46 protein-coding genes are annotated in these 47,791 nt (G+C 65.0%); 21 read left to right on the top strand and 25 right to left on the bottom strand.

Annotation, left to right across the window (positions count from 1 at the left end; genetic code table 11):
- Window positions 1-468: 468 nt before the first annotated feature.
- Complete coding sequence (locus EXZ48_RS30555; RefSeq protein WP_130520741.1) at window positions 469-3,012, bottom strand: methyl-accepting chemotaxis protein; 2,544 nt, start codon at window positions 3,010-3,012, stop codon at window positions 469-471.
- A gap of 388 nt (window positions 3,013-3,400) precedes the next feature.
- Between EXZ48_RS30555 and EXZ48_RS30550 the strand changes: the two genes are divergently transcribed.
- The 4 genes from EXZ48_RS30550 to EXZ48_RS30535 all read left to right on the top strand — a co-directional run bounded on the left by EXZ48_RS30550 (window position 3,401) and on the right by EXZ48_RS30535 (window position 6,557).
- Window positions 3,401-4,309, top strand: coding sequence for a DMT family transporter (locus EXZ48_RS30550; protein ID WP_130520739.1), 909 nt, complete (start codon window positions 3,401-3,403; stop codon window positions 4,307-4,309).
- A 120-nt stretch (window positions 4,310-4,429) separates the two neighbouring features.
- A complete protein-coding gene (gene mobA / locus EXZ48_RS30545) occupies window positions 4,430-5,065 on the top strand; it encodes a molybdenum cofactor guanylyltransferase MobA (protein ID WP_023516027.1) in 636 nt (211 codons plus the stop codon).
- A complete protein-coding gene (gene mobB / locus EXZ48_RS30540; protein ID WP_050743231.1) occupies window positions 5,062-5,586 on the top strand; it encodes a molybdopterin-guanine dinucleotide biosynthesis protein B in 525 nt (174 codons plus the stop codon). Before mobA ends, mobB begins: the two co-directional genes overlap by 4 nt.
- Window positions 5,587-5,804: 218 nt before the next feature.
- Window positions 5,805-6,557 carry an aminoacyl--tRNA ligase-related protein gene (locus tag EXZ48_RS30535; RefSeq protein WP_130520737.1) on the top strand — a complete coding sequence of 251 codons (753 nt, stop codon included), beginning with the start codon at window positions 5,805-5,807 and terminating at the stop codon, window positions 6,555-6,557.
- Between the two features lie 55 nt (window positions 6,558-6,612).
- On the opposite strand, the gene EXZ48_RS35320 is transcribed toward EXZ48_RS30535, so the two are convergent.
- Window positions 6,613-8,760 carry an OmpA family protein gene (locus tag EXZ48_RS35320; RefSeq protein WP_130520735.1) on the bottom strand — a complete coding sequence of 716 codons (2,148 nt, stop codon included), beginning with the start codon at window positions 8,758-8,760 and terminating at the stop codon, window positions 6,613-6,615.
- A 184-nt stretch (window positions 8,761-8,944) separates the two neighbouring features.
- Window positions 8,945-11,140: an OmpA family protein gene (locus EXZ48_RS30525; protein WP_130520733.1), complete on the bottom strand. Its 2,196-nt coding sequence runs from the start codon at window positions 11,138-11,140 to the stop codon at window positions 8,945-8,947.
- 339 nt (window positions 11,141-11,479) lie between these two features.
- Here EXZ48_RS30525 and EXZ48_RS30520 point away from each other — a divergent pair, with 339 nt between their 5' ends.
- From EXZ48_RS30520 to EXZ48_RS30505, 4 genes are all read left to right on the top strand, one after another.
- Window positions 11,480-12,262 carry an ABC transporter substrate-binding protein gene (locus EXZ48_RS30520; protein WP_130520731.1) on the top strand — a complete coding sequence of 261 codons (783 nt, stop codon included), beginning with the start codon at window positions 11,480-11,482 and terminating at the stop codon, window positions 12,260-12,262.
- Between the two features lie 169 nt (window positions 12,263-12,431).
- Window positions 12,432-13,235: an ABC transporter permease gene (locus tag EXZ48_RS30515; protein WP_023516004.1), complete on the top strand. Its 804-nt coding sequence runs from the start codon at window positions 12,432-12,434 to the stop codon at window positions 13,233-13,235.
- The gene (locus EXZ48_RS30510; protein WP_130520730.1) at window positions 13,232-14,062 is read left to right on the top strand and encodes an ABC transporter permease; all 831 of its coding nucleotides are present in this window, start codon (window positions 13,232-13,234) and stop codon (window positions 14,060-14,062) included. Before EXZ48_RS30515 ends, EXZ48_RS30510 begins: the two co-directional genes overlap by 4 nt.
- A 144-nt stretch (window positions 14,063-14,206) precedes the next feature.
- Window positions 14,207-14,473, top strand: a complete 267-nt coding sequence (locus EXZ48_RS30505; RefSeq protein WP_024270141.1) for an usg protein — start codon at window positions 14,207-14,209, stop codon at window positions 14,471-14,473.
- A 13-nt stretch (window positions 14,474-14,486) separates the two neighbouring features.
- Here the strand turns inward: EXZ48_RS30505 and EXZ48_RS30500 are convergent, their stop codons facing one another.
- A complete protein-coding gene (locus tag EXZ48_RS30500) occupies window positions 14,487-15,215 on the bottom strand; it encodes a DUF2270 domain-containing protein (RefSeq protein WP_023516750.1) in 729 nt (242 codons plus the stop codon).
- A gap of 131 nt (window positions 15,216-15,346) precedes the next feature.
- On the opposite strand from EXZ48_RS30500, the gene EXZ48_RS30495 reads away from it, so the two are divergent.
- From EXZ48_RS30495 to EXZ48_RS30485, 3 genes are read left to right on the top strand one after another with little or no spacing between them, the layout of a single operon-like run.
- Complete coding sequence (locus EXZ48_RS30495; protein ID WP_130520728.1) at window positions 15,347-16,162, top strand: class I SAM-dependent methyltransferase; 816 nt, start codon at window positions 15,347-15,349, stop codon at window positions 16,160-16,162.
- Window positions 16,163-16,212: 50 nt separating this feature from the next.
- Window positions 16,213-17,103, top strand: a complete 891-nt coding sequence (locus EXZ48_RS30490; protein ID WP_256370933.1) for an NAD(P)-dependent oxidoreductase — start codon at window positions 16,213-16,215, stop codon at window positions 17,101-17,103.
- A gap of 1 nt (window position 17,104) precedes the next feature.
- Window positions 17,105-17,479, top strand: a complete 375-nt coding sequence (locus tag EXZ48_RS30485) for a hypothetical protein (RefSeq protein WP_130520724.1) — start codon at window positions 17,105-17,107, stop codon at window positions 17,477-17,479.
- Window positions 17,480-17,507: 28 nt separating this feature from the next.
- On the opposite strand, the gene EXZ48_RS30480 is transcribed toward EXZ48_RS30485, so the two are convergent.
- From EXZ48_RS30480 to EXZ48_RS30465, 4 genes are all read right to left on the bottom strand, one after another.
- Window positions 17,508-17,996 (bottom strand): Lrp/AsnC family transcriptional regulator, encoded by a 489-nt coding sequence (locus tag EXZ48_RS30480; protein ID WP_024270142.1) that lies wholly within the window; start codon window positions 17,994-17,996, stop codon window positions 17,508-17,510.
- A gap of 66 nt (window positions 17,997-18,062) precedes the next feature.
- Window positions 18,063-18,701, bottom strand: coding sequence for a uracil-DNA glycosylase family protein (locus EXZ48_RS30475; RefSeq protein WP_023512829.1), 639 nt, complete (start codon window positions 18,699-18,701; stop codon window positions 18,063-18,065).
- Between the two features lie 94 nt (window positions 18,702-18,795).
- Window positions 18,796-19,110, bottom strand: coding sequence for an EthD family reductase (locus EXZ48_RS30470; RefSeq protein ID WP_023512828.1), 315 nt, complete (start codon window positions 19,108-19,110; stop codon window positions 18,796-18,798).
- A 298-nt stretch (window positions 19,111-19,408) separates the two neighbouring features.
- Window positions 19,409-19,972, bottom strand: a complete 564-nt coding sequence (locus EXZ48_RS30465) for a thermonuclease family protein (RefSeq protein ID WP_023512827.1) — start codon at window positions 19,970-19,972, stop codon at window positions 19,409-19,411.
- A 269-nt stretch (window positions 19,973-20,241) separates the two neighbouring features.
- Here EXZ48_RS30465 and EXZ48_RS30460 point away from each other — a divergent pair, with 269 nt between their 5' ends.
- Complete coding sequence (locus EXZ48_RS30460) at window positions 20,242-21,777, top strand: HAMP domain-containing sensor histidine kinase (protein ID WP_023512826.1); 1,536 nt, start codon at window positions 20,242-20,244, stop codon at window positions 21,775-21,777.
- A gap of 41 nt (window positions 21,778-21,818) precedes the next feature.
- Here EXZ48_RS30460 and EXZ48_RS30455 read toward each other — a convergent pair whose 3' ends face one another.
- Window positions 21,819-22,196, bottom strand: a complete 378-nt coding sequence (locus EXZ48_RS30455) for a diacylglycerol kinase (protein ID WP_023512825.1) — start codon at window positions 22,194-22,196, stop codon at window positions 21,819-21,821.
- 101 nt (window positions 22,197-22,297) lie between these two features.
- Entirely contained in the window at window positions 22,298-23,314 is a 1,017-nt protein-coding gene (gene cobT / locus EXZ48_RS30450; RefSeq protein ID WP_130520722.1) for a nicotinate-nucleotide--dimethylbenzimidazole phosphoribosyltransferase, read from the bottom strand.
- A 304-nt stretch (window positions 23,315-23,618) separates the two neighbouring features.
- On the opposite strand from cobT, the gene EXZ48_RS30445 reads away from it, so the two are divergent.
- From EXZ48_RS30445 to EXZ48_RS30430, 4 genes are all read left to right on the top strand, one after another.
- Window positions 23,619-24,401, top strand: coding sequence for an adenosylcobinamide-GDP ribazoletransferase (locus tag EXZ48_RS30445; protein WP_130520720.1), 783 nt, complete (start codon window positions 23,619-23,621; stop codon window positions 24,399-24,401).
- Window positions 24,402-24,438: 37 nt separating this feature from the next.
- A complete protein-coding gene (locus EXZ48_RS30440; RefSeq protein WP_023513218.1) occupies window positions 24,439-24,660 on the top strand; it encodes a DUF1289 domain-containing protein in 222 nt (73 codons plus the stop codon).
- Window positions 24,657-25,355 (top strand): TIGR02281 family clan AA aspartic protease, encoded by a 699-nt coding sequence (locus tag EXZ48_RS30435; RefSeq protein ID WP_023513217.1) that lies wholly within the window; start codon window positions 24,657-24,659, stop codon window positions 25,353-25,355. Before EXZ48_RS30440 ends, EXZ48_RS30435 begins: the two co-directional genes overlap by 4 nt.
- A 99-nt stretch (window positions 25,356-25,454) precedes the next feature.
- Entirely contained in the window at window positions 25,455-25,934 is a 480-nt protein-coding gene (locus EXZ48_RS30430) for an SRPBCC domain-containing protein (RefSeq protein ID WP_130520718.1), read from the top strand.
- Between the two features lie 21 nt (window positions 25,935-25,955).
- On the opposite strand, the gene EXZ48_RS30425 is transcribed toward EXZ48_RS30430, so the two are convergent.
- From EXZ48_RS30425 to EXZ48_RS30405, 5 genes are all read right to left on the bottom strand, one after another.
- Window positions 25,956-26,717, bottom strand: coding sequence for an ABC transporter permease (locus tag EXZ48_RS30425; RefSeq protein ID WP_023513215.1), 762 nt, complete (start codon window positions 26,715-26,717; stop codon window positions 25,956-25,958).
- Window positions 26,714-27,640 (bottom strand): ABC transporter ATP-binding protein, encoded by a 927-nt coding sequence (locus EXZ48_RS30420; protein ID WP_050743243.1) that lies wholly within the window; start codon window positions 27,638-27,640, stop codon window positions 26,714-26,716. The genes EXZ48_RS30425 and EXZ48_RS30420 overlap by 4 nt, the downstream gene beginning before the upstream one ends.
- A gap of 92 nt (window positions 27,641-27,732) precedes the next feature.
- Complete coding sequence (locus tag EXZ48_RS30415; protein ID WP_050743244.1) at window positions 27,733-28,554, bottom strand: sulfite exporter TauE/SafE family protein; 822 nt, start codon at window positions 28,552-28,554, stop codon at window positions 27,733-27,735.
- A 367-nt stretch (window positions 28,555-28,921) separates the two neighbouring features.
- Window positions 28,922-30,130: an extensin family protein gene (locus tag EXZ48_RS30410; protein WP_245462405.1), complete on the bottom strand. Its 1,209-nt coding sequence runs from the start codon at window positions 30,128-30,130 to the stop codon at window positions 28,922-28,924.
- A gap of 378 nt (window positions 30,131-30,508) precedes the next feature.
- A complete protein-coding gene (locus EXZ48_RS30405; protein WP_130520716.1) occupies window positions 30,509-32,329 on the bottom strand; it encodes a methyl-accepting chemotaxis protein in 1,821 nt (606 codons plus the stop codon).
- Window positions 32,330-32,538: 209 nt separating this feature from the next.
- Here EXZ48_RS30405 and EXZ48_RS30400 point away from each other — a divergent pair, with 209 nt between their 5' ends.
- Window positions 32,539-32,925, top strand: coding sequence for an acyl-CoA thioesterase (locus EXZ48_RS30400; protein WP_023513210.1), 387 nt, complete (start codon window positions 32,539-32,541; stop codon window positions 32,923-32,925).
- A 61-nt stretch (window positions 32,926-32,986) separates the two neighbouring features.
- Here EXZ48_RS30400 and EXZ48_RS30395 read toward each other — a convergent pair whose 3' ends face one another.
- From EXZ48_RS30395 to EXZ48_RS30380, 4 genes are all read right to left on the bottom strand, one after another.
- Window positions 32,987-34,159, bottom strand: coding sequence for a DUF1501 domain-containing protein (locus EXZ48_RS30395; protein ID WP_130520714.1), 1,173 nt, complete (start codon window positions 34,157-34,159; stop codon window positions 32,987-32,989).
- An 8-nt stretch (window positions 34,160-34,167) separates the two neighbouring features.
- The gene (locus tag EXZ48_RS30390; RefSeq protein WP_130520712.1) at window positions 34,168-35,640 is read right to left on the bottom strand and encodes a DUF1800 family protein; all 1,473 of its coding nucleotides are present in this window, start codon (window positions 35,638-35,640) and stop codon (window positions 34,168-34,170) included.
- Between the two features lie 61 nt (window positions 35,641-35,701).
- Entirely contained in the window at window positions 35,702-36,055 is a 354-nt protein-coding gene (locus tag EXZ48_RS30385; protein WP_023513410.1) for a DMT family protein, read from the bottom strand.
- 128 nt (window positions 36,056-36,183) lie between these two features.
- Window positions 36,184-36,771: an NAD(P)H-dependent oxidoreductase gene (locus tag EXZ48_RS30380; protein ID WP_130520710.1), complete on the bottom strand. Its 588-nt coding sequence runs from the start codon at window positions 36,769-36,771 to the stop codon at window positions 36,184-36,186.
- 88 nt (window positions 36,772-36,859) lie between these two features.
- Here EXZ48_RS30380 and EXZ48_RS30375 point away from each other — a divergent pair, with 88 nt between their 5' ends.
- Window positions 36,860-37,786: a LysR family transcriptional regulator gene (locus tag EXZ48_RS30375; protein ID WP_130520708.1), complete on the top strand. Its 927-nt coding sequence runs from the start codon at window positions 36,860-36,862 to the stop codon at window positions 37,784-37,786.
- On the opposite strand, the gene EXZ48_RS30370 is transcribed toward EXZ48_RS30375, so the two are convergent.
- Together EXZ48_RS30370 and EXZ48_RS30365 are read right to left on the bottom strand one after the other, a co-directional pair.
- Window positions 37,773-38,549, bottom strand: a complete 777-nt coding sequence (locus EXZ48_RS30370) for a LytTR family DNA-binding domain-containing protein (protein ID WP_023513407.1) — start codon at window positions 38,547-38,549, stop codon at window positions 37,773-37,775. The genes EXZ48_RS30375 and EXZ48_RS30370 overlap by 14 nt on opposite strands.
- Window positions 38,550-38,553: 4 nt before the next feature.
- Window positions 38,554-39,645 carry a sensor histidine kinase gene (locus EXZ48_RS30365; RefSeq protein ID WP_023513406.1) on the bottom strand — a complete coding sequence of 364 codons (1,092 nt, stop codon included), beginning with the start codon at window positions 39,643-39,645 and terminating at the stop codon, window positions 38,554-38,556.
- 204 nt (window positions 39,646-39,849) lie between these two features.
- On the opposite strand from EXZ48_RS30365, the gene EXZ48_RS30360 reads away from it, so the two are divergent.
- Entirely contained in the window at window positions 39,850-40,482 is a 633-nt protein-coding gene (locus EXZ48_RS30360) for a M10 family metallopeptidase C-terminal domain-containing protein (protein WP_023513405.1), read from the top strand.
- Window positions 40,483-40,549: 67 nt separating this feature from the next.
- Here EXZ48_RS30360 and EXZ48_RS30355 read toward each other — a convergent pair whose 3' ends face one another.
- Window positions 40,550-41,500: a S9 family peptidase gene (locus EXZ48_RS30355; RefSeq protein WP_037405545.1), complete on the bottom strand. Its 951-nt coding sequence runs from the start codon at window positions 41,498-41,500 to the stop codon at window positions 40,550-40,552.
- Window positions 41,501-41,713: 213 nt separating this feature from the next.
- Between EXZ48_RS30355 and EXZ48_RS30350 the strand changes: the two genes are divergently transcribed.
- On the top strand, window positions 41,714-42,619 hold the full coding sequence (locus EXZ48_RS30350; RefSeq protein WP_245462404.1) for a LysR family transcriptional regulator: 906 nt from the start codon (window positions 41,714-41,716) through the stop codon (window positions 42,617-42,619).
- Window positions 42,620-42,649: 30 nt separating this feature from the next.
- Here EXZ48_RS30350 and EXZ48_RS30345 read toward each other — a convergent pair whose 3' ends face one another.
- Window positions 42,650-43,594, bottom strand: a complete 945-nt coding sequence (locus EXZ48_RS30345; RefSeq protein WP_130520704.1) for a DUF3137 domain-containing protein — start codon at window positions 43,592-43,594, stop codon at window positions 42,650-42,652.
- Between the two features lie 112 nt (window positions 43,595-43,706).
- Between EXZ48_RS30345 and uvrB the strand changes: the two genes are divergently transcribed.
- Complete coding sequence (uvrB, locus tag EXZ48_RS30340; RefSeq protein ID WP_130520702.1) at window positions 43,707-46,778, top strand: excinuclease ABC subunit UvrB; 3,072 nt, start codon at window positions 43,707-43,709, stop codon at window positions 46,776-46,778.
- Window positions 46,779-46,788: 10 nt separating this feature from the next.
- On the opposite strand, the gene EXZ48_RS30335 is transcribed toward uvrB, so the two are convergent.
- Both EXZ48_RS30335 and EXZ48_RS30330 read right to left on the bottom strand, forming a co-directional pair.
- Entirely contained in the window at window positions 46,789-47,379 is a 591-nt protein-coding gene (locus EXZ48_RS30335; RefSeq protein WP_130520700.1) for a hypothetical protein, read from the bottom strand.
- Window positions 47,342-47,635 carry an STAS-like domain-containing protein gene (locus EXZ48_RS30330; protein ID WP_165909475.1) on the bottom strand — a complete coding sequence of 98 codons (294 nt, stop codon included), beginning with the start codon at window positions 47,633-47,635 and terminating at the stop codon, window positions 47,342-47,344. Before EXZ48_RS30330 ends, EXZ48_RS30335 begins: the two co-directional genes overlap by 38 nt.
- Window positions 47,636-47,791 lie beyond the last annotated feature (156 nt).

Genomic DNA, 47,791 nt, shown 5'->3' with positions numbered 1-47,791 from the left:
GTGCCTGTGCGGCACACAAGGGGGCCGGTCTGGCGGATGCGTCGGCATCGTCCGCCGGGATGAGACCGTCCGGAAGGCAAAACCTTCCGTCCGTGATTGCCATGGCGAGCGATGGCGGATGACAAAACGGAAACGGCCTCCTTCCGGAAACCGGCGAACACCATCCATCATCCCGGCTTTTGCAGAGAGACCGGAGTTGCGGGCAAAAACCGCTGAACGGGGCGCTGAAAGGCGCCATACACATACTTTCAGATGCGGCACCTTCCAGCGCCCCGTCCGATGCTCCTTGAAAAAACCACGGGCGGAAAACCGCCGCGTGGATGTCGGTGCAAAACAACGCCCGCGCCGCCGGATCCAGCAAACACGCCACGGCCTCTACGGGTGGGCAAGATCTCTCTTCCCACAACAAAACGGCCGGGCTCCTGCCCAGCCGCTCCATGCTCGTGAGACGCGTCTTTCAAACAGTCTTCAAGCCGCGTGGTGCTGCCCGAAATAGCCGCCCTGCCGCGTATCGAGGTCGCGCGTCTTGAAGTGGTCGATCTTCTGGTTGAGCACCTGGACGCGGTGGCGCAGGCCGTGGATCTCGGCCGTGTTCTCCTCCACCATCGCCGCGTTCTGCTGCGTGATGAGCTCGACCTGGTGCACGGCCTGGTTCACCTCGTTGATGCCGTCGTACTGGGCGGCCGCGGCCGACTCGATCTTGCCGACCAGCGCGTGGATCGAGGAGATATGCTCGTTGATGACCGTCAGCGCCTCGCCGGTCTCGGTGACGAGCGCGACGCCGTTGCGCACCTGTGCCGAACTGTCGGAGATCAGGCCCTTGATTTCACGGGCGGCACCGGCGCAACGCTGGGCAAGCTCGCGAACCTCCTGCGCGACGACGGCAAAGCCGCGACCCGCCTCGCCCGCCCGCGCCGCTTCGACGCCGGCATTGAGCGCCAGGAGGTTCGTCTGGAAGGCGATTTCGTCGATGACGCCGATGATCGTGCTGATCTTCTCCGACGACCGGTTGATCTCGCCCATGGCGTCCACGGCCTTGGCCACGACCTCACCGGAGCGCCGGGCATAGCTGTGCGTCTCGTCGACGGACACCGCAGTCTTCTGGGCGCTTTCGGCCGTCGAACGCACGATGTCGGTGAGCTGGCGCAGCGCCCGCGAGCTTTCCTCCAGCGCCGCCGCCTGCTGTTCGGTACGGCGGGCGAGATCGTCGGCGGAGGTGGCAAGGTTGCCCGTGCCGCCATTGATCTCCATCGTCGTCGCCCGCACGTCCGACAGGGTCACGCGCAGCGCCTCGACGGCGTTGTTGTAGGTGCGCGCCATCGCGACATATTCGGCGGCGAGCGCTTCCGTCATGCTTTCTTCGAGATTGCCGGCGGCCAGCTGGCCAAGCACGTCGGAAAGCGCGGTGAGCGCTTCGGTCTGCTCCGCCTCGATGCGGGCCTGTTCGCTGGCCCGGCGGGCCTGCTCCTCGGCCGTCGTCTGGCGCTGGGCCTCGGCCTCCTGCTCCAGCCGGACGTTTTCCCGCGCCGCATCGCGGAAGACGGCGACCGAGCGCACCATGTCGCCGATCTCGTCACCGCGGTTGCGGCCGTCGATGCTGATGTCGAGGTCGCCGCTCGCCAGCCGCGACATGGCTTCCGTCACCCGCTTCAGCGGGCCGCGCAGCGTTTCCACCAGCATCAGGCCGCCGATGATGGCGAGCAGCGTGCCGGCGACCATGGCGATGATCGAGACATTGGCCGAACGCTGGCTGTCCGTCTTGCCCGCCTCCTGGGCGCTGGAGACGAACTGTTCCAGTGTCTGGCTGGCATCGGCGACGGAGGCGTAGGCGGCGACGCGCGCGGCCTGCCATGTCTCGCCGACCGAGATGAGATCCTGGGTGCCCTGCTCGATCCTTGCAAGCGACGGGGCGAGCTTCTGCGCGAGATCGCGCAGGGCGGCGTTCTTCGTGCCAAGCTTGGCAAGTTCGGCGGCGCTGCCGGCAACGGCCTTCACATCCGCCAGCACGGCATCGCGGCTCGGCTGATCGAGCTTGCGGTGCAACTCGCTGATGTGCAGGCGCGTCTCGTCGATACCCTTGAACGTATCGCCCATCAGCGTGATCAGCGTCTTCAGGAGCACGATCTCCGCATCCATGCCGACGAAACGCTTCGCCGCCGTGTCGGAGTTCTTGCCGGCCTCCTTGAGGAAGTCGGCATCGAACTTGGCAAGCTTGGTCAGGACGGGCACGAACTTCGTCTTCTTGGCCTCCACGTCGTCGCTGCCGGCAAGGATGTCCTTGACCTTGGCGACCTCCGCCTCGAAGGGCTTGATCTGCTCCAGCGCCTTCGGCGAGGCGATCGCCTTGGATTCGGCGAGCTGCTTGAGGAGCTGCGGCAGGTAGGTCTCGGCCGCCTTGACCTTGTCCTCCGCCTTCATCGCCAGCGCGACGGGCTTGCGGAACTTGCCGATGCGCTCGGCAAGCCCCTGATAGGCCGCGGCGTCGAACAGCAGCGCCTTGGCAAAGGCTTCCTTCTCGCCCGATTCGTTGCGGATGACGCCGATCTGCTTTTCGGCGAAGGCACCGTCCTTGGCCATCGCCGCCAGCGCCTCTTCCAGACCCGCCGTCACGGCATTGCGCTCCTGGTCGATCGACCAGAGCGTTTCGCTCTGCCCGCGCATGGTGTCGGCCAGTGCCACGACGGACGCGATCTTCGTCTTCTCGGCCGCATCGGGCAGAAGGGCGTCGAGATCGTTGATGCCGGCCTCCTGTTCGTCGATGCGTTCACCGAGCGCCGTGCGCGTCGCCTCGCCCGGCTTGTCGACGAAGTCCTGCAATCCGGTGCGCAGGTTCTGGAAATGCGACAGGCTGTTGATCGTCTCGCGCGTCACCGTCATGTGACCGTTCAGCGTGCTCGCGGTGAAATAACCGACAAGGCCTATGCCGGCGATCAGCGCGACGAGAGGAATGACGAACAGCAGCACCTTGGTGACGATGCGGCGCTGCTGGAGCAGGCGGTCGATGAAGGACATGGGTTCCCCGACGTTTTTTTATGACGACCAAGATCCCGTCGGGTGTTCCTCAAAGCCGAAACGGCCGCTCAGGCTCGTTGTCGGAGCGCGGCCGGTATCCGATATCGGGGCATCGGCCGGCCTTGCATCAGGCGGCGCGCCCCCACCCGTCGCATCATGCGATCGCTCATTGGGATGACGCAACGATAGGTGGGGAAGCTTAATGAAATCCTTCGGTAAAGCGGCAGGAATTCAAGCCTTTGCGCCGGAATCATCATACTTTTCTGCCCGGATTTCGCGCAATTGCCGCTCGATGCGGCAACCACCCCGTTTGTTCCAACCGCCAGGGTGATGGAATGCGGTGGGCATTGTGCCTAAGAAGGAGAAAGACACGCCTGGAATCATCCGCATGACCGCCTCCGCCAACGCCAAGGGTGCCCTGTTCATGGCCATCGCCATGGTCGGCTTCACCTGCAACGACGCACTCGTCAAGTCCGTCACCGGCGGCATGAACACCGGCCAGATCCTTTTCGTGCGCGGCCTGATGACGACACTACTCGTCGTCGCCATCGCCCGCTGGATGGGCGCGCTCGGTTCCTGGAAGGTCGTGCTGCAGCCGGCTGTCGCCCTGCGCATCGCCGCCGAAATCCTCGCCTCGCTCGCCTATGTCTCGGCGCTCGGCGCCATGCCGCTTGCCAATACGGCCTCGATCCTCCAGGCCCTGCCGCTCGCCGTCACGCTCGGCGCAGCGCTGTTCCTCGGCGAAGCGGTCGGCTGGCGGCGGTGGCTGGCCATCGTCGCAGGCTTTGTCGGCGTGCTTATCGTCATCCGCCCCGGCCCGGAGGGTTTTTCGCTCGCGGCCGTCTATGTCATCGCCTCGGTTGTCGGCGCGGCGGCACGCGACCTCTGTACCCGGCGGATCGACCCGTCCGTGCCGACGCTCTTCATCAGCGTCATCACGGCGGTGTCGATCACCGTCACCGGCGCCGTGATGATCGTGCCGCTGGGCGGCTGGCAGCCGGTTTCCGGCGAGGCTTTCACCCGTCTTGCCGCAGCCAGCGTGCTGCTGCTCGTCGGCTACCAGACCATCGTCATCGCCATGCGTACCGGCGAGATCTCCTTCATCGCGCCCTTCCGCTATACGAGCCTCATCTGGGCGATCGCCATCGGCTTCCTGTTCTTCGGCGAAGTGCCGGATTTCTGGATGACCGTCGGCGTCCTCATCATCGTCGCCTCCGGCCTCTACACCTTCTATCGGGAGAACCGCCGACGGGACGCGGAGGCCGTGGCACAGGAATCGAAACCGGAATCCCCCTGACAGGCTTGCGCGCCGTCACTCCATCTGGTCGTTTGTGCCGCGGGTGCGCACGGTAAGGTGATTATGCCCGGCGGCAAAATGCTCTAGACGAAGACGGAAAGACCTTCCGATGGAAGCGAGATGACAGCAACGCATGCGATAGTGGGAGTGATCCTTGCCGGCGGCCTTTCCTCCCGCATGGGCCAGGACAAGGCGCGCATCCGCCTCGGCGGCACGGCTCTCATCGACCGTGCGGCGCGGCGCCTCCGGCCGCAGGTCTCGGCCATCGCCGTCAATGCCAATGGCCCGGTGCTCTTCGAACGCGGCGAGGAGCTGCCGGTCTTCGCCGACCTCGATGCCGCCCGCGCCGGACCGCTCGGCGGCGTGCTCGCCGCACTCGACTATGCGCGGCGTCATCATCCCGAGGCGAGCCATGTCGCCACCGTACCGACGGACAGCCCCTTCTTCCCGACCGATCTCGTCGCGCGCCTGTCGCGCGTCATCGACACGCCGGAGCGCATGGCGGTCGCCCGCTCCGTCAGCGGTCTCCACCCCGTCTTCGCCCTCTGGCCGGTGACGCTTGCCGAGGATCTCGGCGAATGGCTGGCCGGCGGCGGGGCGCTGCGCGTGCGCAGCTACCTCGAGCGCCACCAGGCCCGCGAAATCACCTTTCCGCTGCTCGAGACCTCGCGCGGCGAGTTCGATCCCTTCTTCAACATCAATACGCCCGACGATCTCGACGAGGCGGAAAACTGGCTCTGGGTGCTGGAACGATGACACGACCGAAGATCTTCGGGATTGCCGGATGGAAGAACTCCGGCAAGACCGGCCTTGCCGTGCGCCTGGTGAGCGAGCTCGTCGCCCGCGGCTACCGCGTCTCCACCATCAAGCACGCCCACCACGACTTCGACATCGACAAGGTCGGCGCCGACAGCTACCGCCACCGCCAGGCCGGCGCGCACGAGGTCACCATCGTTTCCGGCACGCGCTATGCCATCATGCACGAGCTGCGCGGCGCTCCTGAGCCGAGCTTCGAGGAAATCCTCGCGCGCCTTGCGCCCTGCGACCTCGTGCTGATCGAGGGGTACAAGCGCGAGCCGATCCCCAAGATCGAGGCCCGGCGGCTGGAGGCCGCCAACCGCATGCCGCTCGCCCCCGAAGACCCTCACATTGCCGCCATCGCCGCCGATCATCCCGTCACAGACACGGCCCTGCCCGTATTCGACCTCGACGACACCGCGACCATCGCCGATTTCGTGGTCACTGTGACCGGGTTGCCCGTTCCGCCCGCCGTTTGACAATTTTTGCCGCTGCCCTTAGATGCGTTGCCATGAGCACCGCACGCGCGCCCCTTGCCGAACGTCTCCGCAGCTGCCCGCAGGTCGCCGTTCTGCGCGCCAACGGCCGAGGTCTCCGCGTCCAGTCGTAATGACCGGATCGCTGCACGCGTCCGGCGACAGGCTGGACGTAAAGCCCCCCAACAGCTTCCTTCAACGATGCCAGGGAGACAGGCACCGTGCTCAATCTTTTTAACGTGAATGCGCTCGTCCACTGGGAAGAGCGCGACATCGAGCTGCGCGACCAGATGGTCCGCTTCTTCTCCGGCGAGGTGCGCAGCTTCCTGCGGTCCGTCAATCCCGCCTGGGACATGCGCCGCGTAGAGGCCCCCGTGCTGACGCCGCGGGCGCTGATATCCGACGCCTATTCCAATGCCGATATCTGGGTGCAGGAACGGCTGGCGTCCGGCGAGACCGAGCTGGTTCTGCGGCCGGAGACCACGCCGTCGACCTATGCCTACATGCAGCACCTCCTGGCGACCCATACCGGCACACGCCTGCCGCTCTGCGTCTGGCAGGCCGGCCGGTCGTACCGGCGCGAGCAGGATCAGGCGACGAAGCACATGCGGCTGAAGGAGTTCTGGCAGCTCGAATTCCAGTGTGCCTACTCGGCCGATACCGGCAACGACTATCATGCCGCAGCGCTCGAGCCGGTCCGCCGCATGATTGCCGCGCTCATCCATCTGCCGACGCGGATCGTGCCCTCGGACCGGCTGCCCGCCTATTCCGAGACCACCATGGATGTCGAGGTCGACAACGGCGACAAGTGGATGGAGGTCTGCTCGATCTCGCGGCGCACCGATTTCCCGATGCGTTATCGCACCCAGACGAGGAAGGGTGAAGTACACGAACACGAGGTCCGCGTGCTGGAAATCGCCATCGGCCTCGACCGCTGCGTCTACAACTGGTCGCTCGCCGCCGAACATGTCTGAAATGAAAAAGGCCGCGGAGGGATCCGCGGCCTTTCTCTGTTCGAGGCGTGGTCGATCACTCGGCCATCGCCACCGGCTTCACCAGCGGTGTGACGCGGCGGATGGTGACCCGGCGGTTGAGCTGTTCGGCGGCGTCCGTGTCGATCTTCAGGAAGCGCTCGCCATAGCCCTGCGTGGCAAGGTTTTCCGGCGGGATGTCGTAGACGTCTGTCAGGATGTTGGCGACGGCCTCGGCGCGCTCGTCCGAGAGCACCAGGTTCGATTCGTCCGAACCGACGGCATCCGTATGGCCCTCGATCAGGAAGGTCTCGCCGGGATCCTTATCGAGTATCTCGTTCATCGCCTCGGCCACCTTGCGCAGCGTGGACGCCTGGTTCATCGAGATGTCCGCTGACCCCGTCGCGAAGGTGATCGTATCGAGGTCGATGCGGCGCACCTTGTCACGGATACGAGCCGAGTACTTCACCTCGTCCAGCGTGTAGACACGCTCGACCGGCTCGACCGGCGGCCGCTCCAGGAAGTCGCGATAGTCGGCGCGGTCTTCGGCGGACGTGTCGATGATGTATTCATCGACCGGGATCGTCAGGCGCATCGGCGGCAGCCGCTCGCCGGGATCGACGAAGGTCGGCCGGCTGTCGCGGTCGATTTCCGGCGCATAGAACATCACATATTCCCGGCCGTCGCCGTCGATACGCGAACGCTGGATGATTTCGCCGTAGCGGTTACGGATGGTGACGACACGGTCGCCGTTCGGCCGCTCGATGACCTCGCGCACGCGGCCGTTCGGCAGGTCCTCGTAATAGGTTTCCGTGGCGCGGCGCGACAGGCGGCGGCCATCGTCGGACCGAACGATGATCCTGTCACCGAAATTGATCACGAAGCGGTCGTCGACCTCGCGCTCGACGCGCCAGCCGTCGCGATCCTCGTAGCGCGGCCGGCGGTCACGGCGCTCGCCGCGTTCACGGTCGCCCGATTCGTAGCGGATACGATCGCGGCCTTCCCATCCGACCTGCGCATCGCGGTCGGATTCGGGAACGCGCACGCGCACGTCGCGACGCTTCTCCTCGCGTTCGCGGCGCAATTCCTCGCGCGAACGGTCACGGCGGTTGTCCCAGTCCTTGTCGCTGTCGAGAACGGCAGCGCCGTCGATGAACGGCAGCTCGATCGTCTCGGTGGTGCGCGACGGGTCGCGGGCGATGCGCTCACGGTCCTTGTCGCGCTCGCGGCGCGGACGCCCCGCGGTCTCGTCCGGACGCTTGCGCTCCCGCTCGGCCTCGCGCTTGCGCTCCTCGCGGGTCTTTTCGCGCCCTTCCTGCTGCTGGTCCGTATCCGCCTCGCGCCGGCGGCGCTCTTCGCGCGCCTTCTGGCGATCCTGCTGCTGCTGGTCCTCGCTCTCGGCTTCACGCTGCTTCTTGCGGCGCTCCTCGCGGTTCTGCTGCTGCTCTTCCTGCTGGCGTTCGGCATCGCGCTGACGCTGGCGGCGTTCCTCGCGCGCCTTCTGGCGGTCCTGCTGCTGGTCCTCGCCCTCGGCCTCGCGCTGCTTCTTGCGGCGCTCCTCGCGGTTCTGCTGCTGTTCTTCCTGCTGGCGTTCGGCATCGCGCTGACGCTGACGGCGCTCTTCGCGCGCCTTCTGGCGATCCTGCTGCTGCTGGCCTTCGCCCTCGGCCTCACGCTGCTTCTTGCGGCGCTCCTCGCGGTTCGGCTGCTGCTCTTCCTGCTGCCGTTCGGCATCGCGCTGGCGCTGGCGGCGCTCTTCGCGCGCCTTCTGACGGTCCTGCTGCTGCTGACCTTCGCCCTCGGTCTCACGCTGCTTCTTGCGGCGTTCCTCGCGGTTCGGCTGCTGCTCTTCCTGCTGGCGTTCCGCGTCGCGCTGGCGCTGGCGGCGCTCCTCGCGGGAATTCTGCCCGCCCTCTTCCTGGCGGCGCTCCTCTTTGCGGCGCTCGCGGCGTTCCTCACCCTGACCGTCGGCATCGCGGTTGTTCCGCTCGCGGTTGCGCGGGCGCTCTTCACCGCCTCCCTGCTCCTCGCGATTGCGCTTCTTGCGGATGAGTTCCTCTTCCTCGGACTGCACCACCGTCACATCGGATTTTTCGACGAGCGGCAGCACCGGCCGCATCATGGCGGCCTCGACCGGCTGCCAGATAAACGACAGCGAAGCGATGGGCAGAGCCACCGTTGCCAGAAGTCTTGTTCTCTTAAGCATTGGCGTTTCCTCGTTTGCCAGCGTTCGGACGCTATTGCATCAGGGTTTGGGGCGAATTTGTGTTTCCGCGCAAGCCGCCCGCCGTCGATATCAGACGCTAATTCATGGCAGATGAATTCGCGCTGAATGCACGAGGACCGCCGGCGGCTGCCGGCGGTCCTTGCCTAAACGCATGAAGATACGATCAGTTCGCCCGCGCCATGGGGCGCACCAGCGTGGTGACGCGGCGGATGGTGACGCGGCGGTTCTGCTGTTCGGCGACCTGTGTCTTCACCTTCAGGAAGCGCTCGCCATAGCCCTGCGTCTGCAGGTTTTCCGGCGGAATGCCATAGACATCCGTCAGGAGGCTGGCGACCGATTCGGCCCGTTCGTCCGAAAGGACGAGGTTGGACTTGTCGGACCCCACGGCATCCGTATGGCCCTCGATCAGGAAGGTCTCGCCCGGATCCTTGTCCAGAACCTTCTGCATGGCCTCGGCGACGGACCGCAATGTGCGGGCCTGCGACATCGGCACGTCGGCGCTGCCGGTGGCGAAGGTGATCGTGTCGAGGTCGATACGGCGTACCTTGTCGCGCAGGCGGGCGGAATGTTTCACCTCGTCGATCGTGTAGACCCGCTCGACGCGCTCGACCGGCGGCTCGGCGAGGAAGTCGTAATAATCCCGGTCCGGGTTGCTCGACGTGTCGATGATGTAGTCGCTGACGGGAATGCGCAGGCGCATCGGCGGCAGCTCGTAACCGACGTCGACGAGGCCCGGCCGCGGCGAATCGTCCTCAAGCTCCGGCGCATAGACGAGAATGTATTCCCGCCCGTCCCGGCCGACGCGCGACCGCTGGATGATATCGCCGTAACGGTTGTAGATCGTCACGATCTCGACGCCGCCCGGACGCACGATCGTTTCGCGAACGCGGCCCCGGGCGAGGTTGTCGTAATAGACCTCCTCCGAATCACGCCGCAGGCGCGGGCGATCGTCACCGCGCACGATCAGCTGGTCGCCGACCTCCAGCACCGTGCGATTCTCGACGCGCTCGACGATCTTCACCTCGGTGACGCTGTTGTCGATCGTCGTGTTGTTGACGGTGTTGTTGTTGATGATCGTGTTGTTGATCACGGTGTTGTTGATGATGTTGGTCGTCTCCGGCACGGCGAAGTCGGGCGCCTCCTTCACGCGCTTGCCTTCTTCCTTGATCGCCGCCTCGATCCTGCCGGGCACGGCCTCGCGCACCTCTTCGGAGATCGTCGCCTGGGCAGCGTCGTCGGTTTCGGGGACCGGCACGTCCTCTTCCTGCGCGCGCAGTTCCTCGCGCTTCTTGCGACGCTGCTCGCGGCTCTCCTGGCCACCGGCATTGTCGGCGTCCTTGTCGCTGTCGAGCACAGCAGCCCCGTTTTCGACGGGCAGAACGACGGTCTCGTCGGTCTTGGCCGGATCCTCGGCGATTTCCTGTTTTTCCGCCTCGGTCATCGTGTCGACAACCTCGGGCACCGGCTCGGTTACCGGCGTCTCGCCGGTCTCGGCCGTGGCGGGCTGATCCGTGCCGGTATCCGCCGGGCTTTCCTCTCCGGCAACCGCCGGCTGCTCACCCTCGCCCACTGCCGGCTGCTCGCTTTCGCCGGCCGTCGTCTCCGACGTGCCGCCATCCTGCTGCTGCACGGGCTGTTCAGCCTGCTCCTCAGTGGCCGGCTTCTGTTCATCCAAAGCCTTCTGCTCTTCGGCGGCCTTCTGTTCGTCCGCCTGCCGCTGCGCCTCCGCCTCGGCGGCCGCCCGTTGCGCTTCGTCTTCAGCCGCCTTCTGATCGGCTGCGGCCTTCTCCGCGTCTTCGGCGGCCTTCTGTTCCTCGGCCTGGCGCTGCTCTTCTTCCGCAGCAGCGCGCTGCGCTTCGTCTTCAGCCGCCTTCTGCTCCGCCGCGGCCCTCTCGGCCTCTTCCGCGGCCTTCTGCTCTTCGGCCTGGCGCTGCTCCTCTTCCGCAGCAGCGCGCTGCGCTTCGTCTTCAGCCGCCTTCTGCTCCGCCGCGGCCCTCTCGGCCTCTTCGGCGGCCTTCTGTTCCTCGGCCTGGCGCTGCTCGGCTTCCGCGGCGGCACGCTGGGCTTCTTCCTCGGCCGCCTGCTGCTCGGCCGCGGCCCTCTCGGCCTCTTCAGCGGCCTTCTGTTCCTCGGCCTGGCGCTGCTGCTCGTCCTCGGCAGCGCGCTGTGCCTCGTCGTCCTGCTGCTGTTGCTGTTGCTGGAGCAGCAGTTCTTCTTCGCTCGGCTGGCTTTCGCCGGTGCTTTCCTGGGCAACCTCGAACGGCTTCATCAGGGCATCGGCCAGCGTCGGCGTCGCAATCAGCGCGGTCGACAGGACCGGCAGCGCCACGGTTGCAAAAAGTCTGGAGCGGAAAGTCATCGTTTTGTCCTCACGGTGTCCCGTCTTATTCTCAAGAGAGGGACGCCCGGCCCTTCCGGCCGTTTACGTCCCCGTCACAATCCTCCAAAGGTCTGGCATTCGCCGCCTTAACCCCGCCTGAACGGCGTCCGTTGCGACGCGAGATAGGCCGCGTGCGCAGCCCTGCCAGGGGGGCGCCATGAAATTGTCGGGGAAACCGGGCGGAAAGACGGCGCGAATCCAGTTGATTTTTTGGCGAAAACCGGTCGATTATCGGCGCCAAGCGGGCAGCCCTGCCCGCTTCAATTCGAGGCCCGGACAACAAGAAAAACCCGAGAGCCTTCAACAGAGAGGATCAATATGCGTATTTCCAAACGTTTCACGCTCGCAGCGTCCGCTGCATTCATCGCCCTCTTCGCGACCTCCGCGATGGCAGAAGGCGAGAAGATCGTGATCGGCACGGAAGGCGCCTACCCGCCCTTCAACAATCTCGAATCCGACGGCACGCTGACCGGCTTCGACGTCGATATCGCCAAGGCAATGTGTGAGGAAATGAAGGCCGAGTGCACCTTCGTCACGCAGGACTGGGACGGCATCATTCCGGCGCTCATCGCGAAGAAGTTCGACGCGATCATCGCCTCCATGTCGATCACCGCCGAGCGCAAGGAGCAGGTCGACTTCTCCAAGAAGTACTACAACACGCCGCCGGCGATCGTCGTCCCGAAGGATAGCGAGATCAAGGAAGCCACCCCGGAAGCGCTGGCCGGCAAGTCGCTCGGCGCCCAGGGCTCGACAACGCATTCCAACTATGCCGAAGCGCATATGAAGGATGCCGAGGTCAAGATGTACCCGACGGCCGACGAGTACAAGCTCGACATCGCCAATGGCCGCATCGACGCCGTCATCGACGACGTGGTGGTACTCTCCGAATGGCTGAAGACCGACGACGGCGCCTGCTGCAAGCTGCTCGGCACGCTGCCGGTCGACCCGGTCATCAACGGCGAAGGCGCCGGTGTTGCCGTGCGCAAGGGCGATACCGCGCTCGCCGACAAGTTCACGGCAGCGGTCGCGGCGATCCGCGCCAACGGCAAGTACCAGGAAATCAACGCCAAGTACTTCCCGTTCGACGTCTACGGCGATTGATCCGCAACACCTCTGTGTCATGCGGGTTTTTTCTGACCCCATCACCAGAATGCACGGGCGGGAGGGCTTGCTCTCCCGCTCCTTTTGTTTGAGAACTTGCACATAAGAAAAGACGGGTGCATCACGCGCCCGGACAACAAGCGCAAGGCGCATCGGGGGTTCTTCTGGCATGAGCGGGTTCTTCACCGCCATCGTCGAGGCGGTATCCGCATTTCTCGGGATCATCGATCCCCTCTGCGGGCCGATCGGCATCTTCACTCTTTTTGCCGGCGACACGCTGCTTGCCTGCGGCAATGCCGGATGGGGCGACGAGATCGCCTTCGGCTTCCTGGTGACGGCAAGCCTTGCTGTCGCCACCCTGCCCGTCGGCCTCGTCATGGGCTTCTTCATCGCGCTGGCAAAGCAGTCGGAAGAAAAGTCTCTGCGGATGTCGGCCAACATCTACACGACGCTCTTCCGCGGCCTGCCGGAGCTCCTGACGCTCTTCATCGTCTATTACGGCCTGCAGATCCTCGTGCAGAATCTGATGACCGCCGTCGGCTATGAGGGCGCGGTCGAGATCAACGCCTTCTTCGCCGGCATGATCGCACTCGGCGTCGTGTTCTCGGCCTATTGCTCGGAAGTGCTGCTGTCGGCCTTCAAGGCCATTCCGCGCGGCCAGTACGAGGCGGGCTACGCCCTCGGCCTGCACCATGGCCGCACCATGCGCCTCATCGTGCTGCCGCAGCTCATCCGCGTCGCCCTGCCCGGCCTCGGCAATCTCTGGATGGCGCTCCTGAAGGACACCGCGCTCGTCTCGGTCATCGGCCTGCCGGATATCCTGCGCCAGACGGGCGTCGCTGCCCGCGTGACGAAGGAAGCCTTCCAGTTCTACTCCATCGCCTGCCTGCTCTTCCTCGTCCTCGCCTTCCTCTCCTCGCTGGTCTTTTCGGCGATCGAAGGCTGGGCAAAACGTTCGGAGGTCGCCCGATGAGCGTCGTCACCACCCTCATCCCGCCGCAGGCCCCGCCGGAAGCCCCGCCGAAGCCATTCACCGCGGGCCGTTTCTTCGGCAACATCTTCATGGGCGTCTGGCTGGCGCTCACCGTCGGCGTCTTCCTGATGATCGTCAACGGCTGGGATCCCGACAAGTTCACGAAATACGGACCGAGCTACCTTTCGGGCCTTGGCGTCACGCTGCTGCTCGTCATCCTCTCCGTCGTGCTTGGCGGCCTCATTTCTCTGCCGCTCGCCTTCGCGCGCATGTCGAAGAACCCGGTCCTCTCGTGGATCGCCTACGGCTACGTCTATTTCTTCCGTGGCACGCCGCTGCTGACGCAGCTCTTCCTCGTCTATTACGGCCTCGGCAGCTTCTCCGCCGAATTGAAGGCCTGGGGCCTCTGGTGGTTCTTCCGCGACGCCTGGAATTGCGCGCTCCTGACCTTCACACTCAACACCGCCGCCTACCAGGCCGAAATCCTGCGCGGCGCCATCGAAAGCGTGCCGCGCGGCCAGCATGAGGGCGCCTCCGCGCTCGGCCTGCCGAAGCAGGTCGCCTTCTTCAAGGTCATCCTGCCGCAGGCGCTCATCGTCGCACTGCGCCCCTATGGCAACGAGATCATCCTGATGATCAAGGGGTCTGCCATCGTCGCCATCGTCACGGTCTTCGACCTGATGGGCGAGACCCGCCGTACCTTCTCGCGCACCTTCGATTACCAGGCCTATCTCTGGGCGGCGCTGCTCTATCTCCTGATGGTGGAGCTGCTGCGCAACCTCTGGGCCTGGCTGGAAACGCGTCTGACGCGCCACGTGAAGCGGTGACGCCTTTTGGCAGCGCTCACGGACGAGTGCTGCCAAATACCTGATTGCAAAGAAAAAATCCCGATACAGGCCAAACTTAAAGAGTTCATTAACCTCGCGGGCGCTCAATCATAAGGACCATCATTCACACGCAATGAGGTCCCTATGACGAACGACATGGCAATGCAGCTCAAGGGCTACGGCATGACCACGGCCCAGATCCTCTACCGCATGCCGGATCACCCCCAGCTTCTGCAGACCTATATCTGGCAGCACTACGATCTCGCCCCGGACTTCCCGGAGATGAAGGGCTTCCTGAAATTCTGGCAGGAAAAGCTGGACGGCCCCCTCCATTCCGTCCGCTACGTTCATCGCCGGCTGATCTCGGCGACGGAATGGCGGGCGCTGAAGGGCGAATTCGTCATCAACTGAGGCCCGGCCGTGATCAGACGTGCACGGATCCGTGCGCCAGCTCCGTGTCGGACATGTCCACCTTGAGCGAGAAATACAGGATCACGGCATAGAGCAGCAGCACGAAGGCGATCACCACGCTGCCGGGTACCGGCCCGAGCGCCGCATTGGCGACCACATGCTCGAAGGCAAGCGTCATGTCCTTGCCCGCCGTCGCCGGCCGCTGCATCATCGATGACGAGATCTTGAGCGCCCAGGCGAGCAGGAGGATCAGGTAGAGCCAGCAATAGTTGCGCCGCAGCCGCCGGCAGGCCGCATCGCGGTAGCTGATCAGGAACTCCGGCTTGCGCAGGCTCTTGGCGATGGGCGCCGCCCAGTCGAGATCGAGCGCGGCGCGCGGATTGAGGATTTCGGCAAAGTAGAACCGCTCGAGCTGGCGCACCCGTGCGCGGTAGACGTCGAAGAACCGGTAACGCCGCGCCTCGATCATCAACAGCAGCGAGACGAGCAGCATCGCAAAGAGCAGAACGCCGTGATGCGAGGTGGGCGTCGACAGCGAAACGGACAACAGTGCCGCCACCACCGTGATCGCCCAGTTCGAGGTGCGGTCGATGCGGTCGCGCCAGCCGGCCATGCGCCCGAGTTCGCCACGATAGTAGTGCACCATCGTGTTGATCGTCTCCATCGGCGTTGCCGGCAGCGCCGGGCTGCCGGTCCGCCTGGTCTCGGCAGCGGGCGAAAAGGGGGGCGTATCGGCGGGCATGTCATTCCTCCCAATGGTCTTTTTGGTTTTGGGAGGAGGATCATGCGCCTCTTTCAGCGATTGATAAATGCCTATTTGCAGGTGAATGGCGCCATTGCCAAAGCCTGGCCCGGGCCGTAAGAGACGCCTCCATGACCAAGATCGACGAAGATGCGCTCGCGGAAGCCTACAACCGCGCCCTTTCGCTGGAAAAATCCGGCGATTTCGATGCTGCCGCCAAGGCCTATGCCGAAGTGCTGGCGCTCGACCCGGAAGACCATGGCGGCGCCGCGGTGCGCCTTGCCTCGATGGGCCGCGGCGACACGCCGGAAAAGGCGCCCGACGCCTATGTCACCACGCTCTTCGACCAGCATGCCGAGGTCTTCGACAACGTGCTCGTCGACCAGCTCGGCTATTGCGTGCCGCTCACCGTGCGCCAGCGTTTCCAGGCCCTTGGCATGGGCCCGTTCAAGCGCGTGCTCGACCTCGGCTGCGGCACGGGTCTGACCGGCGGCGCGCTGCGCGACATGGCGGAAGACATCACCGGCATCGACCTGTCGGAAAACATGGTCGAGATCGCCCACGACAAGGATCTTTACGAGACGCTCTATGTCGCCGAGGCCGTCGACTTCCTCGACGACAATGACGACGAGCCCTTCGACCTCATCACCGCGACGGACGTGCTGCCCTATCTCGGCGCGCTCGAACCGCTGTTCTTCGGTGTGGCCGAAAACCTCGTGCCCGGCGGCCATTTCATCTTCTCCTCCGAAACGCTGCCCGAGGAGACCTTTGCCGGCCGCCCCTTCATGGTCGGTCCGCACCAGCGTTTCGCCCACGCCGCCGCCTATGTGCGCCAGCGCCTCGAAGAGACGGGCTTCGACATCGTCGAGATCACCGACATCACGGTACGCCTTGAAGAAGGCGAGCCGATCCCCGGCCATCTCGTGCTGGCGAAATACCGCGGCTGACGAGAAACACTTTCGCAAAAACCGATGATCCGCTACACCTCCTGCCAACGATTGCAGGAGGTTACAGCATGGCAAAGGTTGCATTCATCGGTCTCGGCGTCATGGGCTATCCCATGGCTGGGCACCTCAAGGTCAAGGGCGGCCATGAGGTCGCGGTCTACAACCGCACCTTCGCCAAGGCGGAAAAATGGGCGGCCGAATTCGGCGGCAAGGCGTTTCGCACGCCGGCGGAAGCGGCTGCCGATGCCGACTTCGTCTTCACCTGCGTCGGCAATGACGACGACCTGCGTTCCGTCACCATCGCCGAAGGCGGGGTTTTCGACGGCATGAAGCCCGGCGCCATCCTCATCGACAACACCACCGCCTCCGCGGAAGTCGCGCGCGAACTCGACGCCGCCGCGCGCCAAAAGGGTTTTGCCTTCGTCGACGCCCCCGTCTCCGGCGGCCAGGCCGGCGCGGAAAACGGCGTCCTGACCGTCATGTGCGGCGGCGAGAAGGATATCTTCGACAAGGCACGACCGATCATCGACGCCTATGCGCGCATGGTCGGCCTGATGGGCCCGGCCGGCGCCGGCCAGCTTGCCAAGATGGTCAACCAGATCTGCGTTGCCGGCGTCGTGCAGGGGCTCGCCGAGGGCATCCATTTCGGCAAGAAGGCCGGACTCGACATGGAGGCGGTCATCGACGTGATATCCAAGGGCGCGGCCGGCTCCTGGCAGATGGACAACCGCCACAAGACGATGATAGCCGGTAAATACGACCTCGGCTTCGCCATCGACTGGATGCGCAAGGACCTCGGCATCGTGTTGTCGGAAGCCCGCCTCAACGGCGCGAAACTGCCCGTCACCGCGCTGATCGACCAGTTCTACGGCGACGTGCAGGACATGGGTGGCAACCGCTGGGACACGTCCTCGCTGCTCGCGCGCCTCGAGAGGAACTAAGGTGGCGCTCCGCCGCGCCCTCTTCGCCCTGACCGCCGGAGCCGTGCTTGCCGCTCCGGCACAGGCGGACGATGCCGGCCGGCTGGCGCTCGCCACCGCCCTCAACGGCAAGATCGCCCGATGCTGGTCGGTGCCGGCGGACCTGCCGGACCATGTGCAGACGGTCCGCGTGACGTTCTCATTGACGGAGGCAGGCGAACTCATCGGCTCGCCGGCAATCGACGGCCCGGTCGGCGGCGATGCGGCGACAAAGGGGTTTGCCGCCAGCGCGGTGCGGGCGGTCGTGCGCTGCGCACCCTTTGCGGGGCTGGCGGAGCTTGCGCCCTACGATGCCTGGAAAACGGTCGTCGTAACCTTCAGGCGGCCGGATCTGTGAAAACCCGGCCGCAGCAGCGCAAGGCCGCCTATTCCTCGCCGCTCTTCTGATTGTCCACCATCATGTAGTCGAGCGGCAGCTCGGTCGTGTACTTGATCTGCTCCATCGCGAAGGCCGAGGAGACGTCGCGGATCTCGATGCGCGCGATCATGCGCTTGTAGAAGGCGTCGTAGGCGGCAATGTCGGGCACGACGACGCGCAGCAGGTAGTCGACCTCGCCGCTCATGCGGTAGAATTCCACCACTTCGGGGAATTCGACGATCACCTCGGAAAAGCGCTTCAGCCATTCCGTCGAATGGGCGTTGGTGCGGATCGACACGAAGACCGTGACCTTGGTGTTGATCTTGACCGGATCGAGCAGCGCGACGCGCTTGCGGATCACGCCGTCCTCTTCCATCTTCTGGATGCGCCGCCAGCAGGGCGTGGTCGAGAGCCCCACCTTCTTGGCGAGATCAGCCACGGCGAGCGTGGAATCTTCCTGCAAGAGGCGCAGGATTTTGCGGTCCAGACGGTCCATTGATTTCCCCTACGAAATTTAATTCCCTCATATACCGCGATGGCGACAAATTGAAAGAATTGCATTTCACTCCGTAAGGGTTTTCACCCGCTTTCGCAACTCGGGTAGAATTTCCGCCTCAAACCATGGGTTGCGCTTCAGCCAGCCGGTGTTGCGCCAGCTCGGATGCGGCAACGGCAGCACGGAAGGCCCCTCGTTGCGGTGAAGGTGCCGGCGCCAGTCGCGCACCGTCTCGGTCATGCTGGCGGCCTTCGCCGCACCCAGATGCCAGGCCTGCGCATATTGCCCGATCCCCAGCACCAGCTCGATCTGCGGCATGGCGGCAATCACCCGGGCGCGCCACAGCGGCGCGCATTCGCGGCGCGGCGGCAGATCGCTGCCGTGGGCGTCATAGCCGGGAAAACAGAAGCCCATCGGCACGATGGCGAAGTTCCGCGGATCGTAGAACCCGTCGCGCGTGACGCCAAGCCAGTCGCGCAGCCGGTCGCCGGAAGCGTCGTTGAACGGCAGGCCGCTCTCATGCACCCGAAGCCCCGGTGCCTGGCCGGCGATCAGGATGCGCGCGCTGTCGGAGAGGACGGCGACGGGCCGCGGCTCGTGCGGCAGCCGGTCTGCCGGTCCCTTTGCCGGCGTGTCGCGACAGACCCGACAGGCCGCGATCGCCGCACGAAGGGCGGCGATCTCTTCGGTCCCTGTCTCGTCCATCGACCGCCCCTCCTAGAGCCTTTCCCGCAATGGATCAGATCGACCAGCACGACGCCGATCCCGGAAAATTCAACGCGACGCCTACGCTGAAACCCTACCCTTCAACGACTTCGCTGATCTGCACGACGGGGGCGATGTCCGTATAATTGGCGACGTCCGCGGCGATCTCCGTACGGTGGGGACCCAATGCCTCCTGGAATGTCGCCAGATCCGGAGAGTAGACATGGCACGCCGCGACGAACCCCGGCGCGCTTCCAGGTTCGCGACCCGCAAGGCCCCTGTCGATCTCGTAGCGCAGGCAGGCATCGCCGAGCCGTTCCCGGAGCAGCGGCATATGGCGGGTGCGGTAGTAGTCGTGATCGAACTTCGAACCGCCATCGGCGGGATAGTAGACACTCATCTTGATCATGGTGGGCTCCTGCCTGAACGCCTTTCCGAGCGTCGGAGGGGCCTTTCTAGCGCACCGACTCGCAAAGCGCATCCAGATTTTGGCTGGAGCGGTTTGACGGGAGCAAAGCAGTTTTCGCCGTGCGTTTTGAAGCGGTTGCAGCAGGTCGCATACGGGCCGGCCATCAACCCGAGGCACACGGCGCGGCTTGCTCGGTAGCGGCGCTTCGATCACCTGGCACTCGAAATCCGTCGATCCGCAGCTCCCTTCAGGAAGCCTGACCAGAACATCGACCGCCAGCAGTCAATGAGTGCGCGACCTAAAGCCCGAACGCCCCCAGAATGCCGCCGAGCATACCCGGCTCCGCATCATGCGCATCCTCCTGCGGCCGGCCGTTCGTCTTGCGCCATAGCTGCGGCATGTCGAAATCGGCACCCCACAGGCCCTTGCGCTCGGCTCGCGCGAACTGCTCCTCGTCCTCATAGCCGCCATAGGCGACCGCCAGCCCCTCGCGCACCATGCGCGCTCCGAGATCACCCGCCGGGTTCTCGCAGCGCGCCAGCCAGCGATCGTACTTATCCGTGCCCTGCGTGCGGCAGGTGATGGGCCCGGCCCGCAGGAACTCCGCAAGCCGCGAGCGCGCGGCGACGCCGCAGCGCCAGTCCGCGCCGTCGCGCCGGCAGATCTGCGTCAGCTCCGGCGTGTCCATGCCGACGAGCCGGATGCGGTGGCCGTCGAGCGTCAGCGTATCACCGTCCGCCGCCCGCGCCGCACCGGTGAAGGTCTCGCCGCCCCCGCCGCCGACGCGCGCCACGATCAACGCCGTCAGCGCGAGGATCGCCATCGCCACACCGACATCGCGCGCCCGCCTGGAAAGCCCCATGGAGTCCCGTCCTTGCCCCGGCAGTTCCAGCAGAGCCGCGCGGGCGCCTGCAGGCGGAACTGCGTAAAATGAAAGAGATAGGGTGTTTTCGCGATTCGGAGAAAGGCGGAAATACCCCAGCGTCATGCCGCTACGTCACGATGGTGGCGCGCTGCCGGCAGGTTGTTCCGGAAAATGCCGGAATGGTTCGCAAATGGTTTATGCGCGGCAGCATCTTCTTAAGGATTCCCCCCTAGACTTCAATCCTGTCCGCAACAGTTGCAATCGTGATGAGTACCGGCGTCAGTACCTCGACCGACAAGATCATCGTCGACAAGTCGCGCAGCCATCGAAACAAGGCTGTCTCGCGGACCGTTCGCGCGACCCGGGAACGCCTGCAGACCGCCACCGGCATCGCGCCGGGCTTCGAGCGCGAGATGCTGCAGCTGCACATCGCCTCGGCCGCCCAGAATGCGCTCGCCGTACCCGTCGTGGTCGTGCTGATTGCCGCCGTCGGCGTCTATCTCACGCAGGAGATCGGCCTTCTCGCCTGGGCGATCCTTGCGCTCAGCGTGCATGCACTCGGCATGATCGTCGCCCGCCGGGCGCACAAACAGGAAATCACCGCCGACAACACCCGCCGCTGGCAGCGCATCTTCCTCGCCGCGCAGGTCGCGATGGGCCTTGCCTGGGCTGCCTTCTCCCTGCAGACCTGCGGCCCCTGCGGCAACGCCACCTTCGATTTCTACAAGGGCTCCGCCCTGCTCGTCGCGCTCGCCGTCACGGCCATCAGCACGCTGATGCTGCGCCATGCCGTGCTCTATGCCTTCCTGCCCACGGTCGTCGCGCTCTCCATCTCCGCCCTGCTGCGCCCCAATCCGGCGACGTTCGGCATGGTGACGATCATCTCCGCCGCGCTGATCTTCCTCATCTTCATGACGAACCGCCTGCGCCACACCAGCGCGCAGCTGCTCTCCTCCCAATCGGAAAAGGACGACCTGATCGCCGAACTGGAAGTGGCCAAGTCCATGTCGGACGAGGCCCGCCGGCGCGCCGAAGAGGCAAACCTCGCCAAATCCCGCTTCCTCGCCTCCATGTCGCACGAGCTGCGCACGCCGCTCAACGCCATCCTCGGCTTCTCCGAGGTGATGTCGACGGAGGTGCTCGGGCCGCTCAACAACCCCGTCTACAAGGAATACACCTCCGATATTCACCGCTCCGGCCAGCACCTGCTCAACCTCATCAACGAGATTCTCGATCTTTCGCGCATCGAGGCGGGCAAGTACGACCTGTCGGAGGACAGCGTGCATCTCGTCGATATCGCCGAGGATTGCATCGGCATGGTGCAGCTGCGGGCGCGGGCGAAGAACATCACCATTTCCGAGCAGGTCGAAGGCGACATGCCGGCCGTCTGGGCAGACGAGAAGGCACTGCGCCAGGTCGTCCTGAACCTCCTGTCGAATGCCGTGAAATTCACGCCCCAGGGCGGTGAGATCTTCGTCAAGGCCGGCTGGACCGCCGGCGGCGGACAGTACATCTCGATCCGCGACAACGGCCCCGGCATCCCGGAGGAGGAAATCCCCGTCGTGCTCTCCGCCTTCGGCCAGGGCTCCATCGCCATCAAGAGCGCCGAGCAAGGCACCGGCCTCGGCCTGCCGATCGTCCAGGCGATCCTCGCCAAGCACAATGGCGAGTTCATCCTGAAATCCAAGCTGCGCGAAGGCACCGAGGCCATCGCCATCCTGCCGGCCAAGCGTGTGCTGCAAAGCCTGCCCGCCGTCACCGAGACCCAGGCCGTCGCCCCGCGCAGGAAAAGTTTTGCCTGAAACGTTTGCCGTCCGGGTCCTCGGGTCGGGCCCGAAACCGTTCAGATGAACTTCGACGCCACCACATAGCCGGCATAGACGGCGTTGGCGATGATCAGGCAGAAGACGGCGAAGGAACCGAGGTCCTTCGAGTGTTTGCCCATCTCGGAAATCTCCGGCGAGACACGGTCGACGATCTCCTCGATCGCCGTGTTGAGCGCCTCGAAGGCGATCATCAGGAGGAAGAGGATCGCCATGGCGACGTACTGGAAGAAGGATGCGCCGACGAGGGTGAAGAGCACCATGGCGACGCCGAAGGCGATCAGCTCGTGGCGGAAGGCGGATTCGCCGAGCAGGCGGCGCGCGCCGGCGGCTGAATAGGTCGCTGCCGCAAACAGGTGGCTGATGCCCGTCTTCTTCTCGATTGGTCCCTGACCCATTCCCGCAATCCCGTTTTCGCCGCTCTCATGAAACACGCCCGCATGACGGGCGTGTTTCGCGCTCTCAATCCATGCCATTGAGGCTTTTTGCCGGCCGCTCGTTAGGTGCGGTTGCTGACGCCCGCCTGAACGAAGGTCGCCATGCCGGAATGGCAGGCCGCCGCCGCCTTGACGATGCCGGCGGCAAGCGCCGCCCCCGTGCCCTCGCCGAGCCGCATGCCGAGCGCGAGCAGTGGCGTCTTGCCGAGCTTCTCGATCGATTTGAGGTGCCCCGGTTCGGCCGAGACATGGCCGATCAGGCAGTGGTCGAGTGCGGCCGGATTGGCCGCGCGCAGGATAGCGCCCGCCGCCGTCGCCACATAGCCGTCGAGGATGACGGGAATCTTCTGCATGCGGGCAGCGAGGATCGCGCCGGCCATGGCGGCGATCTCGCGGCCGCCGAGGCGGCGCAGCACCTCCAGCGGATCGGAAAGATGCGCCCGGTGCAGCTCGACGGCCTTCTTCACCGCCGCCACCTTGCGCTGAAGGACCTCGCCTTCCGAGCCGGTGCCGGGCCCGACCCATTCCTCCGCCGTGCCGCCATAGAGCGCCAGGTTGATCGCCGCGGCGATCGTCGTGTTGCCGATGCCCATCTCGCCGATGCACAGGAGATCCGTGCCGCCGGCAACCGCCTCCATGCCGAAGGCCATGGTGGCCGCGCAATCGCGCTCGGACAGTGCCGCCTCCTGCGTGATGTCGGCGGTCGGATAGTCGAGCGCCAGGTCAAAGACCTTCAGGCCGAGATCGTGCGTCACGCAGATCTGGTTGATCGCCGCGCCGCCAGCCGCAAAGTTCTCCACCATCTGCGCGGTGACGGAGGACGGATAGGGCGTGATGCCCTGCTGGGTGACGCCGTGGTTGCCGGCGAAGATGGCGACCAGCGGCCGCGTCACGGCCGGCAGCCGGCCGGTCCAGGCGGCGAGCCAGAAGGCGATCTCCTCCAGCCGGCCAAGCGCGCCCGGCGGCTTGGTGAGCTGCTTGTCGCGTTCGCGCGCCGCCACCAGCGCAGCCGAATCGGGGCCGGGCAGGTTGCGCAGCAATTCACGAAAATCATCGAACGGCAGGCCGCTGGCACTCATCTTGGGGAATTCCTTAAGTTTCGGCTTTCAAAGGCGTGTGTTTGGTGTCTCCTAATAGAGGCAGGGCGCGAATCCGACAACCGCATTTGCGGCGGCCTTCGTCGCCCTTTCGTCACAGGGCGATCGGATAGGATGGCGCGGTTTGCAAAAAGCCCCTCACCTGCCTGCCGGCATCCGCTCCCAGCAAGCGGGGCGAGGAAGGAAAACCTCACCGTTTTCCCCTTCTCCCCGTTTGCGGGGAGAAGGTCCGGCAGGGGGATGAGGGGTGCGACACAAGCCGAACCGCCTTCGGAAAGGACCAGACTTGGCCATTCAGGACTATATCGACGACACCGCCCGCTCGGTCGCCTTCCTTTCGCGCGTGCCGGTGCCGCAGCGTCATTTCATCGGCCATGACGGACGGTTGTCGCGCGCCGTACGCGCCTTCCCGCTGGCCGGCGTGCTGATCGTGCTGCCCGCCGCCGCCCTCGCCGCTCTGCTGTCTGCGCTCTCCGCACCGCCGCTGCTCATCGCCTTCGCCACGCTCGCCGTACAGGCCCTCCTCACCGGCGCCCTGCACGAGGACGGGCTTTCCGACAGCGCCGACGGCATCGGCGGCGGGCGGGACCGGGAGAGCGCGCTCGCCATTATGAAGGATAGCCGCATCGGCTCTTACGGTGCGGTCGCGCTCATCCTCTCCTTCGGGCTGCGGGCCGCGGCCATCGCGACCCTTGCCGCCGTCCTCACACCGTCCAGGCTCGGCATGGTGCTGCTCGCCGCCGCCGCCGCCAGCCGCACCGCGATGGTCTGGCACTGGTCGCTGCTGCCGCCCGCCCGGCGCGACGGTGTCGCAGCCTCGGTCGGCGAGCCGGACAGCGGCGCGACGATCGGCGCACTCGCAAGCGGCATCCTCCTTGCCGCCGCGCTCCTGCTGCCGCATGGCAGCGTGCTGTCCTTCGTGCTCGCACTCCTCCTCGCCGTGGTCGCCATCCTCGCCTTCAACCGTGCCGCGCTCGGCAAGATCGGCGGCCACACGGGCGATACGATCGGCGCCACGCAGCAGCTCGCGGAAATGTCAGTGCTCTTCGCCCTTGCCTTGACGCTCTGAGCTGCCGATATAGGAAAAACAATTTTCGGGAGCCGCGATGGAATCGCCCTGTATCCTCGTCTGTTCGATCGACATGGTGACCGGCTACTGCTTCGGTTGCGGTCGCACGCGCGATGAAATCGGCGCCTGGACGCTCTATTCGTCAGACCAGCGCCGCGCCATCATGGCCGAGCTACCCGCTCGCCTTGCCACCGTCGAACGCAAACCGCGGCGCGAGACCCGCCGCACCCGCATGGCCCGGGAGCGCGGCGAAGCATGAGGCTGTACATCCTTCTCGGCATCCTCGCCATCGGCCTCGGCGCCCTGATCCTCAACCACGACAGCGGCCGCACCATGGGCATGGACAACAACGATTTCGGCCGTCTCGTCACGCTGTCGGCGATCGCCACCATGATGGCGGCCGGCGTGCTCGCCGGGCGACGGCAATGGGGCGAAAGCATACGTCAGGCCGGAATCTGGCTGGTGATCATCCTCGTGCTCGCCACCGGCTATCTCTATCGCTTCGACCTGCAAGAGGTCGGCAACCGCCTGACCGCCGGCCTCATTCCCGGCCGTGCCGTGGTGACGACCAGCGCCAGCGGCGAACAGATCCTCGTCATCCACAAGGGCGTGTCCGGCCACTACGAGGCCGAGGTAACAATCGACGGCACACCGCTGCGCATGCTGGTCGATACCGGCGCCAGCTCCGTCGTGCTGTCCTACGAGGACGCCATGCGCCTCGGCATCAACCCGGACAACCTCGTCTTCTCCATCGACGTGTCCACTGCCAACGGCCGGGCGCTCGCCGCTCCCGTCACGCTGCGCCAGGTCGCCATCGGCCCCATCCTGCGCGGCACCATCCGCGGCATGGTCACCGAACAGGGCCGGCTGGAACAGAGCCTGCTCGGCATGAGCTTCCTCGAAACGCTCGGCTCGATCGAGATCACGCGCGACGAATTGCGGCTGAAGGATTGAGGCAGCGCGCCCGCCCGTTGCAGGCGCTCGCAGAGAAAACCGCTATCGCATATACAGGGGCCCGCGACGGCACGCGAACGACACGGAAAAGGAGACGGCATGAGCCCGAAACCCACCGGCCACGTTCTTGGCAATGACCTCGTTCTCACGCGGACGTTCCGCGCGCCCATCGGCGATGTCTGGGCGAGCGTGACGAAATCAGAGCGCACCGCCCTCTGGTTCGGCCGATGGGAAGGCGATGTCGGCCCCGGCAAGACCGTGCGGCTGCAACTCACCCACGAAAAGGACCAGCCGTGGTCGGATGTCGTGATCGAAGAATGCGAAGCGCCGCACCGGCTGGTCGTCGCCATGAAGGATGACTACGGCGACTGGCGCATCGCGCTGACATTGACGCAGACGGACGACACGACCGAGCTGCGTTTCGTGCAGCCGCTCAGCGACCGGAAGCTTGCCGGCGATGTCGGGCCGGGCTGGGAGTATTACCTCGACATGCTGGTCGCATCGCGCGAGGGCAAGGCGCTGCCGTCCTTCGCGGATTACTACCCGTCGCAGAAGGCCTACTATCTCGACGGCGCGTGACCGCCCGGCGCCCCGGCAGACTCAGTTCTTCAGCTTGTACCCCGTCTTGAAGATCCAGGCGGTGATCGAAAGGCATACCGCCAGGAAGCCCAGCACCGTCACGAGGCTGACGATGGGGTTGACGTCGGCGATCTCGTAGAAGCTCCAGCGGAAGCCGGAGACGAGGTAGAGCACCGGGTTGAAATGGCTCACCGCCTGCCAGAAGGGCGGCAGCATGTCGATCGAATAGAAGCTGCCGCCGAGGAAGACGAGCGGCGGGATGATCAGCATGGGGAAGAGGTTGAGCTGCTCGAAGTCCTTCGCCCAGATGCCGATCATGAAGCCGAACAGGCTGAAGCTGACGGCCGTCAGCACGAAGAACAGCACCATCATGAACGGGTGCTTGATCGAGATGTCGACGAAGAGCGAAGCCGTGACGAGAATGATCGTGCCGACGATCAGTCCCTTGGTGGCCGCCGCGCCGACATAGCCGATGACGATCTCGATCATCGAGATGGGCGAGGAGAGGATCTCGTAGATCGTGCCGGTGAATTTCGGGAAGTAGATGCCGAAGGAGCCGTTGCCGATGCACTGGTTGAGCAGCGTCAGCATGATGAGGCCGGGCGCGATGAAGGCACCGTAGGAAACGCCCTGCACCTCCTGCATGCGCGAGCCGATCGCCGCGCCGAAGACGATGAAATAGAGCGAGGTGGTGATGACCGGCGACACGATGCTCTGCAGCAGCGTGCGGCGCGTGCGCGCCATCTCGAATGCGTAGATCGACTTGATCGCCTCGATGTTCATCGGCCCTCTCCCACCAGTTCCACGAAAATGTCTTCCAGCGAACTCTGCTCGGTGGAGATGTCCCTGACCCGAAGCCCCGCCTGCGACAGCGCGGAGAGGAGCGAGGATATGCCGGTGCGCTCACCGGAACTGTCGAACTCGTAGACCAGCCGCTCGCCGCCCTCGGCAAGCGTCAGTCCGTAGGACGACAGCGTATCGGGCAGGGCCGCAAGCGGCTCGGCGAGTTCCACCGTCATCTGCTTGCGTCCGAGTTTCGCCATCAGCGCCTTCTTGTCCTCGACCAGCAGGATCTGGCCGTGGTTGATGACGCCGATGCGGTCGGCGATCTCCTCGGCCTCCTCGATATAGTGCGTCGTCAGGATGATGGTGACGCCGGAGGCACGCAGTCGCTCGACGAGCTGCCACATGTCCTTGCGCAGCGAAACGTCGACCCCCGCCGTCGGCTCGTCGAGGAACAGCACCTTCGGCTCGTAGGAGAGCGCCTTGGCGATCAGGACGCGCCGCCGCATGCCGCCCGAGAGGTGGCGCAGCACCGTGTCCTTCTTGTCGTAGAGCGAGAGGTCGCGCAGGATGCGCTCGATCAGCGCCGGGTTCGGCGAACAGCCGTGCAGACCGCGCGAGAAGGCGACCGTGTTCCACACCGTCTCGAACGCATCGAGCGTCAGCTCCTGCGGCACGAGGCCGATGATCGCGCGGGTCTTGCGATAGTCCGTGAGGATGTCGCTGCCGGCGACCGTCACCGAGCCGCCCGACGGCGTGACGATGCCGCAGATGATCGAGATCATCGTCGTCTTGCCCGCGCCGTTCGGCCCGAGCAGTGCCAGGATCTCGCCCTCCTCGATGTCGAGGTCGACGCCCTTCAGCGCCTGGAACCCCGATGCGTAGCTCTTGGTGAGATTGCGGATGGAAACGATGGGCGCCATGGGAGGGTCCGGAGAGAGGGATTTCATGCGGAAGGACACCCTATATGGCGTGTCCCTCGTCGATTTTCACCCTGAGGGCGCAAAAAAGTCGCTCAGCCGTAGATGCTCGCGAGGAAGCGCAGCGAAACGAGGATGAGGAAGATGCCGAAGCCGACCTCGAGCTGCCGCTTGCTCATCGAATGCGCCAGCCGGACACCCCAGGGCGTGACGACGAGGGCGATCGGCACGATGAGCGCGACGGCCACCCAGTTGATGAAACCGGTGGAGAACGGCGGCAGGCCCGGCTCGCCCCAGCCAGCCCAGATGTAGCCGACGATGCCGGGAATGGAGATCAGCACGCCGACGCCGGAGGACGTCGCCACCGCCTGGTGGATCGGCCGGCCGAAGGAGGTCATGTAGGTGTTGTTCAGCACGCCGCCGCCGATCCCCATCAGGCCGGAAAGCGTGCCGATGACGACGCCTGCCACCTGGTTGGCGATGCCCGTCGGCAAATCGTTGCCCACGCGCCAGGTATCGCGGTTGAACAGCATGCGCAGCGCCACCAGCAGCGCGATGCCGACGAAGATGAGGCGAAGGCCGACGCTGGAGATCAGCGCAGCGATGACCGAAGCGAGGATCGCGCCGAAGGGCAGCGCGACGATCCAGCTCTTCAGAAGGTCCATATCCACCGCGCCACGCAGCCGGTGCGAGGTGAAGGAGCGGATCGAGGTCGGCACGATGATGGCGATGGAGGTGCCGATGGACAGGTGCATGCGCACCGCCTCCGGCACGTCGAGATAGCCGAACACCTGGTAGAAGACCGGCACGAGGATCGCCCCGCCGCCAATGCCGAAAATGCCGGCAAGCAGGCCGGACACGACGCCCGCCGCGACGAGCGCGAGCGCGAAGAGAACAAGATCGGCGACGGGGGGCATGGCAGGCTCCTGGGGATCCGCCAGGACGGCGGCGACTCGCGAGAATTTCGCATTTGCGAAGTGCGCACTGTCATCAAACCGTGACCCATTTCAACCATTGTCTGACGCGAGGCCGGCAGGAACGACACGCACCCCGCTCACCAGGCGTTCCCCTGCCCTCGCGCAGCGGCCTTGCTCCCGGACCCTGAGGGAGTTTTCGGCGGCCTCATCCGCCCGCTTCCCCCGCGGAAGCACGCCTGACATCCTCGCCGGTCCGCGCCGGCGACGGTGATGGAATGTGACGTTCCAGGCGGCCCCACCCTACGGGTTGCCACCCCTTCTTTCGACCGGCGCCCCGCCGGTCTTTTTTTGCCCTCAGATCAGGCCGTTACAGGCTGCAATGCCGGTAGCCGGATTTGCGCGCCCTGAGATCGAAGTGGAAGTGGTCCTTGTGGAAGCGGTCGCTGCCGGGGCCAAGCACGGTGGAAAAATACTTGCAGCTGTCCCCGCGCACCGATTTCAGGAGGCCCTTTTCGCGGAAGGCGAAGAAACCCTTCTTCTCGATGGCGATCGCCTTGCCGTTCTTCAGCACGATCTTGCCGACATCGATGGCGTTGCCCTTGGCGTGTTCCGATATGGAAGCACCGCGCTGCGAGTTCATGGTGCGGCAGGAATAGGAGGACATCTGGTGGATGGCCGAGACGCCCGAGAGATAGCGGGTGCGGCTGGACGGAACGAGCTCGTTCTTCACCCAGCGCGCGAAGGCCTCGGTGATCTGGCAGTTGACCTGGGCCGCCGGCTTGATCTGGATGCCCCCGGAAAGGCCCGACAGCTCGATCGGCCAGGCGATGCCGCAGGAACGCCCGCGGGAAATGCGCGGCACGTCGCGGAACTTGACGCCGAGCTTCTGCAGCCGCTGGCGGCAGGCCTTTTCCGAAGCCGGCATGCCGCCCATGGTTTCCGGCATCTGCATCGGATTGTTGAGGCGCGGCAGGAAGGCGACCTGTTCGCCCTCATTCGTCTGCCGGCGGCGGGTCGTCGCCTTGTCCGGCACCTGGAGGTAATCGCCGCCATCAGGCGCCTCGCCGAGCTCGACGCCGGCGTCCGACATCGGGATCGTCGCCGGCTGGCCGATCTGCTGCGGCGTGTCCGAGCCGATGCCGTCGACGACGACCTGGGTGGCGTTGCCTTCCGCGATCTCGTTCGCCTGCGCCTCCGCCAGCCCCTCGACGCGCGCGACGCCGAGCCCCTCGTCCATGTTGACGCCGCCTTCCGGCACCGTCAGCACGCCGGAGGAGGCCTGGACGGGCTGGGTGATGCCCATCGCCTCGTCGCTGTCGATCATCGGCAGGCGTTTCTTCTCCGCAAGCGGCGTGACCATCGCCGTATCGGCCGCGGCCGTCGTCTCGACCGGATAGTCGGTGAGATCGCCGCCCGTGTCGCCGATATCGGCGGCAGGGCGCTGCGAGACTTCCTCCGAGGGTCGGATGGCGCCGACGATGTCGTCGGGCGGTGTCATGCCCCCGGAACAGGCGGCAAGCATCGCCGGGATCAGGAACAGCCCGAGCGGCCGGCGCAGACGAGAAACAAACGCTATACCCATTGTCACTTCCGCCAGCCCTGCCCCGCGCCCTGCGGGTCCCGGTTGCGCACATTGTTGTCCGGTCATGGTGCAGGTCGCTTTTGTCCGCATTCGGACGGGAAAAGCCCGAAACCGGACGCGAAAGCGATCGTCCTGCATTTCCAGAGGATTTTCGCGCAACAGGGTAAAGGAACCGTTTTCAGACACCCCGCGAGATTAGTGGGGGGAGCCAGCCGCACAGAACAACGCTGCTCTTGTCGGGAGACACACGCAGGCCGGTCTTCATGGCCGATCTCCCCCTCTGCATTGCAGACACCTTACCGAACCGACCCCAACGAAAAACCCCGGCGCCTGGGGCGCCGGGGCAAGTTCGTCCGGAGATCGTCTTTTGCGTTATGCCGCGCGGCGCCGGTTGTCCGCCGCACCGGCTGCGTTCAGCCGGAAATTGCCGAGCAGGGTCTTAAGCTGCTCGCTTTCCTGGGTCAGCGTCTGGCCGGCCGCATTGGTTTCCTCCACCATGGCGGCGTTCTGCTGGGTCATCTGGTCCATCTGGTTGACCGCAGTGTTCACCTCGGCAAGGCCGGTCGCCTGCTCGCGTGCCGCGGTGGCGATGGAGGTCACCTGGTCGTTCACCTTGTTGACGAGCGCCTCGATCTCGTTCAGCGCATCGCCCGTCGAGCGCACCAGCGCCACGCCGGTGCCGACCTCCGTCGCCGAATTGCTGATCAGTCCCTTGATCTCCTTGGCCGCATTGGCCGAACGCTGGGCAAGCTCGCGCACCTCCTGCGCCACGACGGCAAAGCCGCGGCCGGCCTCCCCTGCCCGCGCCGCCTCGACGCCGGCATTGAGGGCAAGAAGGTTGGTCTGGAAGGCGATCTCGTCGATGACGCCGATGATCTGGCTGATGCGACTGGAGGCGTCCTCAATGCGGCTCATCGCGGCGACCGCATCGCGCACGATCGTGCCGGAGCGGCCGGTCGACTGCCTGGTCTCGGCCACCATGCGGCTCGCCTCGGCGGCGCGGTCGGAGGCGTTGCGCACCGTCGCGGTGATCTCGTCGAGCGCGGCGGCGGTTTCCTCGAGCGAGGCTGCCTGCTGTTCCGTGCGGTGCGACAGGTTGTTGGCCGCTTCCGCAATGCCGCCGGCACTGCCGTGCACGATATCGGTGGAGCGGGCGATGGCGTTGATGACGCTGGACAACGCATCGACGGCGCGGTTGAAGTCGTCGCGCAACTTGGCGTATTCCGGCGCGATCGCCTGGATCGAGACCGTCAGGTCGCCGTTGGCAAGACGCTCCAGCGCCTGGCCGACGGTGTTCATGGCATCCATCTGCCCCTGGCTGACCGCCCGCTGGCGGCGCTCGCCCTCGCTGCGCTCCTCGTCAAGGCGACCCTGCTGCTCGCCCTCGCGAAGACGAAGCTGCGCACGCTCGGCGACCGACTGGCGCAGGATGGAAACGACCTTGGCCATCTCACCGATCTCGTCCTTGCGGTCGGTTTCCGGCACGTCGCTGGACACATCCTCGTCGGCAATCGCCTGCATCGAAGTCTTCAGACGTAAGACCGGGCCGGTCACGCTCTTCACGATGCCGTAGGCGGCAAGGATGATGGCAAGCCCCCCGACGGCGAGGATGATCGCCGTTTCGACGGCGTTGCGGCGGAACATGGCGGCAAGGTCGTTCGCATAGACGCCTGTGCCGACGATCCAGCCCCAGGGCGCAAAGCCGGCGACGTGCGAATATTTCAGCACCGGCTCCTCGAAGCCGGGCTTCGGCCACAGATAGTCGACAAAATCCTGACCGGTCGGGCTTGCCTTCACCGCCTTCACGAATTCGACGAAGATCTTCTTGCCGGTCGGGTCGGCCATGCCGGACTGATCGGTGCCATCGAGCGCCGGCTTGATCGGATGCATGACGATCACGGCGTTCATGTCGTTGATCCAGAAGTAGCCGCTGTCCTCGTAGCGCAGCGCCCGCACCGCGTCCTTCGCCCGTGTCTGCGCCTCTTCGCGCGTCAGCGTGCCGGCGGTTTCAAGTGCATGATAATACTCAAAGAGCGTCAGCATGCTCTGATCCATCGCCGCCAGCTTCGACTTGCGCTCGGCAACCATCGCGTCCTGAGAATGGTAGAGACTGTAGACAAGTGCTGCGGCGATGATGGTCAGGGCCAGACCGACGAGCAATGACAGGCGTGTGGATATTCTGAAATTCTTCATCGGGTCTCCTCAACACGAACGGACGCGGTACTCCAACCTTTCCGAAGGTCCGGGAAACCCTTTAAAATCGCCTAAAATTGCAATCATCAATTTTTAGAGTTTGAAAATACTCGGAAATACCAAAAACCGGTTCGGCGCGCCGCAGACAAGCCCTCTTCCGCCGCTGCACGCATTCCGCTAGACCGGTATCAGCCAAGGAGAGGATGCGCATGACCAGCAACAGCACGCCGAACGGACAACTCACCCTTCGCACGCTCGCCATGCCGGGCGACGCCAATGCCGCGGGCGATATTTTCGGCGGCTGGGTCATGGCGCAGATGGACCTTGCCTCCGGCATCCGCGCCGCCGAGCGCGCGCGCGGCCGCGTCGTCACCGCCGCCGTCAAGGAGATGGCATTCGACCTGCCGGTGAAGATCGGCGACACGCTCAGCATCTATACGGACATCGTCCGCGTCGGCCGCACCTCGATCACGCTCTCCGTCGAGGCCTGGGCACAGCGCTACCTCACCACCACGCTGGAAAAGGTCACGGGCGCCACCTTCGTCATGGTCGCGCTCGACAAGGACGGCCACCCGACCCCCGTTCCGGTCGAATAGCCGCCGGCAAGCCGTCCGCGATGCAACGGCCAGCCACCGCCTCGACATGCCGGGCCAAAGGTCAGCCGCGCAGATAGGCCGCCCGGCTGTCGAAACTCAATCCCGGAAACACCGCGGTCTCGAGGTCGCGCGCCGAAATGCCGAACTGCTGGCGCAGCATGGCGGCTGCCAGCTGGCGCAGGTCCGTGGTGGGTCTGAGGTCGCGCCCGTCGAGCAGGTCGCCTTCGGAAAGCGAAGGCCAGTCGCGATAAACCTTGCCGCCCGCCACTGCGCCGCCCGACAGGATCGCAAGACCGCCTGTGCCGTGGTCGGTGCCGTCAGAACCGTTCTCCCGCGCCGTCCGCCCGAATTCGGTGATGGCGAGAATCGCCGTCTTGCGCCAGACATCCGCCGGAAGGCTCGCCTTCAGGGTGGTGATCGCCGTCGCGAGGTCCTTGACCGGCCTCCGGAAGCTGCGCGCCTGGTTGAGATGGGTGTCCCAGCCGTTGATGGAGAAACTGGCGATCCGGTGGTCGGCTGCCAGCATGCCCGCCGTCAGCTTCGCGACCGAAGCGATGCCGGCCGCGCGCTTGCCTTCCGTGCCATGGATCGTGTCCGAGAGCATGTCGGTCGCCGTCGCCTCGCGCAGCGCGGCGGCAAAGAGCGGATCGTTGCGGTAGAGCCGGACAAAGAAGGCCTGCTCGTCCTCGGCAAGCGCGAGATCGGCCCGCGTCGACCAGACATCGACCGGATTGCCGCCCGTAAGGATCAGCTCGGCCGTGGTGGTGACATCGATCGCCCGGCGATCGGCCGGGCGCGGAATGCTGGCGATCGCCCGGTTGAGCCAGCCGGTGCGCTCGCCGCGCACCGCCGCACCGCCGCTTTCCAGCATGTCCTGCCCGTCGAAATGGCTTCGGCCGTCGCGATAGGGCGTGGAGATGGCGTGTACGAAACCCAGTTCGCCCGCCTTCCAAAGCGGCATCAGGTCCGCCGCCGCGGGATGCAGGCCGAAGAAGCCGTCGAGATCGAGGAGCCCCTTGTCGGCACCAAGCGCCAGCTTCGGCCGCAGCACCTTCAGCGCCGGGTCGCCGTAGGGCTGCACCAGCGCAAGCCCGTCCATCGCCCCGCGCAGCACGATCGTCACCAGCCGGTTGTCGCCGGGCATGGCCGCAAAGCTGACGGGCGTGACGAGCGGCGCGGCTGCCAGGCAGCAGGCCCCGGACAGGAAGGCTCGACGGTTGAGGTCGCTGGCCATGCCTTCTCCTAACGCCGGTTGAATTCGGGGGATGCCAGCACCATTGCCAGCCCCACCGCACGGCTCGGCGCGCGTGCCACGGTCTCGATCGTGTCCGCCCGCGCCGCATCCGCCATCGTCGCCTCCAGGAAGGCGCGCGGATCGGCCTTGTCGCCGAAGCGCGCCACCAGGCGCCGCGCCCAGGCGATGCGCTCGGTAAGCTGGCTGGCGGTGATCCAGGCCGAAAGCCCCTCTTCCCAGCCCGCCGGGCTCGGCGCCGACCAGATCGGCTGGCCGAGCCGGTCGATGATGCCGACGGAGAGCGGATTGGCCGTCAGCGCCGGCTTGCCCTCGGCGGTCATCATCATCACGTCCGCAAGCGCGGCGACATCGGCCGCCGGACGGCCGCCGCCCTTCTTCGCCCCGTCGCCCGGCGCAAGCGCTTCGGCCGGCATGTCCAGCGCACGCAGCGCGGCAACGACGAAATCGAACGGCTGGCGCGCCTTGCGGCCGCCGTCCTCCCAGCTTCGAGGATGGTCGAGCATCGCCCGGTAGACCGCAGGCAGCGCACCACCGCTGCGCTTCCACGCCGTCACCATAGCGTCCACCACCGGCTGCGGCGGGTCGTCGGCGATGAAATGCACGACGAGCTTGCGACAGATGTGGCGACGGGTCTCCTTGCGCGCGGCAAGGTCGTCGAGCAGCGCATGGATATGCGTCATGTCCCGCCGCTTGCCGCCATACTCCCGCCCGAGAACCCGGTAGGTGCCGGGCTCGGCCGAGCGCGGGCGAAAGGCGGTCTCGTAGACCGGTGCGCGATACCAAAGCCCGGTCAGCACATAGGCCGCCGAACGCACGTCCTTCTGGCTGTAGCCGCTGCCGGCCCCCATCGTGTGCAGCTCGATGAGCTCGCGCGCGAGGTTCTCGTTGAGCCCCCGGCCGGACTTCAGCCCCACCGGCGAGTTCGGCCCGACGGAGCGGGTCTGGTCGAGATAGGCGAGCATGGCGGGATGCAGGGCCGCCGCCTTCAGGAGATCGGCAAAGGAGCCGGCAAGATGCGGGCGGATAGCCTCCGCCTCGTGCAGCGGCGCCAGAAGCCGCATCGCACCGCCCTTGCGCGCGTCGATGGCGAAATGATCGCACCAGAAGGCGACCAGCCGCTCGTAGAAGCCGTTCGGCGAAAAGACCGCCTGCCGCACCTTCAGGTGCCGGTCGCGCTGCAAGGTGTTGGCAAGCGCTATGGCATAGGGGTTGATGGTGCGCGTGCCGACGGTCATCAGCGTCTTCTTCTCGCGCGCCGCCTTGTAGGCCGCGTCGAGGTCGCGATAGGCGGCAAACCGCGCCCGGCGGCCGGCAATGCCCTCCGCCGGAAAAAGACAGGGGTCCCGGCCGCCGCGCTCCACCTGGCGCAGCAGCGCCGCGACGCTGTCAGGCGCAGCCTCCCCCGGCCTCCGGCCATAGCCGAAGCGCAGGGACGCCATGGTAGCGAAGCTTGTCGTCACGCGAACCTCATCCATCGCCCGAAGGCTTACCCCCGATTGCGACTATTTTACGGGAAAAGGCCTATCCCTTGAAGACGAAGGCCGCACCGGCGGCGATCAGCATGAAGCCGATGGCATGGTTCCAGGTGAGGCTCTCCTTGAGCCAGAAAACCGAAAAACCGGCGAAGACGAGCAGGGTGATCACCTCCTGGATCGTCTTCAGCTGGGCCGCCGAGTAAACCTCGTGACCGATGCGGTTGGCCGGCACCGCCAGGCAATATTCGAAGAAGGCGATGCCCCAGCTGGCAAGAATCGCGATGAAGAGCGGCGCCGACTTGAACTTGAGGTGCCCGTACCAGGCGAAGGTCATGAAGACGTTGGAGAGGCAGAGCAGCACGATCGGCCAGACGGCCGCGGGAGAGAGGCTGAAGGGCATCACGAATCCTGATTCCTGAGGAGCTGCGACAAGGGAATAGCCCACTTGCCTGCTCCGTCAAGACCGCTCCTGAAATCGCGCCCCTCGCCGCCGTGCACCGCCGGCCGATCGCGGGACACGCCATCGCCTCAACCCCAGGCCTCGACGAGATAGCGGCGCGGGTCTTCCTCCGCCTCGCCTGCCCTGCCCCAGGCGTCGAGCCTCGCCGCATAGTCCCGGCCCGCTGAAAACAGCGAGAGCTCGTCGCGCTTGTCCGCCCGGTAGACGAGAAAGGGCGGCTGCCAGGACAGGCCGCAGCGATGGGCGCTCGCCTCCAGCGGGCGCAGCAGTTCCGCCATGGTGAACCGGTTGGCGCCGCCGGGCGCATAGGCCTCCGGCACATTGCCCGCCGTCGCCGCAACGAGCAGCGGTTTGCCCGCCAGCAGACGGCCCTCCGTCTCGTAGTGGACATAGACCATGCGGGTGAACACGGCGTCCTGCCAGGCCTTGAGAAGCGGTGGCGTGGAATACCACTGGATCGGGAATTGCAGCACGATGCGGTCGGCCGAAAGCAGCCGGGCCGCCTCCGCGCCGGCGTCAACCCCGCCGTCCGGATAGAGCGAATGCACATCGATGAGCTCGACCGCCGGCAGCCGCAGGGCAGCGGCAGCAAGCACGGCATTGGCACGCGAGCGGGCGAGATCGGGGTGAAAGAGAAGGATCAGTGTCTTGCTCATGGCGTCGTCTCCTGTGTTGACGCCATCAGGATGCCGCGAACAGCAAAATCACTCCAATGGATGATTTGTATATGCTATTATCGGCTTCATGAATTTGCGCTCGGTCGACCTCAACCTGCTCGTCGTGCTCGACGCCCTGCTCGACGAGGCGCATGTCTCGCGCGCCGCCGTCAAGCTGAACCTGTCCCAGCCGGCGACGTCGAGCGCGCTCGACCGCTGCCGCCACCTCTTCGGCGATCCGCTTCTGGAGCGCGGCAAGGGCGGCATGCGCCTGACGCCGCGGGCGGAGGCGCTGCGCGACCCGCTGAAGACCCTTCTCGCCGGCATCGCCGCCGTCGTCGATGCGCCGGAGGAACCGCTGGCAGACATCCGCCAGACGGTGCGCATCGTCACGGCAGACCATCCGGGCATCCTGATCGCCGGTCCGCTGCACCAGGCGCTCGCCGGCCCCGCCCCCGGCATCGACATCGTCATCCAGCCCTGGCACGGCGCGCCGGCGGCGCTCGAATCCCTGGCGCGCGGGGCGAGCGACATCGCGGTCTCGGTCTTCCCGAGCGTCGATGCGGCCGCCTTCCATTGCGAGACGGTGCTGGAGGAACATTATGTCGTGGCGATGCGCCGGGACCATCCCGCCGCGGCCGGCTTTTCGCTCGACCGCTGGCTCGCCTATCCGCACATCCTGGTGTCCGGTCGCGGCGACACGCGCAGCGGTTTCGATGACCAGCTGTCCGCCCTCGGCCGGAGCCGGCGCGTCGGCATCGTCGTGCCGAGTTTCCTGATGGTGCCGCCGCTGCTGGAGGAAGGCGATCTCATCGCCATGATGCCGAGCCACTGCCTGCCGGCGGACGCGGCGGCGCGCTTCCACATCGCCCGGCCGCCGATCCCCGTTCCCGGCTTTCCGCTGCACATCGCCTGGCATCGCCGCCGCGACAAGGATCGCGCCGTCCGGCATGTCGCGGGCGTGCTGCGCGCGCTGCTGGCCAGCGCCGAAGCGCCCGCCTTCACCCCTGCATGAGCCCGTCCCGCACCGCCCGCAGATAGGTCCGGCCGACCTTGATCTCGGTCTCGTCGCGCAGCACGACGTGCAGCACGTTCAGCGGCCCGCGCTTCACCCGCGCCACCTGGTCGCGCCGCACGATCGCGCTGCGGCTGATGCGCAGGAAATCCTCCGTCGGCAAGCGCCGCTCCAGCGCCGAAAGGCTCTCGTTGTAGAGGAAACTGCCCTGGTCGGCGTGCAGCTGCACATAGTCGCCGTCCGCCTGGAAACGCGTCACCCTTTCGGCCGGAATGCGGATCGTCTCCCGGCGCGATTTCACCCAGAACTGCGTCGGCCGCGTCGCCTGATCGCGCAGCGCCTTGCGCAAAGCCGCGACAGTCTCGCGCAGCTCCACCACCGTGTCCCGGTTCTCGCGGGCAAGGATCATCTCGCGCGCCCGGTCGAGCGCCTGCCGCAGCCGCTCCGGCGTCACCGGTTTCGTCAGATAGTCCACCGCGTTGCATTCGAAGGCACGGATGGCGTGGTGGTCGAATGCGGTGACGAAGATCGGCAGAGGGGCATGCGTACCGGCCTGTTCGAGCACATCGAACCCGCTGCCGCCAGGCATCTGGATATCGAGCAGCAACACGGAGGGCGTCAGGGCGGCGATCTGTTCAAGCGCCTGCGGCACGTCGCCGGCCTCGCCGGCAACGCTCACCCCCTCGATGGTGGCGAGCATGCGAACCATGCGACGCCGGGCGATCGGTTCGTCATCGATGATAAGGACGGAAATTTCGGTCATGCGTTCATGCGGTCCTGATAGGCATGGTCAGGGTCACCCGGAATCGGCCATCGCTGGTCCGGCCGTAGTGAAACCCACTTGCGTCGGGAAAGCGCCGTGACAGGCGCTCGCCGACATTTCTGAGGCCGATGCCGAAACTCGCCCCGCCGGGCTGCTGGTCGGCAAGCGCCATGTCGTTCTCGACGAAGAGCCACAGGCGGCCCGCCTCCTGCCTGGCACGGATGGCAATGGTCACACCCCCCGTCTTGCGGCAGGCGCCGTGCTTGACGGCATTTTCCACGAGCGGCTGGAGGATAAGGCTCGGCACCGGAACCTTTCGCAGCTCCTCCGGCAGGTCGATCTCCACCGCCATGCGGTCGGAAAAGCGGCGCTGCTCGATGGTGAGGTAACCGGCTTGCAAGGCGACCTCCTCCTCCAGCAACAGGTCCTGCAGCGGATCGAGCGCCAGCGTCGTGCGCAGATAGGCCGAGAGGGAGAAGACCATGTCGCGTGCGTCGTCGCGCTCGCCTTCCTCGATCAGCCCGGCCATGGAATTGAGCGTGTTGAACAGGAAATGCGGGTTGAGCTGGTAGCGCAGCGCCCGCATCTGCGCCGCCATGGCCTCCTCGCGCATCTGCGCCAGCCGCCGCTCGCGGTCGCGCAGGTCGAAGCTGTAGGACAGGGCGAGGAACAGGCAGCTCCAGCCGAAATAGAGCGACGTCCCGTAGATCACGTTGTAGGCGATGCTCGTCATGTCCCACACCGGCGCCTCGGGATAGACGCAGATCGTGTAGATCGCATAGTCGATGCCGCAATAGAGCACACCGCCGACGAGCGACAGCACGAAGCACAGCACGGCCTTGACCGGCAGCGCCAGCGCCTTCAGCCGGATCAGCACCATCGTCAGGACCACAGCCAGCAGAGCGGCGCCCGACAGGAGGAAGAGCTTGCCGATCGCCGATTCGATCGGGTCCGTGCCCGCCAGCCCCCACAACAGGCTGGAGCTCAGAAAAACGGCAACGAGATACAGCCCGCCGAAGCGCAACGTTGCCCGTTGCAGCTGCGATTCGCTCTGGTCGGCGTGAAAAACAAATGGCAGACTCGATACCGTGCTCATTTCGCGAATAATCGTTTTTTCCCGGAAAACTGTCGAGTGCCGTTCACCGACGAAAATCAACCGTTCGTCGAAAGTGCGACCGTTCGGCTGTCGCTTTGCGCCCCTTCGCCGCCCCCGCGCTTCACAAGCCGGCCCGCTCCCGACCATTCATGCGCACCGGTTGGCTGAAAGGCCGCCGATGTTTCATGATTCCGGAGATATTCTATGGCTACCCTCAAAGGTGACAACAAGAACAACTTCCTGATGGCGGACCCGATGAACGGTGATTCCGTCTACAAGATCTATGGCTACGGCGGCAACGACCGGATTTTTGGCCATTCCAGTGCCCACAACAAGATCTACGGCGGTGATGGCAACGACATCATCTACGGCGGCGACTACAAGAACACGATCGAGGGCGGCAAGGGCAACGACCAGATCCATGGCGGCGACGGCCGCGACGTCATCATCGGCGGCGCCGGTGTCGACAAGCTGTGGGGCGGCGACGGCGGGGACCGCTTCGTCTTCAAGAGCATCTCGGAGATCGGCAAGGCCGAAGGCCGCCGCGACGTGATCGAGCAGTTCAAGTCCAACACCTTCGACGGCCGCGACAAGATCGACCTGTCCGCCATCGACGCCATCGCCGGCACCAAGAAGAACGACGCCTTCACCTGGGTCGCCAAGGAAGGCGCTGCCTTCAGCGGCAAGAAGGGCGAACTGACCTGGACCGAGACCCAGCTCAACAACGGCCACTACACCAAGCTCGTCCTCGGCGACGTCAACGGCGACAAGAAGGCCGACTTCATCCTGGAAGTCGATTCCTTCAGCGACCTTTACAAGGGTGACTTCATCCTCTGATCGCTCCTCCCAAGCGGCGCGAAACGCCGGCTTCGCCGGCGTTTTGTTTTCTATCCGCCTCAAGGCGTCAGTTCATGTACCGGGCCAGATACGACAGCACCTTCTCGGGATGGCGGCCGAACCAGTTGTAGCCGTCTTCGAAGCGCTTCGTCGTGCCTTCGATCCAGTGAAGCTCCTTGTCAGTGCTTGCCAGCGCGTCGAATGTGCTCTGCGCGTCGCTCGGATTGTTGATGATCGCATCGTCCTTCACCTGCCACATCAGGACGGGGAGCTTGATGTTCGGCGCCCAAAGCCTGCCCGACATGTCCGCAGCGGCAAAACCACCCAGCTTGAGAAGTTCCAGATCGATCAGTTCCTGATACTGCGCGATACCCTGGTAGCCGCTGAGTTTGGTGAAGACCGACGTCATGTTCGGCACCAGCGGGCTGAGCAGGCATCTGACGTTCTCGAAAAGCTCGGGACGCTTGCTGATCGCCGCATATTGCGAGACGCCGCCCAGGCACTGGCTGAACAAGGCGACATCCATCTTGCCCAGGCGCGGATGGGCATCGACGAACGTCTTCACACCGACGCAGTCGCGCCATTCCCACTGGCCGACGCCGCAGACCCCGCCATTGGCCGCACCGCTCTGCCCGTGGTTGCGGAAATCATAGGTCAGAACGTTGTAGCCGGCATCGGTCAAATGCTTGTACTGGATCACAAAGTCGATCTCGACCGGCTCGATGAAGTCGGCCCAGGGCTTGCCCATATGGCCGGGATAGCCGGCACGGCACATCGGAAGGGCGTGGTTGAAGATGACGAGTTTGTTGCTCTCGCCGCCCTTGGCCGGAATGTACCAGGCTTCGAGCGGCGTGCCGTCGTCCGAGGGGATGGACAGGTCGTGCCAGCCTTCCATGCCGTATTCGTCGGGGTTCTTGAAGATGAAGCTGCGCGGCATCTTCACCATGCCGGCCAGCGCCTTGACCTTGGCGTGATCCTCCGGGGAGACGGTTTTTTCCTGCTCCAGGGCCGTCCGCATTCTTTCCTTTGAAATTCCGGTCACAACATGACTCCTTTATCTGTCCGAAGATGGGGTATCCGATCGAGACCATGCTGGCGTGCCGAAGCATGATGTCCGTGGATATAGGGCGCATGCTAAACGGGGGAATGGATCGGATAAACCGCCTGGACACGACATCAGTGTTTAGTCATAACTGACAATATGCCACTTGATCCCTCCCTGCTCCCCGCCATGGCGTGGTTCGTCCACGTGGCCCGCCGCCGCAGCTTCACAAAGGCGGCCACGGAAATGGAGGTGACGCGCGCGACCGTGTCCCAGCATCTGAAATCGCTGGAGCGGCACCTGAACGTGCGGCTGCTGCACCGCACCACACGCGACATGTCGCTCACGGAAGAGGGCCGGCGTCTGTTCGACGTGTTGCAGCCCGCCTTTGCCGCGATCGAGGGCGCGGTCACCGACCTCGGGGAGGCCGGCGCCGAGCCGTCGGGCATGATCCGGCTGTCCGTTTCCCGCGTCGCCGCCCGGTCGCTGATCGAGCCGCATATGGCGGCGTTCCTGGCGCTTTACCCGAAGCTGCGGCTGGAACTGGTGACGGACGACGGTTTCTCCAACATCGTCGCCGACGGGCTCGATGCCGGCATCCGGCTGGGGGAAAGTCTGGACGCGCACATGATCGCGGTACCCATCACGCCGCCGATGCAGATGGCCATCGTCGGCTCGCCCGGTTATCTCGAGCGCCACGGCATTCCCGAGACGCCGCAGGACTTGAAGCATCACAACTGCCTGTCCTACCGCTTCACCTCAAGCGGCACCATCGACCGCTGGTCGTTCATCACGCCCGACGCCGAGGCACGCACCGTGGTCTACGAGCCCGACGGCAACGCCATCTTCAACGACGATGACAGCATGCTGCGTGCCGCGCTGCAGGGCGTCGGCCTGGTGCAGCACCTCGACCTGTGCGTCCGTCCCTATCTACAGGATGGCTCGCTGGTGCGGGTCCTGCTGCCCTGGGCCCACCCTCGCCCGAGCTTTTTCCTCTACGTGCCATCGCGCGCCCAGATGCCCGCCAAGACCCGCGCGCTCGTGGACTTCCTTGTCGAACAGCGCAAGAAACTCGCGCGGCAAATCGCCGGATAACAGGTCCGCCGAGCCCGGAGGCGGCACCCTCTACCCGATCTTGCGCACCAGTTGCGCCGTCGCCAGCAGCGTCACGAGATCGCGGATCATCGGCCGGATATAACGGTCGAAGTCGATCGGCGTGTCGACCGGCGGCAACTCGAAGAAGTCCTTCTTCGTCGGCACCAGCAGGTAGCAGTCCCGGCCCTTGAGGGCGAGACGCACCACGTCGTCCCGCCACACGCTCGCGAGGTAATCCAGCGCCTTCGCGAGCGTGCCCTGCACGATGGGCGTTGCCGCCTCCGCCCGGTCGGTGCGGAACTCGTGATAGGCGTCGACGTCAGGGTTGCCGCTGGTGACGAGCGCCAGCGCCCCGCCGCCGAAGAGGTCGCGCATGAAGCGATGCACGGCGTTCGGTTTCCGCACCGCGACCAGAAGGCCCGGAAACGCCTCCTCCCGCTCGAAATGGAAGATCACGCCCTTGAAGGTCGTCTGCCGGCTCTTGCCGCTGCCGGTGCTCAGCTCCGTCTCCGACAGCGTGAAGGCCAGCCCCTCGTGCACGCCCGCGATCATGTCGCCGTGTTCGGAGCGGTCGCGCGGCGCGAATTCCTTGTCCGGCATGCCCGAGAGGAACCGCGGCGTCGCGCCGTGCACATATTGCACCTCGTCGACGAAGCCGAAGACCAGCGGCAGCATGCGGTCGCGCAGGCCCTGCTGGAAGCGTGTCGCCGGCCCCACCGCGAACTTCCAGGCCAGGGTCGCCCCGAAGACCAGCACGCCCAGCGTGACGAAGGTCCAGTCCTCCTCGATCTGCGTGGCGACGAGATAGAGCAGCAGCGCCGAAAACAGCAGGTAGACGCCGAGCACCAGCGTCAGGTTGAGATACATGTCGCGCGCCACCTTCGGCCGCGCCGCATTGTAGGCCGCCACCGCCGCCCGCACCTCCTCGAGCGCCCCCTCCTTCGGCATCAGCGCCGCCTCGTCCACCGTGCTCATGCGCGCCCCCAACCCCGTTTCGAGGATAACGGCCGGAGCGCCCCGCAAATTCGTTTCCCTTTTGTACTCTTCACCCCTTCCCTTTCCGGATGACTCTCGCCATATTCCCCGCATGGCCAGAACCCCGAAAAAATCCTCGCCCTCGAACCCCGGTTTCGAGGAAGCCCCGCAGTCCGACTTCGAAGGCGCGCCGCTTTCGGGCAGCGTCTCCGACTGGGTGAAACAGCTCGAAGCCGAGGCGGAGGCCGCCAGCGTCGAAAGCCGCCGCGAGGTCGCCTCGAAGGCCGGCAAGCACCGCAAGACCGTGGAGAACGCCGCCCGCCGCCACACCGAGAAGGTCACGGCGACGAAAACCTCGCGCGGCGTCTCGATCGGCGCCTCCTCCGACCCGAAGACCCGCGCCGCCGCCGGCCTCATGCCGGTCTCCGGCCTCGACGTCTCCCTGGAGGACGCCGCGTCCCTCAGCGCCGGCACAGCCGTCACCGCGACGGTGGATGCCCTGTCGAAGCTGATCGAGAGCGGCAACCCGCTGTTCAAGGACGGCAAGCTCTGGACGCCGCACCGCCCCGCCCGGCCGGCCAAGTCGGAGGGCGGCATCCCGATCCGCATGGTCACCGAATACAAGCCCGCCGGCGACCAGCCGACGGCCATCAGGGACCTCGTCGACGGCCTGTCGGACGGCGAGCGCAGCCAGGTCCTGCTCGGCGTCACCGGCTCGGGCAAAACCTTCACCATGGCCAAGGTGATCGAGGAGACGCAGCGCCCCGCCGTCATCCTTGCGCCGAACAAGACGCTGGCGGCCCAGCTCTATTCCGAGTTCAAGAACTTCTTCCCGGAAAACGCGGTCGAGTATTTCGTCTCCTACTACGACTACTATCAGCCGGAAGCCTACGTGCCGCGCTCCGACACGTTCATCGAGAAGGAATCGTCGATCAACGAGCAGATCGACCGCATGCGCCACTCCGCGACGCGCTCGCTCCTGGAGCGCGACGACTGCATCATCGTCGCCTCGGTCTCCTGCATCTACGGTATCGGCTCGGTCGAGACCTACACGGCGATGACCTTCCAGATGGAGGTCGGCGAACGGCTCGACCAGCGCCAGCTCCTCGCCGACCTCGTCGCCCAGCAATACAAGCGCCGCGAGATGGATTTCCAGCGCGGCTCCTTCCGCGTGCGCGGCGACACGATCGAAATCTTCCCCGCCCACCTGGAAGATGCCGCCTGGCGCATCTCGATGTTCGGCGACGAGATCGACGCGATCACCGAGTTCGACCCGCTGACCGGCCAGAAGACCGGCGACCTGAAATCGGTAAAAATCTACGCCAACAGCCACTACGTCACCCCCCGCCCGACGCTGAACGGCGCCATCAAGGGCATTCGCGAGGAGCTGAAACACCGCCTGACCGAGCTGGAAAAGGCCGGCCGCCTGCTGGAGGCGCAGCGCCTCGAACAGCGCACGCGCTACGACCTCGAAATGCTCGAAGCCACCGGCTCCTGCGCCGGCATCGAGAACTATTCGCGCTACCTGACGGGCCGCCGCCCCGGCGAGCCGCCACCGACCCTCTTCGAATACGTCCCCGACAACGCGCTGATCTTCATCGACGAAAGCCACGTCACCATCCCGCAGATCGGCGCCATGTACCGCGGCGACTTCCGCCGCAAGGCGACGCTGGCCGAATACGGTTTCCGCCTGCCCTCCTGCATGGACAACCGCCCGCTGCGCTTCGAGGAATGGGACGCCATGCGCCCGGACACCGTCGCCGTCTCGGCGACACCCGGCGGCTGGGAGCTGGAACAGTCCGGCGGCGTCTTCGCCGAACAGGTCATCCGCCCGACCGGCCTCATCGACCCGCCCGTCGAGGTCCGCCCGGCGAAAAGCCAGGTCGACGACGTGCTGGGTGAAATCCGCGAGACCGCCGAGGCCGGCTACCGCACGCTCGTCACCGTGCTCACCAAGCGCATGGCCGAAGACCTCACCGAATACCTGCACGAACAGGGTGTTCGCGTGCGCTACATGCACAGCGACATCGACACGCTTGAACGCATCGAGATCATCCGCGACCTGCGCCTCGGCGCCTTCGACGTGCTGGTCGGCATCAACCTGCTGCGCGAAGGCCTCGACATCCCCGAATGCGGCTTCGTCGCCATCCTCGACGCCGACAAGGAAGGTTTCTTGCGCTCGGAGACGTCCCTCGTCCAGACCATCGGCCGCGCGGCGCGAAACGTCGACGGCAAGGTCATCCTCTACGCCGACCAGATCACCGGCTCCATGCAGCGCGCCATGGACGAAACGACCCGCCGCCGCGAAAAGCAGGTGGCCTACAACCAGGCCAACGGCATCACCCCGGAATCCGTAAAGGCAAAGATCTCCGACATCCTCGACAGCGTCTACGAACGCGACCACGTCCGCGCCGACATTTCCGGCGTCTCCGGCAAGGGTTTTGCGGACGCCGGCCACCTCGTCGGCAACAACCTGAAGGCCCATCTCGAAGCGCTCGAAAAGCAGATGCGCGACGCCGCCGCCGACCTCGACTTCGAAGCCGCCGCCCGCATCCGCGACGAGATCAAGCGCCTCAAGGCCGCGGAACTCGCCGTCATGGACGACCCGATGGCAAGGCAGGAGGCGTCAGGCGCCGAAGGCGCAAGGGGGAGTGGAAAGGGCTCGGCGAAGGCCCAGGCCGGGAGCGGAAAGAGGAAAACCGGCACCGAGCACGAGTCGATCTCCCCCCTTGAGGGGGAGATGCCCGGCAGGACGGAGGGGGATGGCGTCCCTTCCGGCAAACCCTCCGCAAAATCCCTCTTCCAGAAACCCTCGCTCGACGACATGGGCCCGGGCACCGACACCGAACGCCCGCTCTTCCGCAAGCCCAGCCTGGTCGAGATGGGCCGCGACGTCGCGACGCCGGCGGGCAAATCCCTCTTCCGAAAGAACACGCTCGACGAAATGACCGTTGGCCGCACCGAAAAGCCCGTCACCGGCGACCTGCCAGACCGCCCCCCGGAAACCCTCAGCACCAAGAAGCGCGCCTCCCCGCTCCTCGAAGACCAGCCCGAGCGCGCGAACGGCGCCGAGGACGCCAAGCCGGTGCGGCGCGGCAAGATTGGCGCCGGGAGCTATGAGGACCCGGCGGAGGCGAAGCGCAAGGGGCGGACGAAGGGGAAAACAGGACGGCCGGGGCGGTAAAACCCGCGTATTATAGGCAGGCGAGGCTGTGCCTTTTTTCAACCTTAGAAAGCATCCATTTATTATTTGATATTATTTTCAAATCTTTGCAGTAAATAGAATCACCATCATCGGAAAAGAAATACATATCTTCTTTCAAGCAAATACGAGCAGAGATAATATCCGCATAGTCAATCAATCCCGTTCTAGCGCTATCGAACGCCTTATCGATATCGACGTGTTCATAGCTCTTTATGACATTTAAATCTGAAATAAAATCCCTTGTTGCGTCGTAGATACACTGCATGGAGGTGGAAAATTCGGCGGACTTTCGGTATTTCTTAAAATCAACGATACTAGGATCGTTTTCCTGGTCTAGGCGAAAATATAATTTCGCCAATCTATTATAGAATTCCCCCAAACATTTTTCCGACGTAAACATATTGTTATTTTTAATAAGCTTAAAGTAGGCATTGGAATAAGCCTTCTCCTTTTCGTCAAAAGAATGAGCCCCATCAACAAATATAAGAACATTAGTGTCAACAAATATATTGACGCCATTCAGATTTTCCGCAGCAGGAATATCAATGATACTCATTCTTTTCAGCACCGATTTCTTCATTCAATATCTTAGAATATCTCTCCTTATCTGAAAAATATTGCTTTGCTCTATCTATTACCAATTTAAGGCGTACTAGATGCCAACTTTCAGAGTCTACGGGGGGCAACATATGGCGCCGAACTTCAGATTCGGGCAGCTCACCATAAAGTTGGCCAACAGCAGCATTCAAAAATGCGGTTGTCATACGAGTTACACCCGAAAAAGATAAAGCCACCCTATTGCCGTTGCCGATTTCTTTATAGAGAACGCCATACACTTTTTGGCCATCCTCACTGGTTACACATATCCCAGATTTTATGACCTCTGATATTCGGATTGTAACGTCCACCATCTAACCCGAATAATTCACGAGGGGTTGGCGGATATGGTTCAAACCGTTGAAATGACGTAGGATTTGGTTGCTTACGCCGAT

This window comes from Shinella sp. JR1-6 (genome assembly GCF_004284735.1).
Classification (GTDB): domain Bacteria; phylum Pseudomonadota; class Alphaproteobacteria; order Rhizobiales; family Rhizobiaceae; genus Shinella.
This window is presented reverse-complemented; position numbering and strand designations above follow the sequence as displayed.

What these genes read in the sequence shown, in the direction of transcription:
- EXZ48_RS30555 (WP_130520741.1), bottom strand. Translation starts at nt 3,012, where the DNA reads ATGTCCTTCATCGACCGCCTGCTCCAGCAGCGCCGCATCGTCACCAAG.
- EXZ48_RS30550 (WP_130520739.1), top strand. Translation starts at nt 3,401, where the DNA reads ATGACCGCCTCCGCCAACGCCAAGGGTGCCCTGTTCATGGCCATCGCC.
- mobA (WP_023516027.1), top strand. Translation starts at nt 4,430, where the DNA reads ATGACAGCAACGCATGCGATAGTGGGAGTGATCCTTGCCGGCGGCCTT.
- mobB (WP_050743231.1), top strand. Translation starts at nt 5,062, where the DNA reads ATGACACGACCGAAGATCTTCGGGATTGCCGGATGGAAGAACTCCGGC.
- EXZ48_RS35320 (WP_130520735.1), bottom strand. Translation starts at nt 8,760, where the DNA reads ATGCTTAAGAGAACAAGACTTCTGGCAACGGTGGCTCTGCCCATCGCT.
- EXZ48_RS30525 (WP_130520733.1), bottom strand. Translation starts at nt 11,140, where the DNA reads ATGACTTTCCGCTCCAGACTTTTTGCAACCGTGGCGCTGCCGGTCCTG.
- EXZ48_RS30520 (WP_130520731.1), top strand. Translation starts at nt 11,480, where the DNA reads ATGCGTATTTCCAAACGTTTCACGCTCGCAGCGTCCGCTGCATTCATC.
- EXZ48_RS30515 (WP_023516004.1), top strand. Translation starts at nt 12,432, where the DNA reads ATGAGCGGGTTCTTCACCGCCATCGTCGAGGCGGTATCCGCATTTCTC.
- EXZ48_RS30510 (WP_130520730.1), top strand. Translation starts at nt 13,232, where the DNA reads ATGAGCGTCGTCACCACCCTCATCCCGCCGCAGGCCCCGCCGGAAGCC.
- EXZ48_RS30505 (WP_024270141.1), top strand. Translation starts at nt 14,207, where the DNA reads ATGACGAACGACATGGCAATGCAGCTCAAGGGCTACGGCATGACCACG.
- EXZ48_RS30500 (WP_023516750.1), bottom strand. Translation starts at nt 15,215, where the DNA reads ATGCCCGCCGATACGCCCCCCTTTTCGCCCGCTGCCGAGACCAGGCGG.
- EXZ48_RS30495 (WP_130520728.1), top strand. Translation starts at nt 15,347, where the DNA reads ATGACCAAGATCGACGAAGATGCGCTCGCGGAAGCCTACAACCGCGCC.
- EXZ48_RS30480 (WP_024270142.1), bottom strand. Translation starts at nt 17,996, where the DNA reads ATGGACCGTCTGGACCGCAAAATCCTGCGCCTCTTGCAGGAAGATTCC.
- EXZ48_RS30475 (WP_023512829.1), bottom strand. Translation starts at nt 18,701, where the DNA reads ATGGACGAGACAGGGACCGAAGAGATCGCCGCCCTTCGTGCGGCGATC.
- EXZ48_RS30470 (WP_023512828.1), bottom strand. Translation starts at nt 19,110, where the DNA reads ATGATCAAGATGAGTGTCTACTATCCCGCCGATGGCGGTTCGAAGTTC.
- EXZ48_RS30465 (WP_023512827.1), bottom strand. Translation starts at nt 19,972, where the DNA reads ATGGGGCTTTCCAGGCGGGCGCGCGATGTCGGTGTGGCGATGGCGATC.
- EXZ48_RS30460 (WP_023512826.1), top strand. Translation starts at nt 20,242, where the DNA reads ATGAGTACCGGCGTCAGTACCTCGACCGACAAGATCATCGTCGACAAG.
- EXZ48_RS30455 (WP_023512825.1), bottom strand. Translation starts at nt 22,196, where the DNA reads ATGGGTCAGGGACCAATCGAGAAGAAGACGGGCATCAGCCACCTGTTT.
- cobT (WP_130520722.1), bottom strand. Translation starts at nt 23,314, where the DNA reads ATGAGTGCCAGCGGCCTGCCGTTCGATGATTTTCGTGAATTGCTGCGC.
- EXZ48_RS30440 (WP_023513218.1), top strand. Translation starts at nt 24,439, where the DNA reads ATGGAATCGCCCTGTATCCTCGTCTGTTCGATCGACATGGTGACCGGC.
- EXZ48_RS30435 (WP_023513217.1), top strand. Translation starts at nt 24,657, where the DNA reads ATGAGGCTGTACATCCTTCTCGGCATCCTCGCCATCGGCCTCGGCGCC.
- EXZ48_RS30430 (WP_130520718.1), top strand. Translation starts at nt 25,455, where the DNA reads ATGAGCCCGAAACCCACCGGCCACGTTCTTGGCAATGACCTCGTTCTC.
- EXZ48_RS30425 (WP_023513215.1), bottom strand. Translation starts at nt 26,717, where the DNA reads ATGAACATCGAGGCGATCAAGTCGATCTACGCATTCGAGATGGCGCGC.
- EXZ48_RS30420 (WP_050743243.1), bottom strand. Translation starts at nt 27,640, where the DNA reads ATGGCGCCCATCGTTTCCATCCGCAATCTCACCAAGAGCTACGCATCG.
- EXZ48_RS30415 (WP_050743244.1), bottom strand. Translation starts at nt 28,554, where the DNA reads ATGCCCCCCGTCGCCGATCTTGTTCTCTTCGCGCTCGCGCTCGTCGCG.
- EXZ48_RS30405 (WP_130520716.1), bottom strand. Translation starts at nt 32,329, where the DNA reads ATGAAGAATTTCAGAATATCCACACGCCTGTCATTGCTCGTCGGTCTG.
- EXZ48_RS30400 (WP_023513210.1), top strand. Translation starts at nt 32,539, where the DNA reads ATGACCAGCAACAGCACGCCGAACGGACAACTCACCCTTCGCACGCTC.
- EXZ48_RS30395 (WP_130520714.1), bottom strand. Translation starts at nt 34,159, where the DNA reads ATGGCCAGCGACCTCAACCGTCGAGCCTTCCTGTCCGGGGCCTGCTGC.
- EXZ48_RS30385 (WP_023513410.1), bottom strand. Translation starts at nt 36,055, where the DNA reads ATGCCCTTCAGCCTCTCTCCCGCGGCCGTCTGGCCGATCGTGCTGCTC.
- EXZ48_RS30380 (WP_130520710.1), bottom strand. Translation starts at nt 36,771, where the DNA reads ATGAGCAAGACACTGATCCTTCTCTTTCACCCCGATCTCGCCCGCTCG.
- EXZ48_RS30375 (WP_130520708.1), top strand. Translation starts at nt 36,860, where the DNA reads ATGAATTTGCGCTCGGTCGACCTCAACCTGCTCGTCGTGCTCGACGCC.
- EXZ48_RS30370 (WP_023513407.1), bottom strand. Translation starts at nt 38,549, where the DNA reads ATGACCGAAATTTCCGTCCTTATCATCGATGACGAACCGATCGCCCGG.
- EXZ48_RS30365 (WP_023513406.1), bottom strand. Translation starts at nt 39,645, where the DNA reads ATGAGCACGGTATCGAGTCTGCCATTTGTTTTTCACGCCGACCAGAGC.
- EXZ48_RS30360 (WP_023513405.1), top strand. Translation starts at nt 39,850, where the DNA reads ATGGCTACCCTCAAAGGTGACAACAAGAACAACTTCCTGATGGCGGAC.
- EXZ48_RS30355 (WP_037405545.1), bottom strand. Translation starts at nt 41,500, where the DNA reads ATGCGGACGGCCCTGGAGCAGGAAAAAACCGTCTCCCCGGAGGATCAC.
- EXZ48_RS30350 (WP_245462404.1), top strand. Translation starts at nt 41,714, where the DNA reads ATGGCGTGGTTCGTCCACGTGGCCCGCCGCCGCAGCTTCACAAAGGCG.
- EXZ48_RS30345 (WP_130520704.1), bottom strand. Translation starts at nt 43,594, where the DNA reads ATGAGCACGGTGGACGAGGCGGCGCTGATGCCGAAGGAGGGGGCGCTC.
- uvrB (WP_130520702.1), top strand. Translation starts at nt 43,707, where the DNA reads ATGGCCAGAACCCCGAAAAAATCCTCGCCCTCGAACCCCGGTTTCGAG.
- EXZ48_RS30335 (WP_130520700.1), bottom strand. Translation starts at nt 47,379, where the DNA reads ATGAAGAAATCGGTGCTGAAAAGAATGAGTATCATTGATATTCCTGCT.